The 56,888-nt window shown below is 57.1% G+C and carries 53 protein-coding genes and 1 tRNA gene (2 of these 54 only partly in view); 24 read left to right on the top strand and 30 right to left on the bottom strand.

The annotated features are described in order from the left end of the window. The 12 genes from AB1E37_RS20385 to AB1E37_RS20330 form a co-directional block, all read right to left on the bottom strand. Nucleotides 1–322, bottom strand: partial view of a glutathione S-transferase family protein gene (locus AB1E37_RS20385; protein WP_002889850.1) — the 5' portion only. Its footprint begins 317 nt before the window's first position; 322 of the gene's 639 nt are visible here — the first part of the coding sequence; its start codon is at nt 320–322; the stop codon falls past the left edge of the window. A gap of 217 nt (nt 323–539) precedes the next feature. After that, nucleotides 540–1,802 (bottom strand): PTS galactitol transporter subunit IIC, encoded by a 1,263-nt coding sequence (locus AB1E37_RS20380; protein WP_032447348.1) that lies wholly within the window; start codon nt 1,800–1,802, stop codon nt 540–542. Nucleotides 1,803–1,890: 88 nt separating this feature from the next. Continuing rightward, a complete protein-coding gene (locus tag AB1E37_RS20375) occupies nt 1,891–2,886 on the bottom strand; it encodes a 2-hydroxyacid dehydrogenase (protein WP_004177325.1) in 996 nt (331 codons plus the stop codon). A 16-nt stretch (nt 2,887–2,902) separates the two neighbouring features. After that, nucleotides 2,903–3,664, bottom strand: a complete 762-nt coding sequence (locus AB1E37_RS20370) for an SDR family NAD(P)-dependent oxidoreductase (RefSeq protein ID WP_032447349.1) — start codon at nt 3,662–3,664, stop codon at nt 2,903–2,905. A gap of 11 nt (nt 3,665–3,675) precedes the next feature. Continuing rightward, nucleotides 3,676–5,214 (bottom strand): FGGY-family carbohydrate kinase, encoded by a 1,539-nt coding sequence (locus AB1E37_RS20365; RefSeq protein ID WP_032447350.1) that lies wholly within the window; start codon nt 5,212–5,214, stop codon nt 3,676–3,678. A gap of 20 nt (nt 5,215–5,234) precedes the next feature. Beyond that, nucleotides 5,235–5,786 carry a glycerol-3-phosphate responsive antiterminator gene (locus tag AB1E37_RS20360; protein ID WP_032447351.1) on the bottom strand — a complete coding sequence of 184 codons (552 nt, stop codon included), beginning with the start codon at nt 5,784–5,786 and terminating at the stop codon, nt 5,235–5,237. A 14-nt stretch (nt 5,787–5,800) separates the two neighbouring features. Continuing rightward, nucleotides 5,801–6,592 carry a class I fructose-bisphosphate aldolase gene (locus AB1E37_RS20355; RefSeq protein ID WP_002889868.1) on the bottom strand — a complete coding sequence of 264 codons (792 nt, stop codon included), beginning with the start codon at nt 6,590–6,592 and terminating at the stop codon, nt 5,801–5,803. A gap of 516 nt (nt 6,593–7,108) precedes the next feature. Beyond that, nucleotides 7,109–7,318, bottom strand: a complete 210-nt coding sequence (locus AB1E37_RS20350) for a hypothetical protein (protein ID WP_004213874.1) — start codon at nt 7,316–7,318, stop codon at nt 7,109–7,111. A 218-nt stretch (nt 7,319–7,536) separates the two neighbouring features. Then, nucleotides 7,537–8,934: a dihydrolipoyl dehydrogenase gene (lpdA, locus tag AB1E37_RS20345; RefSeq protein ID WP_004147204.1), complete on the bottom strand. Its 1,398-nt coding sequence runs from the start codon at nt 8,932–8,934 to the stop codon at nt 7,537–7,539. Next, nucleotides 8,924–10,459, bottom strand: a complete 1,536-nt coding sequence (locus tag AB1E37_RS20340) for a 2-oxo acid dehydrogenase subunit E2 (RefSeq protein ID WP_032447352.1) — start codon at nt 10,457–10,459, stop codon at nt 8,924–8,926. Before AB1E37_RS20340 ends, lpdA begins: the two co-directional genes overlap by 11 nt. Nucleotides 10,460–10,462: 3 nt before the next feature. Next, a complete protein-coding gene (locus AB1E37_RS20335; RefSeq protein WP_002889881.1) occupies nt 10,463–11,482 on the bottom strand; it encodes an alpha-ketoacid dehydrogenase subunit beta in 1,020 nt (339 codons plus the stop codon). 11 nt (nt 11,483–11,493) lie between these two features. Further along, complete coding sequence (locus tag AB1E37_RS20330) at nt 11,494–12,453, bottom strand: thiamine pyrophosphate-dependent dehydrogenase E1 component subunit alpha (RefSeq protein ID WP_002889884.1); 960 nt, start codon at nt 12,451–12,453, stop codon at nt 11,494–11,496. 252 nt (nt 12,454–12,705) lie between these two features. Between AB1E37_RS20330 and AB1E37_RS20325 the strand changes: the two genes are divergently transcribed. The 4 genes from AB1E37_RS20325 (at nt 12,706) to AB1E37_RS20310 (ending at nt 19,006) form a co-directional block, all read left to right on the top strand. Beyond that, nucleotides 12,706–15,471, top strand: a complete 2,766-nt coding sequence (locus AB1E37_RS20325; protein WP_032447353.1) for a LuxR C-terminal-related transcriptional regulator — start codon at nt 12,706–12,708, stop codon at nt 15,469–15,471. Nucleotides 15,472–15,843: 372 nt separating this feature from the next. Beyond that, nucleotides 15,844–16,299 carry an acetyl-CoA carboxylase biotin carboxyl carrier protein gene (gene accB / locus AB1E37_RS20320; protein ID WP_004222825.1) on the top strand — a complete coding sequence of 152 codons (456 nt, stop codon included), beginning with the start codon at nt 15,844–15,846 and terminating at the stop codon, nt 16,297–16,299. 8 nt (nt 16,300–16,307) lie between these two features. Continuing rightward, entirely contained in the window at nt 16,308–17,654 is a 1,347-nt protein-coding gene (gene accC / locus AB1E37_RS20315; RefSeq protein WP_004222829.1) for an acetyl-CoA carboxylase biotin carboxylase subunit, read from the top strand. An 80-nt stretch (nt 17,655–17,734) separates the two neighbouring features. Further along, complete coding sequence (locus AB1E37_RS20310; RefSeq protein WP_032447354.1) at nt 17,735–19,006, top strand: Glu/Leu/Phe/Val dehydrogenase; 1,272 nt, start codon at nt 17,735–17,737, stop codon at nt 19,004–19,006. 60 nt (nt 19,007–19,066) lie between these two features. Here AB1E37_RS20310 and AB1E37_RS20305 read toward each other — a convergent pair whose 3' ends face one another. Further along, nucleotides 19,067–19,987 carry a DMT family transporter gene (locus AB1E37_RS20305; RefSeq protein ID WP_004222833.1) on the bottom strand — a complete coding sequence of 307 codons (921 nt, stop codon included), beginning with the start codon at nt 19,985–19,987 and terminating at the stop codon, nt 19,067–19,069. A gap of 297 nt (nt 19,988–20,284) precedes the next feature. Between AB1E37_RS20305 and AB1E37_RS20300 the strand changes: the two genes are divergently transcribed. The 4 genes from AB1E37_RS20300 to AB1E37_RS20285 are packed head-to-tail and all read left to right on the top strand — an operon-like array spanning nt 20,285 to nt 23,598. Continuing rightward, nucleotides 20,285–21,124 (top strand): ABC transporter substrate-binding protein, encoded by an 840-nt coding sequence (locus AB1E37_RS20300; RefSeq protein ID WP_004222836.1) that lies wholly within the window; start codon nt 20,285–20,287, stop codon nt 21,122–21,124. Nucleotides 21,125–21,126: 2 nt separating this feature from the next. After that, entirely contained in the window at nt 21,127–21,834 is a 708-nt protein-coding gene (gene pxpB, locus AB1E37_RS20295) for a 5-oxoprolinase subunit PxpB (protein WP_004222839.1), read from the top strand. Then, nucleotides 21,831–22,817 (top strand): biotin-dependent carboxyltransferase family protein, encoded by a 987-nt coding sequence (locus tag AB1E37_RS20290; protein WP_004222841.1) that lies wholly within the window; start codon nt 21,831–21,833, stop codon nt 22,815–22,817. The genes pxpB and AB1E37_RS20290 overlap by 4 nt, the downstream gene beginning before the upstream one ends. Before the next feature lie 10 nt (nt 22,818–22,827). Continuing rightward, nucleotides 22,828–23,598, top strand: coding sequence for a 5-oxoprolinase subunit PxpA (locus AB1E37_RS20285; protein ID WP_004222843.1), 771 nt, complete (start codon nt 22,828–22,830; stop codon nt 23,596–23,598). Between the two features lie 224 nt (nt 23,599–23,822). Here the strand turns inward: AB1E37_RS20285 and AB1E37_RS20280 are convergent, their stop codons facing one another. Then, entirely contained in the window at nt 23,823–25,025 is a 1,203-nt protein-coding gene (locus AB1E37_RS20280) for a pyridoxal phosphate-dependent aminotransferase (protein ID WP_004222844.1), read from the bottom strand. Nucleotides 25,026–25,380: 355 nt separating this feature from the next. Here AB1E37_RS20280 and nac point away from each other — a divergent pair, with 355 nt between their 5' ends. From nac to AB1E37_RS20250, 6 genes are all read left to right on the top strand, one after another. After that, nucleotides 25,381–26,304: a nitrogen assimilation transcriptional regulator NAC gene (nac, locus tag AB1E37_RS20275; RefSeq protein WP_004222846.1), complete on the top strand. Its 924-nt coding sequence runs from the start codon at nt 25,381–25,383 to the stop codon at nt 26,302–26,304. Between the two features lie 117 nt (nt 26,305–26,421). Next, the gene (locus AB1E37_RS20270) at nt 26,422–26,862 is read left to right on the top strand and encodes an acetyl-CoA carboxylase biotin carboxyl carrier protein subunit (RefSeq protein ID WP_223271226.1); all 441 of its coding nucleotides are present in this window, start codon (nt 26,422–26,424) and stop codon (nt 26,860–26,862) included. Nucleotides 26,863–26,975: 113 nt separating this feature from the next. Further along, on the top strand, nt 26,976–27,728 hold the full coding sequence (locus tag AB1E37_RS20265; RefSeq protein WP_004222850.1) for an SDR family oxidoreductase: 753 nt from the start codon (nt 26,976–26,978) through the stop codon (nt 27,726–27,728). A 23-nt stretch (nt 27,729–27,751) separates the two neighbouring features. Further along, nucleotides 27,752–28,447, top strand: a complete 696-nt coding sequence (locus AB1E37_RS20260) for an amino acid ABC transporter permease (RefSeq protein WP_004222853.1) — start codon at nt 27,752–27,754, stop codon at nt 28,445–28,447. A 5-nt stretch (nt 28,448–28,452) separates the two neighbouring features. Continuing rightward, nucleotides 28,453–29,214, top strand: coding sequence for an amino acid ABC transporter permease (locus AB1E37_RS20255; protein ID WP_004222855.1), 762 nt, complete (start codon nt 28,453–28,455; stop codon nt 29,212–29,214). A gap of 9 nt (nt 29,215–29,223) precedes the next feature. Continuing rightward, a complete protein-coding gene (locus AB1E37_RS20250) occupies nt 29,224–29,961 on the top strand; it encodes an amino acid ABC transporter ATP-binding protein (RefSeq protein ID WP_020316552.1) in 738 nt (245 codons plus the stop codon). An 834-nt stretch (nt 29,962–30,795) separates the two neighbouring features. On the opposite strand, the gene AB1E37_RS20245 is transcribed toward AB1E37_RS20250, so the two are convergent. From AB1E37_RS20245 to proB, 3 genes are all read right to left on the bottom strand, one after another. Continuing rightward, nucleotides 30,796–30,868, bottom strand: a tRNA-Thr gene (locus AB1E37_RS20245). Between the two features lie 113 nt (nt 30,869–30,981). Then, nucleotides 30,982–32,235, bottom strand: a complete 1,254-nt coding sequence (gene proA, locus AB1E37_RS20240; RefSeq protein ID WP_004147253.1) for a glutamate-5-semialdehyde dehydrogenase — start codon at nt 32,233–32,235, stop codon at nt 30,982–30,984. A gap of 10 nt (nt 32,236–32,245) precedes the next feature. Further along, nucleotides 32,246–33,349, bottom strand: a complete 1,104-nt coding sequence (proB, locus tag AB1E37_RS20235; protein ID WP_004144574.1) for a glutamate 5-kinase — start codon at nt 33,347–33,349, stop codon at nt 32,246–32,248. Nucleotides 33,350–33,638: 289 nt separating this feature from the next. Between proB and phoE the strand changes: the two genes are divergently transcribed. Continuing rightward, nucleotides 33,639–34,691: a phosphoporin PhoE gene (gene phoE / locus AB1E37_RS20230; RefSeq protein WP_004144576.1), complete on the top strand. Its 1,053-nt coding sequence runs from the start codon at nt 33,639–33,641 to the stop codon at nt 34,689–34,691. Nucleotides 34,692–34,735: 44 nt separating this feature from the next. Here phoE and AB1E37_RS20225 read toward each other — a convergent pair whose 3' ends face one another. Next, nucleotides 34,736–35,302, bottom strand: coding sequence for an NlpC/P60 family protein (locus tag AB1E37_RS20225; protein WP_004222859.1), 567 nt, complete (start codon nt 35,300–35,302; stop codon nt 34,736–34,738). 412 nt (nt 35,303–35,714) lie between these two features. Between AB1E37_RS20225 and AB1E37_RS20220 the strand changes: the two genes are divergently transcribed. Further along, the gene (locus AB1E37_RS20220; RefSeq protein ID WP_029884554.1) at nt 35,715–36,584 is read left to right on the top strand and encodes a DMT family transporter; all 870 of its coding nucleotides are present in this window, start codon (nt 35,715–35,717) and stop codon (nt 36,582–36,584) included. A gap of 95 nt (nt 36,585–36,679) precedes the next feature. After that, nucleotides 36,680–37,345: an HAD family phosphatase gene (locus AB1E37_RS20215; protein ID WP_004177299.1), complete on the top strand. Its 666-nt coding sequence runs from the start codon at nt 36,680–36,682 to the stop codon at nt 37,343–37,345. A gap of 740 nt (nt 37,346–38,085) precedes the next feature. Here the strand turns inward: AB1E37_RS20215 and AB1E37_RS20210 are convergent. From AB1E37_RS20210 to phnC, 5 genes are all read right to left on the bottom strand, one after another. Beyond that, nucleotides 38,086–39,449 (bottom strand): IS3-like element ISKpn1 family transposase gene (locus AB1E37_RS20210; protein WP_085955203.1). Its coding sequence is split into 2 segments (ribosomal slippage): nt 38,086–38,981 and nt 38,981–39,449, totalling 1,365 coding nucleotides; the frame shifts between segments, so codons are not numbered across the junction. Between the two features lie 243 nt (nt 39,450–39,692). Next, the gene (gene phnE / locus AB1E37_RS20205) at nt 39,693–40,577 is read right to left on the bottom strand and encodes a phosphonate ABC transporter, permease protein PhnE (protein WP_004222879.1); all 885 of its coding nucleotides are present in this window, start codon (nt 40,575–40,577) and stop codon (nt 39,693–39,695) included. Next, a complete protein-coding gene (phnE, locus tag AB1E37_RS20200; RefSeq protein ID WP_002890001.1) occupies nt 40,574–41,446 on the bottom strand; it encodes a phosphonate ABC transporter, permease protein PhnE in 873 nt (290 codons plus the stop codon). Before phnE (AB1E37_RS20200) ends, phnE (AB1E37_RS20205) begins: the two co-directional genes overlap by 4 nt. A gap of 66 nt (nt 41,447–41,512) precedes the next feature. After that, complete coding sequence (gene phnD / locus AB1E37_RS20195; protein ID WP_029883981.1) at nt 41,513–42,451, bottom strand: phosphonate ABC transporter substrate-binding protein; 939 nt, start codon at nt 42,449–42,451, stop codon at nt 41,513–41,515. 22 nt (nt 42,452–42,473) lie between these two features. Beyond that, the gene (gene phnC / locus AB1E37_RS20190) at nt 42,474–43,316 is read right to left on the bottom strand and encodes a phosphonate ABC transporter ATP-binding protein (protein WP_004177295.1); all 843 of its coding nucleotides are present in this window, start codon (nt 43,314–43,316) and stop codon (nt 42,474–42,476) included. 848 nt (nt 43,317–44,164) lie between these two features. On the opposite strand from phnC, the gene AB1E37_RS20185 reads away from it, so the two are divergent. From AB1E37_RS20185 to AB1E37_RS20160, 6 genes are all read left to right on the top strand, one after another. Continuing rightward, nucleotides 44,165–44,707, top strand: a complete 543-nt coding sequence (locus AB1E37_RS20185; protein ID WP_004144585.1) for a helix-turn-helix transcriptional regulator — start codon at nt 44,165–44,167, stop codon at nt 44,705–44,707. A gap of 74 nt (nt 44,708–44,781) precedes the next feature. Further along, nucleotides 44,782–45,369 (top strand): common pilus major fimbrillin subunit EcpA, encoded by a 588-nt coding sequence (gene ecpA / locus AB1E37_RS20180; RefSeq protein ID WP_002890053.1) that lies wholly within the window; start codon nt 44,782–44,784, stop codon nt 45,367–45,369. A gap of 58 nt (nt 45,370–45,427) precedes the next feature. Further along, entirely contained in the window at nt 45,428–46,096 is a 669-nt protein-coding gene (locus AB1E37_RS20175; protein WP_004144586.1) for a fimbrial chaperone EcpB, read from the top strand. Nucleotides 46,097–46,121: 25 nt separating this feature from the next. Further along, on the top strand, nt 46,122–48,647 hold the full coding sequence (locus AB1E37_RS20170) for a fimbrial biogenesis outer membrane usher protein (protein WP_004222889.1): 2,526 nt from the start codon (nt 46,122–46,124) through the stop codon (nt 48,645–48,647). After that, entirely contained in the window at nt 48,637–50,280 is a 1,644-nt protein-coding gene (gene ecpD / locus AB1E37_RS20165) for a fimbrial adhesin EcpD (RefSeq protein ID WP_002890060.1), read from the top strand. The genes AB1E37_RS20170 and ecpD overlap by 11 nt, the downstream gene beginning before the upstream one ends. After that, nucleotides 50,249–50,959: a fimbria/pilus periplasmic chaperone gene (locus tag AB1E37_RS20160; RefSeq protein WP_002890061.1), complete on the top strand. Its 711-nt coding sequence runs from the start codon at nt 50,249–50,251 to the stop codon at nt 50,957–50,959. The genes ecpD and AB1E37_RS20160 overlap by 32 nt, the downstream gene beginning before the upstream one ends. A gap of 3 nt (nt 50,960–50,962) precedes the next feature. On the opposite strand, the gene AB1E37_RS20155 is transcribed toward AB1E37_RS20160, so the two are convergent. The 4 genes from AB1E37_RS20155 to AB1E37_RS20140 are packed head-to-tail and all read right to left on the bottom strand — an operon-like array spanning nt 50,963 to nt 54,020. Next, nucleotides 50,963–51,652: an amino acid ABC transporter permease gene (locus tag AB1E37_RS20155; protein WP_004177292.1), complete on the bottom strand. Its 690-nt coding sequence runs from the start codon at nt 51,650–51,652 to the stop codon at nt 50,963–50,965. Beyond that, nucleotides 51,642–52,394, bottom strand: a complete 753-nt coding sequence (locus AB1E37_RS20150) for an amino acid ABC transporter permease (RefSeq protein ID WP_004177291.1) — start codon at nt 52,392–52,394, stop codon at nt 51,642–51,644. Before AB1E37_RS20150 ends, AB1E37_RS20155 begins: the two co-directional genes overlap by 11 nt. Further along, nucleotides 52,391–53,209: an amino acid ABC transporter ATP-binding protein gene (locus AB1E37_RS20145; RefSeq protein WP_004222892.1), complete on the bottom strand. Its 819-nt coding sequence runs from the start codon at nt 53,207–53,209 to the stop codon at nt 52,391–52,393. The genes AB1E37_RS20150 and AB1E37_RS20145 overlap by 4 nt, the downstream gene beginning before the upstream one ends. 1 nt (nt 53,210) lies before the next feature. Further along, entirely contained in the window at nt 53,211–54,020 is an 810-nt protein-coding gene (locus AB1E37_RS20140; RefSeq protein WP_002890106.1) for an ABC transporter substrate-binding protein, read from the bottom strand. A 333-nt stretch (nt 54,021–54,353) separates the two neighbouring features. Here AB1E37_RS20140 and AB1E37_RS20135 point away from each other — a divergent pair, with 333 nt between their 5' ends. After that, nucleotides 54,354–54,524 carry a hypothetical protein gene (locus AB1E37_RS20135; protein ID WP_002890108.1) on the top strand — a complete coding sequence of 57 codons (171 nt, stop codon included), beginning with the start codon at nt 54,354–54,356 and terminating at the stop codon, nt 54,522–54,524. A 116-nt stretch (nt 54,525–54,640) separates the two neighbouring features. Here AB1E37_RS20135 and AB1E37_RS20130 read toward each other — a convergent pair whose 3' ends face one another. The 3 genes in view from AB1E37_RS20130 to AB1E37_RS20120 are tightly spaced (each overlapping or abutting the next) and all read right to left on the bottom strand, a layout consistent with a single transcriptional unit that may run on beyond the window. Continuing rightward, nucleotides 54,641–55,336, bottom strand: coding sequence for an ABC transporter ATP-binding protein (locus AB1E37_RS20130; protein ID WP_002890126.1), 696 nt, complete (start codon nt 55,334–55,336; stop codon nt 54,641–54,643). Then, nucleotides 55,329–56,111: an ABC transporter ATP-binding protein gene (locus AB1E37_RS20125; protein WP_004151354.1), complete on the bottom strand. Its 783-nt coding sequence runs from the start codon at nt 56,109–56,111 to the stop codon at nt 55,329–55,331. Before AB1E37_RS20125 ends, AB1E37_RS20130 begins: the two co-directional genes overlap by 8 nt. Next, on the bottom strand, nt 56,098–56,888 hold the 3' portion of the coding sequence (locus tag AB1E37_RS20120; RefSeq protein ID WP_032447355.1) for a branched-chain amino acid ABC transporter permease. 259 nt of this gene lie beyond the right edge of the window; the window shows 791 of its 1,050 coding nt (coding positions 260–1,050); its start codon lies beyond the right edge, outside the window; the stop codon is at nt 56,098–56,100. Before AB1E37_RS20120 ends, AB1E37_RS20125 begins: the two co-directional genes overlap by 14 nt.

Here is a 56,888-nt window from a genome sequence, read left to right as displayed (position 1 = left end):
CGAGGGCGATATTCTGCTTTGACCACTCGGCCCAGCGATCAACCTCAGTACGAGCCAGCAGTTCGCCCGGCCAGAAGGCGTCGTCGGCGTAGCGACTGGCTAAATAGCGAAGGATCGCGCCGGTTTCCCACAGCGGCGGATTTTCGTCATCCTGCAGCACTGGTACCGTACGATTGGGATTGAGCTGATAAAACGCCTCGCTGTCGGTACCGCCATAGCGATGCCCCACGTCGAACCGGAGATAGTCCAACCCAAGCTCGCCAACACACCACATCAGCGCCTGCACGTTAGAGGAGGTTTTTCGGCCCCAGATGGTCAGCATCGGGATCTCCAGAGAACAGGGAAAGAAGGAGCATAGCAGGTTGGGTTGAAAACGGGAGGGGGTACAAAAGAAATGAGCCACCTCGCCGCGCAGGGGGCGGACGCGCTGGTCAGATGTTCAAACCAGGGGCGTAGCTGAGCCAGCTATTCAGTGCACAGTATAAGAGGAAGAAGCAGAGGGCAGCAGTTTGCCCTCTGTTTACTTGAGTGGTCTTGTACTAATGTGTGGCGCTAAAAAACTCGCCAAATTTGACGGCCAGCCAGCCGACAGGCGTCGTGGCGCCGCCGACGATATTGGTGATCTCGGCCATCCCTTCCGGCACCGGAATATGCGAGTTCACCGCCGCCTGAGTGTATTCTTGCGAAATGTCCGTCCCGACATACAGGATGCAGGTCACGATCAGGGTTCCGGTTATGAACATGCGGAACATATTTCGTTTACAGAACGGCGTGACCATTGCCAGCAGGAACATTAAGGAAGCCAGATCGACAAAGGGCAGTACGCGGTTGCCGGGCAGAATGATAGACAGCACCACAGCCATAGGGATTAACAGCAGACCGGTCGCCAGTACCGAAGGTTCACCGATCAGTAACGCCGTATCCATCCCGATGTAAAAATCGCGCCCCGGGAATTTAGCCTTCAGTTTTGCTTCAGCGGCATCACGGACAATCAACAATCCCTGCACCAGAATTTCAATCATTTTAGGCAGCAGCAGCATGGCGGCTGAAACCTTAATGGCCAGTGAAACGGCCGCGGAAACGTCATATCCAGCCAGGAAGGCCAACAGCAGTCCCAGCACAAACCCCAGGGTAACAGGCTCGCCAAAAACGCCGAATTTTTTATTAATACTTTCCGGGTCGAAATTGATTTTATTGATAAGCGGGATCTTATCAATGATGTAATTACAGGCAATGCCAAACGGCACGTAAGCTATACAGGTAAGATGGGGGAATGATATCCCTTTAAGATTATAGTTTTTTTGTAAATACGGCGCCGTTAAATCTGCCGCCAATAGCGTCAACACAACAATAGCGAATGTAATACCGACCGAAAGCCAGTAATTTCCCGTTCCGGCATAGACCACAGACCCCATGATCAGGAAAATCCAGTAGTTAAAAATATCGATATTCACCGTTTTGGTTAATTTCAACAGAAGCATGGCCAGGTTGATGACGATAAAGCCCACCACGACGGGCAGCATCAGCGGCGAACCCCAGCCAATGGTCGATGCGGTAGGCCAACCGGTATCAACGACCGTTAACTGCAGGCCGATACGCTCAACCATCGCCTGCGATGCCGGGCCCAGGTTTGTCAGCAGCAGGCCAATCACCAGCCCCACCCCTTCAAAACCAATGCCTACCAGCATCCCTGCTTTAAATGCCGTACCGATTTTAACGCCAAAGCAAAGCGCGATAATAAAGAATATTACTGGCATCATTACTGATGCCCCCAGACTAATAATGCTGTTGATAATATCCATAATGATTCCTTAAAAGGCGGGCGAATTGGGCACGAGTAAACCCGTGCCCATTGGGCCCTGTTAATACCTTTAATGGTTCTTTTAATATTTAACTGAGTTTCTTTAAAAGGATCTCAGCGAAGAGTTTGGGCGAATTACTGAATGCGTCAATGGTACTCCCGGCAATATGCGGCGTAATGGTCACGTTATTCAGAGTATAGAATGCACTGTCGTCTGGAAGCGGCTCGTCATCAAAGGTATCAAGCGCGGCGCCCATGATTTGCCCGGATCTGAGCGCATCAATCATCTCTTTTTCATTGATTAACCCGGAGCGTGCCGTGTTAACAATGATGGCACTGCGCTTCATCAGCGCGAAATGGTGTGCGTTAATCAGATTTTCGGTTTCCGGCGTCAGGCGAGCATGTAACGAGATAACGTCGGCGCGTTGTACCAGTTCGTCCAGAGAATCGACTTTCTCATAACGTTCATGGCCTGCAACGTACTTATCGTAAAAGATAATCTCCGTGCCAAAGCCGCTGAGAAATCCCGCGACCAGTTGGGCAATATGACCGAGGCCAACCAGCCCCACGACTTTTCCGCCAAGCTCCGGGATCGCCTGATGGTTCGGACTGTCTTTACGCCAGTATTTGTCACGCAGGGCATCGTGTGAACGGGCGATATTGCGCATTTCCGCCAGGATCATGCCGACCGTGAATTCGGCGACGCTGCGAGCGTTACGCCCCGGGGTGTTCATCACCTCAACGCCCCGGGCGTTCGCCACCTGAAGATTCACGTTTTCCACGCCACCGCGGAGCACGCCTACATATTTCAGCTTTGGTAGTTTATCGAACACCGCAGTATTGACGGGGGCAAACTGAGTGATCAGGATGTCAATATCATCCGTTCCCTGAAGCAGCGCTTCCGGTAAGGCCACGGCTTCTGCTCCTTCCTGTTCAACCCGCAGATTATCTTCCTGAAGTTTCTCAACGGAGCCATGTGACCACTCGCGTACTTCTACTTCAATCCCGTTATCCCTGAGCGCTTTCAGTCCTGATTCCATCATCGCTGCATTGATAAACAGATCGGCAATTGCCAGACATTTCATAATGATTCTCCCTAGATTAACGCATCAACATACCGCCGGTAACGTCCAGAGTTGCTCCCGTCATATAGCTGGTCTTAGGAGAAACCATGAAGACACCGATGTCGGCAATTTCTTGCGGCTGGGCCACGCGGCCCACCGGAATACGACTGACGTAATAGTCAGGGTTTTGCTCAATGTTCTTACGGATCATCGCAGTATCCATGATCCCGACGGCGATATTGTTCACATTGATTTTTTGTTTGGCGACTTCCCGCGCCAGAGAGATAGCAAAGGCGACCAGGCCGGCCTTACTTGCCGCGTAGTGCGCATGTCCCGTCGTGGAGCCGTGGAACGCGGCCTGCGAGGTAATATTCAGAATGCTGCCCATCTGGTCATGCTGCAGGCAGTGATTTACAAACAGCTGGCTGAGATGGAAGATGGCTTTCAGATTGACATTCATCACCAGATCCCAGTCCTGCGGGCTGATCTCGGTGACGTAGCCGCTCAGCCAGATCCCGGCGTTATTCACCAGAATGTCGGCTTTACCCAGTCTGTCGATACAGGTGGCAAACAGATTTTCCCGGCTCTGTTCGTCAGAGAGATCGGTTTTGCCCGCGATGATCTCTACGTTCGCGCTGGCCTTCACCGTTTCGATCAGCCGTTCGGGATGCTCTTCCTCACGCATATAGGTAAAGCAGATATTGACGCCTTCTTTGGCGAGAGAAAGAACAAACTCTTTCCCCAGGCCGGTTGCGCCGCCTGTCACGATGGCCGTACGATTCGTTAAATTCAGATCCATTTTTTCCTCACTTAGTGCGCGATGTAGTTGCTGCAGCTTTTCCACGGCGACTGCATTTCTGATAACAGGTTTTTATAAAGCTGGTATTTGGTCTGGTAGACCCGGTGGTTTTCCGGATTAGGGGAGACGGTGCGTGAGACATGGACCATGTCGTTTGAGGCAGCAAATACCTCTGCAAACCAGCCCACCATAACGGCGGCGGTCATCGCGGTACCCAGGGTTCCGTGCTCTTTGACGTCAACGATTTCCAGCGTGGCCTGGAAGATATCGGCGAATATCTGCAGCCAGACCGGGGAGTTCGTGACGCCGCCAGCAATACGAATAGTGTGGCTTAGCTTCGGGTTAATATTGCGTAAGCGCTCGGTGTGGTAGAGATGGCTGAAGGCCACGCCCTCATAAATCGCCCGCAGAAAATGGGCTTTTTTATGGAAGCTGTTGACACCGATAAAGCCGGCCGAGGCGTCGGGAATGGTGTTAGAGCCAAACACGAACGGAAAGAACAACAGGTGGCTTTCATCCGGCGTCGTTGACGAAACCAGCTTATTACACAGGTCATAGACCGACGATCCTTGTTCGGCGGAGGTTTTCCGATCGCTCTCCATAAAGTTGTTAATAAACCACTCCAGGTTGCTCGCGGAGGTGGGGCTGGCCTCGGTGATGAGCCATTTACCTTCAATGGGATAAATGGAGGTCATAAACAGATCTTTATCAATAACCGGGTGGTCGGTAACGTATTCGTTTATGCTCCAGGTGCCGGTGACGATCGCCATCTTATCGAGACTGTTAATCCCCGAGGCAATGGAAGAGGCCGAGATATCAAACACCCCGCCAGAAACCGGCGTACCTGCGCATAAACCGGTCAGACGGGCCACGTCGTCAGTGATTTTTCCGCAGCATTCTGTTGAGCGTTTGATGGGGGGCAATTTGTCCCGCAGTTCATCAAGTCCCCACCATGCCAGTAGTTCATCGTCATACTTGCAGTCACGTACGTTGATCAGGTTGGTCCCTGAGATATCGGTCAGCTCAAGAAAAGCCTCTCCGGTCAGGTAAAAACGGATCAGGTCCTTGACCATAAGAATATAACGCGCTTTTTGCAACGTCTCGGGCTCGAAATCCTTCAGCCATGCCAGCAGGGCGACAGGTTGTCCGGCCCAGATGGACTGCATCGTTTTTGGCAAAATGTCGGTAAGGAATTCTGGTGAGCGTTGCCATCTCTCAACGTACTCTTTTGCCCGGCTATCGGTGGATATAATGCCGTTACGCACCGGGTGACCTTCTTCGTCGACCAGATACAGACCGTTACCATGACCGGTGACGGCCACTCCTTTTATCTGGCTGGCGTCGATACCTGATTGCTCAATCGCTTTTTTAATCACTTCGACATTAGCGGCCCACAGCTCATCGATACTGCGCTCTGTGTGGAATTCCCGGGGTGTCAGCATCTGCGTAGATTTTGAGGCGATGGCGAGCACCTGTCCTTTACGGTCATAGATGGCTGCCTTGGTGACGGTTCCACCATTGTCGATGCCCATGACGTATTCATCTTTCATTCGCGTGGACTCCTTATTGGTTACCATAAGCCGGGCTCGCTGGTGGTTATCCCTTTAAATCCGGCATGGAATATTTTATCTACAAGGTATTTGCGCTTAACAAAGCCTCCGGCGATGAATACCACATCAAAGCCTTTCAAATTTCGGCTAATCAACTCCAGACACTGGCAGGCATATTCAGCAGGTAAGATTTCAATTGCGTCCGGTGGACTGTGCTTAACAATATCGAGCGACTGATCAAGCGATCGCGAATCGATAAGTAAAACCCGATATACGGTCAGCAATCCCTCTTTTTTGGCGTAGCGTAGCGCGGAGAGATTGGAAGAAATAACACCATCAACCTTGTAATAATTTTTCAGCAGATTGATCCCCTCCTGATCCGGTTTGAAGCCGCCCAGTAATTCAAGGTGAACGAGAACCTTCTTACCGCTTTGATGGCATTTGCCAATCAGCGACTGCAGATTGCCGATATTCGCTTCGGATAGCAGCACATATTCTGACTGGCAGGATAATGCTTTCTCAAAGTATTTATACTTCCTGATGGAAGGGATGATGGTGTTATTTGAAATCATATTAATTTCCGATGTTATTTAGCCATGTAGAGGCTGTATGCATCTTCCGCTGTTGCGTTTTCATGGATGATGGCATTCAGGCCTGCTACCACTTTCGCCGGCTGCGGATCCTGGGTAATGTTTCGTCCCACAGCCACGCCTTTCGCACCCATCTGCATACAGTGCTGAACAAATTTGAAGTAACCGTCGATGCCGGTTTTTGGCCCTCCTAAGGCAAGCACCGGCACGCCAGCAGCTTCAACGATCAGTCGGTCCTCTGGTGAACCGGTAAAACGCGTTTTGATGACGTCCGCGCCCAGCTCCACCGCTGCGCGGGCCGATGCAGCGATGATGGCCGGATTGTTAGAGTCATCGCTGGTGACGGGATAACCATACGGGAGCGATTCGACAATCAGCGGTACATTCCAGCGATCCGCTGCCTGTGCGAGTTGCATCGCCATAATGTGGGTTTTTTCTTCATTGAAGGCGCCGGGGAAGGTCATGCAGACCACGCCCTCGGCAGCGACTTTAAGCGCATCTTCGACGGAAAAAACGGGGGTAGTATCGGGAACGGTATTGTCAAAGATACTGACCGTGCTGTCGACGCGTAACACAACGGGAACGCTGTTCAATGCTTCCCGATAATTCTTCAACATGCCGTACGTGACGAGCGCGCAATCCAGGCCGTGTTCCACCAGAGCAGGGAGCTGATTTATCGTATTATCAATACCATTTGTTTTCGTGGAAAAATAGTAGCCATCCAGCGCTAAGGTCACGGATTTACCGTCTTTTGCGAATATTCTTGAGAGACGACGTTCTTTAGACATTTATTTACTCCTGAGATAAAAAAACAAAAAAAAAGCCCTCAGAGACTCGCGTCTCTGAGGGCTTTCTGTTCACATACCCTTTTGATAATGGTTCAGGGATCCAAAGCATTATCAATGCAATTTTTTAGCAAAGTGAGAAAGGTTTAACTTTTGTTTAAATTAAATCTGTTCTCTTGCGTGATTAAATAACTAACACACGCGATAACTTATTGTCCAGTTGGTATCGTTGAAATGAGAGATTCATCACATCAATATGTTGTATTACCTGAGAAGTGCCGGGTTAAATACAGAAACCGACCCCTTAAAAACCAGGCAATAACGCATCCGGACAAGGGGGAGAACGCCAGGCGTTTATATCATCCGCATGAAGAACGCATCCATTCATGCTCCAGCCTGCAGATCGTCATCCCCAAACGCGTATTTATTCCTGTCCGGATGGCGTACAAAAACGCTATAGCAATGTTGTCGGCATGGCGGTCTGTCCCCGGGATGATTTCCTCCTGCCGCCCGGGCAAATTACTCGTCCGCTTTGTGCGCCCAGGCAGGCATCGCCGTCAGGTAACGTTTTGCCCGTTTCCGTGATTCCGCTACGCCCACCTTTTGCCAGGCGTCGAGAAAAGCCGCCAGACCGGATACGGCCTCTTCCCAGGATTTCAGATTACCGTCGCTGTCGCTGCAATACGCGCAATATTTATCGCTGGCCCCTTGCGCATCGGGTGCGGACATCGGCATTCCGCAGGCCTGGCAAAACCTTTCGTGCTGTGTCATAGAGCGCTCCTCCTGTCGTTTGGTTGTCTACTAAACATACAGAATTTACGCATGGTGCTTAGCGTTTCAGATCAATAGATCCTGCCGTAACCGTTGTTGGGGATCTTCTGCCGGGGAGTGCGGGAGGGATAACGGGAACTTACTCCGTATCACGACGCTATCGCCTCCCTTATTTCTTATTGATGCAACGGTTGATCGCAGGCCGCGAGTATGGATTCATGCATCGCTTCGGAAAGTGTCGGATGTGCAAAGATCATCGACAGGAGACTTTCATCTGTGGCCTCCAGGTGACGGGCGATGCCAAACCCCTGGATCTGTTCCGTGACCTGTGCGCCAACCATATGCGCGCCCAGCAACTCGCCGGTTTCAGCATCGAAAATAGTCTTCACAAAACCCTCTGTCTCGCCGCTGGCCAGCGCCTTACCATTGCTCTGATAAGAGAACTTACCGATCCTGACGGGCCGTCCCCTGGCCAGGGCCGTCGATTCCGTCAGGCCCAGACTGGCAACCTGGGGCCGGGCATAAGTGCAACCAGGCACATAGTCGCGATCGAGAGGGTGGGCGCCTTCGACACCGGCCAGTGTCTCAACGCAGATCACGCCTTCGTGGCTGGCCTTGTGCGCCAGGCACGGCGGGCCGGCTACATCGCCGATGGCATAAAGCCCGAATACGTTAGTGCGACAAGCCGCGTCCGTCTTGATAAAACCGCGGTCTAACTCGACGCCCAGTGCTTCCAGCCCCAGATCTTCAATATTCGGCTGTACGCCAACCGCCAGCAGCACACGTTCGACATCCTGAGAATATTCGCCGCCGGTGTTGTTTAGTGTGCAGCGCACCCCGATATCGGTGAGCTGTACTTGCGTCACCAGGGTCTGGGTATGGATCTGAATACCGCGTTTTTCGAATGACTTACGCACTGCTGCAGACACCTCGGCATCTTCCACTGGCAAAATCTGCGACGCTAGCTCGACCAGCGTCACTTTACAGCCCAGATCGTTATAAAGGCTGGCGAACTCGACGCCAATCGCCCCTGAACCGATGATTAAGAGCGACTTGGGTAAAAGCTTAGGCCGCAGCGCCTCGAAATAGGTCCAGATATGTTCGCCATCTGGCGCTATGCCTGGCAATGCGCGTGGTCGGGCGCCGGTTGCCAGGATCACGTGATCGGCCCGGTAATCGCGCGCCTCCCCTCGGGCATCCTCGACCGTGATTTGCCCCTTGCCGCGCAGCCGCGCGGTGCCATCAATCACCCTCACGCCATTTTTCTTCAACAGGTACGCAACCCCAGCGGTGAGCTGTTGCGATACGGTACGGCTAAACTGCACCAGTTTCTGCAGATCGACGTTCACCTCGCCCACGCTGATGCCCAGCTGACTGGCATGGGTGATAGTGTGCGCAACCTCAGCGCCATGCAGCAGCGCCTTGGTTGGAATGCATCCCCAGTTCAGGCAGATGCCGCCCAGATGTTGTTTTTCCACTAATACGGTACGAAGCCCTAGCTGGCCGGCACGGATGGCGGCAACGTATCCCCCAGGACCCCCGCCGATGATCAGCACATCGTATTTATCGTGCATAGCTCGTCTCCTGGATAAACATCAAGGTCGGGGTTTCAATCAGTCGCTTGAGTTCCCGGAGAAAAGCCGCACCTGCCGCGCCATCGATGACCCGGTGATCGCAGGATAGCGATACCGTCATTTGCTGGCGCGCGACGATTTGCCCGTCGCGTACTACCGCCCGGACCTCGCCGGCGCCAATGGCAAGGATTGCGCTTTGCGGTGGATTGATGATGGCGTCAAACTGCCGGACGCCGAGCATCCCCAGATTTGACAGGCTAAAGGTCCCGCCCTGGAACTCTTCCGGCTTCAGCGTGCCCGCTTTGGCTCTGGTCACCAGCGAGTGAATTTCGTTCGATATGTCGCTGATCGATTTCCGGTTCGCCGAGCGAACAATAGGGGTAATTAGCCCGGCAGGCAGCGCAACGGCCACCGAAATGTCGGCATCCGTAAAGCGGCGGATACTTTGTGCCGCTTCATCAAACTGGATATTGACGTCAGGCACGGCCACCAGCGCCAGGGCGCAGGCCTTCACCAGCAGGTCATTCACCGAAATCTTGACGCCGGGTACTTCGCGGTTAATGTCCTGACGTAACGCTAACAGTCGCTCCAGATCGAGATCGACGCTCAAACGGAAATGGGGAGACTGTTGCTTGGACGTTTGCAGGCGAGAAGCGATAGCCCGCCGCATACCGGACATCGGGATGCTCTCAAAGGGGGCCGGGGCACTCTCCTGCACAGGACTGGTCTGCGGGTGCTCGTCGAGTAACAACGCCGCGGCCAGCACATCATCGCGACTTACCCGACCGCGTGAACCGCTGCTTCGGCAGTCATGCAAGTTGATACCCAGTTTGCCGGCCAGGCGGCGCGCCAGCGGGGTGGCCGATACCTGGCTGTCATCGGCATGCGAGCGGGGCGCTTTGCTACGACGAACGGGGGGCGTCGGAGAGGCCAGGCGACCGCCGGCGGCGACGATCGCGCTTTCCAGATCAGAAACAGAGATACGATCCCCGCGCCCGCTGCCGCGGACTTTTTTCAGGTCGATACCCCAGCGGGCAGACAGTCGTAACGCATGGGGCGTGGCATTAACCTGAGTCACATCGGTCACACCTTGCAGACTGACGGGGATGACGGTCTGCCCAACAGGGGGCTCGGGGCTGTTGGATGGCGGCGAAACAACGGAAGCTGGCTTAGCGCCTGCCTGTGCCGCTACGTCCGGCGCGGCAGCCTCCGGGCCTGGGGCTGCGGGTTTCGCCGTCGCCAGGCGGGCAACAAATTCGTCCAGTTCAGCATCGCTGACCGACGCGTCAGCCGCCAGGGCCAGCACGGCGCCTACCTGAAGCGTCTCACCCTCGCGGGCGAGCATCCGACGTAACGTACCGGCAAAGGGGGCCTCCAGCACATTGACGATTTTACTGGTTTCAATCTCACAGATTTCCTGCCCTCTGGTGAAATCGTCACCCTCCTGGATTGCCCATCGAGCGAGCAAGCCTTCCTCCATGGAAAGCCCCCACTTTGGCATTTCAAGCGTCTTGATTTCGCTCATAGGTTAATCCTCCAGCACTTGACGGACGGCGGCTTCGATACGTTCAACGCCAGGGATCCAGAGTTTTTCGAGAGCAGGGGAGAACGGGACCGGCGTGTGTGGCGGCGTCACCAGCAGAACGGGCGCTTTGAGGAAATGGAATGCCTGGGACGCAATCAGCGCCGCGACATCATGAGCAAAACCGAAGCGTGCAGCGGATTCGTCGACAATCACGACCCGCCCCGTGGACGCCACCGATTCCAGAATACCTTCCTCATCCAGCGGCGAAATGGTTCGCGGGTCGACCACCTCGACCGAGATCCCCTCTCTGGCCAGTTTGTCCGCCACCTGGTTTGCTTTATGTACCATTGCCGACAACGCAATGATGGTGACGTCCTCCCCTTCGCGAGTGTAGTTGGCTACACCTAGCGGGATGGTATAGATCTCGTCCGGTACCTCGCCCTTGAGGTCGTACAGCATTTTATGCTCGCAGAATACCACCGGGTCGTCGTCGCGAATGGACTGGATTAACAGACCCTTGACGTCATAAGGCGTCGAGGGCACCACCACCTTCAGTCCAGGCGTGGTGGCAAAGATATTATAGGGTGACTGTGAATGCTGGGCTGCGGCAGAAAACCCCGCGCCGATCATCCCTCGCATCACCAGCGGAGCTCTGGCTTTGCCACCAAACATGTAGCGGAACTTAGCCGCCTGGTTGTACAGTGCATCGTGGCTCACGCCAAAAAAATCCATGAACATCAATTCCGCGACCGGCCGCAAACCCGTCGCTGCGGCGCCGGCCGCCATACCGATAATGGCCGACTCGGTAATGGGCGTGTCGATCACCCGATCGGAGCCGAACTGCGTCCACAGCCCTTTAGTGACACCCAGTACACCGCCAAAGGCTTCAATCTTCGCCTCTTCGGGCGCATTTCCGCCATGACCGCCACGCAAGTCTTCACCGATGAGTACCACGCGTTCATCGCGCTCCATTTCCTGAGCCAGGGCTTCCTTGACCGCTTCACGATAGGTTTTTATTGTCATGGTTATCACCCTCAGTATGAGACGTATACGTCTGTCAGCAGGTCTTCCGGAGCCGGGTAGGCAGCGGCGCGGGCCTTCAATACGGCATCGTTGACCAGGGCTTCTACTTCCTCGTCAATCGCCGCCAGTTCTTCCTGGGTGATATGCTGCTTGACCTTAGCGGTGAAAATCTTCAGCGGATCATGTTGTTCACGCAGGCGTTGCACTTCACCTTCCGCGCGGTATAGCGCGGGATCGCCCTCAAAATGACCATGCCAGCGGAAGGCTTTGGCCTCAATGACGCTTGGGCCACCGCCTTCTCGCGCACGCTTGACCGCCTCTGAGGTTGCCTCATAAACGGCAAAGAAATCGGTGCCATCGACGGTCACTGCCGGCAGGCCGAAGCCAGCGGCGCGCCGGGCGATATCACGCCCACCCACGGCGTAGTCATGGCCGGTCCCTTCGCCGTAACCGTTATTCTCGAAAATAAAGACGGCTGGAAGCTGGAGCACGACGGCCATATTGATGGCTTCAAAGACCAGGCCCTGATTAGAACCACCATCGCCCGTAAAAGAGACACCGACGTTGCCGGTTTTTAGCGTCTTTGCCGTTAGCGCGGCGCCGATGGCCAGGGGAGGGGCTCCCCCAACGATAGCGTTCGCCCCCAGCATTCCTTTCGACAGATCGGCAATGTGCATCGACCCGCCCTTACCGCGACATAACCCGCTGTCCTTACCGAATATTTCGGCCATCATGCCGTGAATGTCGCAACCTTTAGCAATACAGTGGCCATGTCCACGGTGTGTTGAACCAATAAAATCTGCGCTTGTTAAATTTTCGCAGACCCCCACCGCGATGGCCTCCTCACCGGTGTAAAGGTGAATGAAGCCCGGAATATCACCGCTGGTATTTTCCTGATGCAACCGCTCTTCAAATGTTCTGATCTCCCGCATCTTGCGGTAAGCCTGCAATAACGCCTGTTTGCTGAGCATCGTTTAATTCTCCTCAATAAAGGTCACCCAGGCGGGGCCAACAGACAGGGCGGATAACCCTGGCCACACCCATGCAATGAATCTACGAGCGGTTAAAGGGAGTGCGAAGCCACCTTCATGGGGGGGGAGGTGGGGGTTTTCATGCTTGAGGTCAAACTTTCTAAATTTTGTGTAGCAATAAAGTTTGTCTGCCCCATGTCATCCCGGGGGCTGGCGTACAATTGAAAAAAACAAAGTGAGTAGACACCACGGATGAAGCCATTGGATTTAGAAGGTCGCCAATCACCCTCACTGGTCTCCGGGCCATTGCGGCTGACGCGAGGCTTGCCGCTAATCCTGACCAAATTCGTCCCGCCTCGCTCCTCAATACAATTGCTGGAGCGCCCCCGGCTGCTTCAGCTTCTCAGTCCCGTTCAGCAGTGCCGGCTGGGCGTCGTCTGCGCCGGCGCTGGATTTGGCAAAACCACGCTGTTGGCACAATGGCATCAGCAGATGGTCGCCCAGGGCGAACGTATCGCCTGGCTGAGCCTCGATGAGGATGATGATGACGTATGGCAGTTTATTCCTTATCTGCTGCAAGCATTGCGTCCACTCTATGCTGACTGGGACGCCGATTTCTGGCGTGACATGGAAGAGCAGAAGCTCTCCAGCTCCGAGCAACTGCTGGCCGGGCTCATTAACCAGCTACACTACTGCCCGCATGACGTGTACCTGATTATCGACGACTTCCACGTGATTAACGATCGTGGGGTCTATGAAGCGCTGGGGTATTTAATCAAGCATGCGCCTGCCGCCTTGCATCTGATCATTGGCAGCCGTTTCCACCCGAATCTTGCGCTGAGCCAGCTGCAGGCCCAGGACCAACTGGTGGAGATCTATGACCGAGACCTGCAATTCACGCTCGAAGAAACAAAACACTATTTTAGCCGCACGGTTGCGCTACCCCTCAGCAACCATCATGCACAGCGGCTACAGTCCGTGACAGAGGGCTGGATCGCGGGCATGAAGATCGCTTCATTGTCGGCAGAATTACAGAATGATCCCGAGCATCTGTTGCGTAATATGCATGGAGGAACACGATCCATTGCCCGCTATCTGAAAGAGGTGGTACTGGATCCGCTGCCGGAAGAGGTTCTCGATTTCCTGGTGAAAACGTCCTTCCTCAGTCGGTTAAATGCCGAACTATGCAATGCAGTGACTGGACGTGATGATAGTAAAGCGATGCTGGCATGGATTGAGCGACACAACCTTTTTTTGTCAGCCCTTGACGAACAAGGCTACTGGTTTCGCTACCATCCTCTGTTGCAGGAAAATCTTCGGACCATGCTGCAGCAGAACAACGATATTGACCGCAAACAGCTGCATGAATTAGCCAGTCATTGGTTCGTCGAACAGAAGCTGTGGTCTGAGGCGGTACGCCATGCGCTCAGCGCAGGCAAGCCGGTGCATAGCCCCGTGCAGGACGGCGCAAGCGCTCAGTCACTGGCGGAAGAAGGGGATATCGATACCCTGATTTCATGGATGCATCATTTACCGCCCAGCACCGATCCTTCGCGCATTGACCTGCAAATTAACCTAGCCTGGGCACTGGCGCATTATTTCCACTTTGATGAGTCGAGGCAGCTGCTTGATAACCTCGATCAGATGGTACTTCATCATCGTGAGGATTTAACCCGCAGCACCTGGTGTAAATTGCGCGTTGTGCGGGCAATTTGCGAAGCCTTTGCTGAAAACATCCCGGAGAGTCTGGCTATTGTTCAGCCGTTGCTGGCCGAAGTGCCCTGCGGCGACACCTGGGTTGATGGTCTGATATGCAATATTCTCAGCTATTGCCATGTTGTTAACCAGCGCTATCACGACGCGCTGGAGGTTCAACAGCATATGCCCTCTCCGGAAAGTCCTTTAGATAATCTGTTTGTCTCGGTTTATCGCGCTTTTATCATTGCTCAGTGCCATCTTTGTCAGGGCGATCTGGGGAAAGCCGGGTGGTACGCAGAGAAAACGTTGCGCCAGGCTGAATGTTATACCGGTACCCAGTCGACCAGTGGCGCGACGCTGGCGCCGCTGCTGGCGGAGATAGCCTATGAATGTCAGAGGGGTGACTCGCCCGAGCATCTGTTAGCCGACCGGCTCGAATTCATCGACCGATTCAGTCCACCCGATGCGCTGAGTCGTTGCTATACCTATCTCGCGCGTCAGGCCCTGGATGGCAATATGCCGTATGAGGCCGAGCGATTGCTGGAGCATGCGCAGCGTCTTGCCGTGTCTCGCGGCTGGCAACGGCTCCAGGCCATGATGTTAGCCGAGCAGGTGAGGGTGCGGCTGCAGCGCGGCAATGTCACAGGCGCAGAGCAACTGCAGCGACAACTTGAACAAATGGCCGCCAGCTTCAGAATGGATGCCGAACATCCCTGTCAACGCGCTATCGCTCTGTCTGCATCCCTTAGCCACTGTCGCCTTCTTCTCGCCAGAGGCCAGGCGCCGCAAGCCTGTATTCTCCTGGCTGATATGGTCCCTGATCAGGAAAACCGGGGGGACAGGTTAACCGCAGCGCGTCTGCGTACGCTCTGGTCATTGGCCTTGTGGAACAGTGGCAAAACTGCCGCTGCGCGCACGACATTTCAGCCAGTCGTGCAGCTGGCTGAACAACAGCATCTCAAAGGCCTCTTTCTTGAAGCTGGCGATACCTTGCAACCTTTGCTTGCCGGTATGAATGAAACCTCTTCGGCTTGTACTGAGGAAGGGATAGTCCATGAACCCTGGGCCGGCAAGCGCGCGCCTGCAGATGGAACACCGTTTAATAGTGGAAGCCCCGATATTCATGGGGAACTCAGCGAGCGAGAATTTCAGATATTACAACTGATCGCTGAAGGTCAGATGAATAAAGAAATTGCTCGCTCCCTCGCTATTTCTGCCGAGACGGTCAAATGGCACATCAAAAACATCTACGCGAAGCTTAAAGTGAATAGCCGCACTCAAGCGATGAGCCGGGCGCTGGAGATGAAATTACTGGATTAACGGTTTGAAGAGGGAGGGCTGGATATAAAATATTATTAAGACGAGCCACTTTCTTAACGGGGCTATGAGCCACGGATAATCCCGGCGTTTTTGAGCCTATGATCTTCAAAACATATTTCGTGATAACGACGTTCACTGCTCCCTCAAAACAGCCTTACCGTATGAGATTTTCAGTTTTACAGTTGATTCCTTTACTTCAGGCGATAACCCAGATAGCAAGGGATTCGTTCATTACCAGTTTGACCCTCATATTTTCTTATCCCACCACCTGAACTTCCTATGAAATATCGCCCACCAGCTCTGCTATAACTGCATCACCGCTGATTGCGCAATCGGGTACATCATTTCCTATTTCTGCGGAACCCGAAAATTATGGATATTGCCAGCATTGAAAAATTGATCGCTCTGGTTGAAGCCTCCGGCATTGGCGAACTGGAAATTGCCGAAGGGGCAAGCTCCGTGCGTATCAGCCGCGCCATCTCCAGCCCCACGGCGGTTGGGTCGTCCGCCGTATCCGCGGCCGTCGTCCAGCCGCAGTTGGATATTCCGATTCAGGCCGCACAGGCCAGGGCTATCGCATCTGACCCTGCGACGGAGCACATCATGTCATCCCCGATGGTAGGAACCTTTTATCTCTCTCCGGGACCCGGTGCGGCGCCATTTGTGGCTGTGGGTCAGCAGGTTAATATTGGCGATACCCTGTGCATCGTCGAAGCGATGAAGATGATGAATCAAATCTCGGCAGAGAACAGCGGGATCGTTAAAGCGATTCTGGCTACTGATGGTCAACCGGTTGAATTCGACCAGCCGCTGATAGTGATTGAATAGGGGATCTCATGCTGGACAAAATCGTGATTGCCAATCGTGGCGAAATCGCGCTGCGTATTCTGCGCGCCTGCCGGGAGCTTAACATCCGCTCGGTAGCCGTTCACTCTACTGCCGACCGCGAGTTAAAACACGTGCTGCTGGCCGATGAAAGCGTCTGTATTGGTCCTCCGTCATCCGCCAAAAGCTATCTCAATATTCCGGCGGTAATTTCGGCAGCTGAAGTGACGGGCGCGGCGGCCATTCATCCCGGTTACGGTTTTCTCGCAGAAAATGCGGATTTTGCCGAACAGGTGGAACGCTCAGGATTTGTGTTTATCGGCCCGAAAGCGGAAACCATTCGCCTGATGGGGGATAAGGTCTCGGCTATTCAGGCAATGAAGCAAGCTGGAGTACCGTGCGTACCGGGTTCCGATGGCCCGCTGGACGATAACCATGAGAAGAATCGCCGGCTGGCAGCCGGGATCGGTTACCCGATTATCGTCAAAGCCTCCGGAGGCGGCGGTGGGCGCGGGATGCGGGTTGTTCGCGAAGAGAAAGAGCTGGCGCAGGCCATTGACATGACGCGCGCCGAGGCAAAGGCAGCGTTCAACAATGATATGGTCTACATGGAAAAGTATCTGGAGAATCCACGCCATATCGAAATCCAGATTCTGGCCGATGGGCAAGGGCAGGCGATATATCTTGCCGAACGCGATTGCTCAATGCAGCGTCGCCACCAGAAGGTGGTGGAGGAGGCCCCTGCGCCGGGGATCACCGCGGAAATCCGCCAGGCTATCGGCGAGCGCTGTGCCAAAGCCTGTCTGGACATCGGCTATCGCGGTGCCGGTACCTTTGAATTTCTCTATCAGCAGGGTGAGTTTTATTTTATCGAAATGAATACCCGCATTCAGGTGGAGCATCCGGTGACGGAAATGATCACCGGCATTGACCTGATTAAAGAGCAGTTGAGGATTGCCTCCGGATTGCCTCTCTCCATCAGCCAGCAGCAGGTGAGCCTACGCGGTCATGCAATTGAATGCCGTATTAACGCCGAAGACCCACATACCTTCATGCCCAGCCCCGGCAAAATTACCCGTTTTCATGCGCCAGGTGGCTTCGGCGTACGCTGGGAATCTCATATCTACGCAGGTTACTGCGTCCCACCGTACTACGACTCAATGATTGGCAAATTGATCGTCATCGGCGACAGCCGGAATGAGGCCATTGCGAGAATGGAACATGCCCTGAGCGAACTGGTGATCGATGGCATCAAAACCAACGCTGAACTACAGCGGCGGATCATGGCGGATGACCATTTTCGCGCTGGCGGCTGCAACATCCATTATCTGGAAAAGAAACTGGAGCTCAATCGCTGAACTTAGCCCCAAAGCCGCCTCCGGGCGGCTTTCTTCATTTATCGCTATCAATATCACTACAGGAAAACCGGAGGTAAGTTGTGTCTGCACTCTCTTATGTGACGGGTGAGAGCCATTGTGCCTGGGCTATATATCTCTCCCAGGTGGAACGCGTTCTGCCGCTGCCCGGCGATCTCAATCGCTGGGCCAATACTCTGCGCCACCCGGAAAGGGCGCTGATTGTCGATGTTCCTCTGGAAATGGATGACGGGACGATTCGCCATTTTGAAGGCTTTCGGGTTCAGCATAATCTCTCTCGCGGACCCGGCAAAGGGGGCGTGCGCTATCACCCCGACGTCAGCCTGCAGGAGGTGATGGCGCTGGCGGCGTGGATGACCGTGAAATGCGCGGCGCTCAATCTGCCGTTCGGCGGGGCGAAAGGCGGTGTGCGCGTCGACCCGTCGACGCTATCCGACAGAAAGCTGGAGCGTTTGACCCGGCGCTACACTTGTGAAATCAGCAGAGTAATCGGCCCTCGGCAGGATATTCCGGCGCCGGACGTCGGCACTAACGCCCAGGTCATGGCCTGGATGATGGATACCTGGTCACGCAACGCCGGAACAGCCGCGACCGGCGTGGTGACGGGGAAACCGGTCCATCTCGGCGGATCGCTGGGGCGGGTACAGGCGACCGGGCGCGGCGTGTTTATCACCGGCTGTCACATTGCGGAAAAAATGGGACTCCCCGTGGCGCAAAGCCGGGTTGCGGTGCAGGGTTTTGGCAATGTGGGTAGCGTCAGCGCCGGGCTGTTTCATGCTGCTGGCGCGCGGGTGGTGGCTGTACAGGATCATCGTGCGACGTTGTATCAGCATAACGGGCTCGATATCCCGGCACTGCAGGCGTGGCAACAGGAGCACGGCACAATAGCTGGTTTCCCCGGTGCCGATAACGTGACGGAAGAGGCTTTCTGGCGTCTCGAGTACGAGATACTGATTCCGGCAGCCCTGGAGGGGCAAATTAGCGCGGAACTCGCGGCTGGGCTGCGCTGCCGCCTCATTCTGGAGGGTGCCAATGGTCCTACGCTGCCGGAGGCTGACGACGTGCTGGCTGAGCGGGGGATCGTGCTGGTTCCAGACGTTATTGCCAACGCCGGCGGGGTAACGGTCAGCTATTTCGAGTGGGTGCAGGATCTCTCCAGCCTTTTCTGGAGCGAAGAGGAGATCGACGCTCGGCTGGATACCATTATGCGCCACGCTATCGAAAGCGTCTGGCAAAAAGCGCAGGCGCTGGCAATCCCCCTGCGTACCGCCGCCTGGGCCCTGGCCTGCGAACGGATCCTACAGGCAAGTAAAGACCGCGGGCTGTATTCCTGAGGCGTGGCGATGAAAAGCCCTGCGTTGTCGGCGCGGGGCCATAGGTAGAGTCAGAAAGCGTCAGGAAGAGGCGCGCGCGATATGCGCCCGCCGTTGCCGCTGGTCACACCACAGGGTGAATATCCCCGCCAGCGCTACGATCCCTGCGCCGATCAGCGTTGAAGAACCGGGCAGGCTGTTTAAGAACAGATAACCGATGACCATCGACCAGACCAGCGTGGTGTAGTCAAACGGCGCCAGTAGCGAAGCGTCGGTAAACCGCAGGCTCAGCGTGACCAGAATCTGTGCCATGCCGCCGAAGAAGCCGCAGCCCACCAGCAACAGCAACTGACCCGGCGTAGGACGTACCCAGCCGAACAGGCTGGTTGCCAGACCAATCAGGGTGGTCATCAGCGAGAAGTAAAAGACGATGGCGCCAGGTTTTTCAATGCCGTTGAGAAAACGGATCTGAATGTTGGAGGTGGCGGTGCAAAGAGCGGCAAGCAGGGCGAACGCGACGCCGAGAGCCATCCCGGGCTGCAGATGGCCGCCAGCGAACAGAGAACTGCTGGCGGTTAAACTGGCGGAGAGCATAAACAGGATGCCGGAAAAACCGACGATAACCCCCAGCCAACGGGAAAAACGTACCCGCTCTTTCAGCAGCAGGGCTGCCATGATGACGGTGAAGAGCGGAGCAGCGTAGCTCAGGGCGGTGGCGTCGGCGAGAGAAATCGATACCAGCGCCAGATAGTTGAAGTACATCCCACCGGTACCAGAAAAGCCGCGAATCAGATGGCCGAAAATATTTTTGGTCTTGATACTGGCCAGCACGTTGCCCTGAATTTTTAACCAGATAAGCAGGGGAAACATAGCAATAAAAGAGCGAAAGAAGATCACCTCGCCGGTGGGAATCGCCCCCTGCAATCCTTTGACGCAGGCCAGCATTAATGTAGCGCATAGCGCGGAGAGTATTTTTAGATAAATCCCAAGTCGGGCATTCATGTGACTACCTTTGGTTAACGGTCGCGGAGGGACGCGGCGTGGGTGTCGCGCATGGCGTAACAGTAGAGGGCGCTCGGGGCAGGCAGATAAGATAATTTTGTTCTGTGAGGATAACTTTTGCTTATCTCCCGGCGCCGGCGCCGTCATATAAATCACCTATCTCGCAACAGCGTTTCCCTCTTACCCATCACCGAAACAATGTCGATATAGTCGCGATAAGTGGTTAGCCATACCGGCGAAACGGGAAACCTTTTACCGGGTGTCGGTACTCTTTTATCCAGACCGAGGAAAACAATAATGAAACTGAAGCGAAATGCGGGTTTAGCGCTGGTTCTGACGCTGGTAGCAGTGTCCGGGGCCGCGCGCGCCGACATGCTGGCGGATATTCATGCGCGCGGTGAGCTGAAGTGCGCGGTCTATTCCGATGTGCCGCCATTTTCTGCCCCGGATCCAAAAACCCGCCAGTTGGTCGGGATGGACGTTGAACTCTGTCATGCGCTGGCAAAACAGATGGGAGTCAAGGCGCAGCTGGTTCCTACTTCCGTGGAAGCGCGTATTGCTATTATCGCCACCGGGCGAGCCGACGTGCTGATCGCCAACCTTGCCTATACCAAAACACGTGGCCGCCAGATTCAGTTCAGTGACCCTTACTACGTCGCGAAAGAGATGCTGTTGGTAAAAGAGGCGAATGCCGATAAAACCCTTGCCGATTTTAAAGGCAAGCGTATCAGCGCCACCAAGGGCACTACCTCTGAACAATCCATCGTGCTGAAGGGCGGCAAACCGGTTACCTTCCAGGACGCGGCGTCGGCGTTCCTTGCCCTTGAACAGAATAAGGTGCTGGGTTTCGTCACCAACACTATGACCGGTATCAAAATGATCGGTCAGGCAAAAAAGGACGGCATTAATCTGGCGATGATTAAAGAGCCGATGGCGCTAGAGCCTATAGGCGTGGGGATGAAGCAGGGCGAACCGCAACTGCTGGCCAGCGTCAATGAAAGCCTGAAGGTGATGGATGACGACGGGACGATCGACAAGATCTGGAATACCTGGATTGGACCGAATACCGAATACAAAATGGTCCGCGAAGAACGGGTACAACCGTTGTCCAGCCTTACGTTCGAACCGCTGGAATAAGTATGACGCCGACATCGAAAACGTTGTTACCCGAGCGCCGCGTTGAAATTCATGCCAGCGCTCCGGCGCGGATTTCCATGATGGGCAGCCGGGCCTGGCTTATCGAAGCGCCGGGTGCCTTTGACCTTCCGGCACAGCGCCGTATCTGGTCTATGGCGCAGAACCTGCAACAGTGGCCGGCGGTGGAATCCCTGATCCCCGGCGTGACCAATTTACTGGTATTGCTCCATGACACGCCGGAGGAACCGACGGCAGTGGAGCGCCGGTTACACGAGTACTGGCTGTCCGCGCAGGCGCTCAACCTCGAAGGGCGGCAGATTGATATCCCGGTGTGCTACGGTGGCGAACACGCCACCGATCTCGAGGCGGTATGTCGGCATACTGGTTTTTCCGCCCGGGAAGTTATTCGTCGGCATTCGCTGGGGGTCTATACCGTGGTCGCGCTTGGCAGTGCGCCGGGGTTTGGCTATCTCCATGGTCTGGATCCGCGTCTGGCGACGCCGCGTAAAAAGGTGCCTTCGCTGAATATGCTCAAAGGGACGGTCACTATTGGCGGGCCACAGGCGGGGGTGTCGGTGTTGACCGGACCGAACGGCTGGAATGCAATCGGCTACGCGGAAATTGAGGTATTCAACCCCCACTCCGCCATTCCTGCATTGATGGCGCCAGGCGATATCATCCGTTTTCTGCCTGAGAGAGTCGAACTGTGATTGAGATTGAACAAAGCGGATCGCTAAATACGATTCAGGATTTAGGCCGTCCGGCGTGGCGTCATCTTGGCGTCTCAGTGAGCGGGGTGATGGATCCGCTGGCACTGCGCGCCGGTAACGCCCTGCTGGGAAACGAGGAGAATGCGGCGGCCATCGAAGTTCAGATGTTTCCCTTTCGCGTGCGTTTCCTGGCGGACACCTGGATCGCGCTCACCGGCGCCGATTGCCGGGCAAGGCTCGACGGCGATGAACTACCGGCCTGGTGGGGCTGCGCGGTACGTAAAGGACAGGTGCTTGAGTTGCGTTTTCCCCGTCGCGGCGCACGCGGCTACTTATGCGTGGCAGGGGGCATTGATGTCCCTCTGGTTCTGGGCTCGCGCAGTACCGCTCTGCGTGGCGGTTTCGGCGGACTCGAGGGGCGGCAACTACAGCGCGGCGACGTGCTGTCCTGTGGTCCCTGGCAGGGGGCGCCACTCCCGGATTCCGGGATTGGCATTGAGCCGCCGGAAGTGGCCTTAAACGCCTTTTTCCCGCGCAACGCACAGGGCGATGTCCAGATCCGAGCTATCCCCGCTGGCGAGTATCCGTTGTTTGCCGCTGATGCATCGCGGTTCTGGAGCCAGGCGTGGAAAATTTCGCAGCACAGCAACCGAACCGGCTATCGCCTGGCGGGAGAGCCTATCCTGCCAGCCGAAACGGTTGAAATGCGCTCCTATGGCCTGATACCGGGCATCGTACAGGTTCCGCCGGCCGGCGAACCGATTATCCAGTTAAGCGATGCCAACACCGCGGGAGGCTATCCCAAAATTGCCTGCGTGATTGAAGAAGATCTCTGGCGTCTGGGCCAGCTCCAGGCGGGGCAGTCAATTCAACTGGTACAGGCCGATACGTCTACCGCCATCGCCGTGCGGCAGGAAATTGAACGTTGGCTGCAGCGTTTGCGCGTCAGCATAGCGCCGCTGGTCAAGGTCGTTGGTTTATAAGGAACTCAGCATGAAAATTGATGTGAACTCTGATATGGGAGAAGGTTTTGGCGTCTATCAGCTATGTGATGATTCAGCGCTAATGGATAAGGTCTCTTCTGCCAACATCGCCTGCGGTTTTCACGCAGGGGATCCGGCGATCATGACGCGGATGGTACGCCTGGCGAAAGTGCGCGGCGTGGGGATTGGGGCCCACCCCGGTCTGCCGGATCGCCAGGGCTTCGGGCGCAAAGAGATGGCGTTCTCTGCCGATGAGATCTGCCAGCAGGTGGTATATCAGCTTGGCGCGCTCTCTGCCATTGCCCGCGCCGAGGGTACCCGGGTAGTTCACCTGAGTTTTCACGCGGCAATGGGCAATATGATTAACCGTGACGATGCGCTGGCGCTGCAGGTGATGCAGGCCGTCGCCCGGATCGATTCGCAACTGATTATCTTCTGCCAGCCGGATACTATCATTGAACGGGCGGCACAGGCTGCCGGATTGCCGGTGCTGACGCTGTTTCTCGCTGACCGGGCCTACGACGATCGTGGACAACTTGTCCCGCGCGGTATTGCCGGTTCGCTAATCAAAGAGGAAGCGGCGGTGCGCGCCAGAGTACGTCAGTTTCTCCAGCAGGGAACGGTGACCACTTTTAGCGGCAATACGCTGTCGATACGTGCGCGTTCGATCCTGGTCCATAGCGATACCCCGGGCTCGCTGGCGCTGGCGACGCTGGTTCGTAGTGAGATTGAAGCCTGCGGTGCGACGGTAGCATCCGCGGCGGAGGTGCTGGCGCAGTAAAGCCTTTTCCCGTCACGAGGGGGGCAAATCGCGCCCCTGACCACTACCTGTTCTCCCTTTACGTTATGCGCTCTCGGACCCACGGTCAGTCAAAACCCATTGGCCATCCCGCCAGGTATGAATCCATCCCGGCGCCCCTCTGGAACGATAAAAAAATGCCTGCCGGGTCAGACGCCAGGCAGGCATTTCACTCTGCTTAGCGCGCACAATTTGCGCGCTACAGCTTAACGGCAACCCGCGCAGAAGGCCGCGAGGCGATCGCAACCGGTTTGCAGGCGTTCCATACTGGTGGCGTAAGAAAGGCGGAAGTAGGGGCTCATGCCGTAGGCTGCCCCCTGTACCGTCACCACGTGCTGCTCCTCAATCAGCGCCATCACAAAATCGGCGTCGCTGGCGATAAAATGGCCGCTGGCGCTGGTTTTTCCGATAAACGCCTCGATGTTGACGAACAGATAGAAGGCCCCCTGCGGCTTATGGCATCGCAGACCGGGAATTCCGGCAAGACGCTCAAGCACGTAATCGCGGCGCTGGCGATAGATTTCCGCCCGTTCTGCCAGCAGACCCTGCGGGCCATCCAGTGCGGCGACGGACCCCGCTTGTGCCAGGGTCGTCACGCCGCCGCTGTTTTGCGTATTGACGTTGCTCATCGCCTTAATCAGCGTCAATGGGCCACCGCAAAAACCCAGCCGCCAGCCGGTCATTGAATAGGCTTTCGAGACGCCGTTCACTGTCAATACGCGATCGTACAGCCGGGGCTCCACCTGTGCCAGGGTCCAGAATTTCACGCCGTCATACAACAGATGCTCATAAATATCGTCGGTCATGATCCAGATATGCGGATGACGCAACAGCGTCTCACCGAGTGCCAGGAGTTCGGCATGGGTGGCGACCGATCCAGTCGGATTGCTGGGATAATTCAGCAGCAGCCATTTGGTCTTCGGCGTGATCGCTGCTTCGACGTCCTGCGGCAGTGGTTTAAAACCGTACTCTTCATGACAGGGTACTGGCACCGGTGTGCCGCCAGCGAATTTAACGATGTCGGCGTAGCTAATCCAGGATGGCATGGGGATGAGTACCTCATCGCCGGGGTTAATGGTCGCCATCATAGCGTTGAAGATAATCTGTCGGGCGCCACCAGCGGTCAGGATCTGGCTGATATCGTAGCGTAGCTCATTGTCGCGCAGGAACTTGCGCTGGATGGCCGCACGCAACGCTGGCGTGCCGTCCGTCGGCGGGTAGCGGGTATCCCCGGCGCATGCTGCGGCATAGGCGGCATCGATCACGTGAGGAGGAGTGGGAAAGTCCGGTTCGCCGGTAGACAGACCAACGACATCGATTCCCTGCGCGGCGAGATCGCGTGCTTTTTGCGTCATGGCGACGGAGGCGGAGACGGTAACATTTTTGAGACGATCGGCTATATCAGGCATGAGGCTGCGGTTCCTGGTTCTAAGGTCAGCAAACCCACACGCGGCGCAGAATAATCCACCGTGTGCGGCGAAGGAGGTTAATACACATCAGCCAGCATAGAGGGGGGCGAAGGTGGCAAGCTAATAGCGCTTTGTTGTGGGGACATAACGCAATGCGATGACCGAAGGAAATCGTTCTCCTGGCATTCCGTTGACAAACAGGTATATGCCGCTGCACTCCGACGGTGCAAAGGCAACGGCGTTGAAGCGTGGGATGCCTGAAAATGGCGGCGCTATTGGCTGCCTGTGGTGCTCTTAGGCTATGGCACCGATCTTGCTTGCCATCAGAGATACGTATTGATGTGGGACTGCTACTATGAATCTTCGCCGCCTGAAATATTTCATTAAAATCGTCGACGTCGGGAGCCTGACGCAGGCCGCTGACATTCTGCATATCGCTCAGCCGGCGCTCAGCCAGCAGCTGGCGACTCTGGAAGGCGAAGTCGATCAGCAGCTATTAATTCGTACCAAACGAGGGGTCACGCCAACCAACGCCGGAAAAATTCTCTATACCCACGCTCAGGCGATTCTGCGCCAATGCGAGCAGGCGCAAAGCGCCATCGACGGTGCAGGCCAGGCCCTGAGCGGTCAGGTTTCTGTCGGGCTGGCGCCGGGCACAGCTGCCCAACTGCTGGCGATCCCGCTGCTGACAGAAGTCCAGCGCCAGCATCCCGGGATTGTGCTCTATTTCAATGAAAATTTTGGCACCACTCTCAGCGAATTGATTATGAGCGGTCGGATGGATATGGCGGTTATCTACGGTGACCGTGATATTCATGGATTGCGTTTTCTACCGCTGATGAAAGAAGAACTTTTTTTCGTCTGTCCGCACGCGCTGGGGGAGTCCCGGCGCGAAATCTCCCTGGCGGAGGTCGCCCGCTACGATCTGTTTCTACCGCGGATTTATAACATTATGCGTAAAGCCGCGGACGACGCCTTTACCCTGGCCGGACTGAGCTACCGGGTGAAGTGCGAGATTGAATCTTTGACCACGCTTAACGCCGCGCTGGCGGCGGATCTCGGCGGCACCATCATGCCGGAGTCCGCGGCGCGCACCATGCTCCAGCCCGCCAATGCCTGGATGGCGAGAATTGTCGAACCCAATGTACTCACTTCGCTCTCGTTCTGTATGTCCGATCATCTGCCGCTTTCACAGCCCGCAGAGGCGGTGAAGGGGATTTTGCTCTCCCTGATGGCGCAGCGGACTGAGGACAACCGGCCGCTAACCCTGGTGGGATAATAAGTCCCCCTTATTGCCTCAAAGCGAAACCCTCTTATCAACCCTTCCGATCCCCGCGCTAGAGTCACTACTCTGGCGCGCGGCACAGCCGTGCTCTGACCCTTGCGCGATGGAATCATGATGGAAAAAGAACTGATAGCTTTTGAGGACGTGCGCCAGCTGGCGCAGAAGATGCATAACGCCGGACTGCGGGAGCTTGAGTGGCGCGGCGCGGACTGGTCGGTTCGCCTGCGCTACCCCAGTGGCAAAACGATGGCCGAACCGCCGCCTCTGCCGCCGCTGGCGGCCGAAATCCGCCCGCTATCGGTGTGTTCCCCGATGCCGGGACGCCTGTTGCTGAGCCACCCCAGCCATGGGGAGGCGTTCGTCAGCGAGGGGCAGCACATTGCTCCAAACGATATCCTCGCGCTGGTGCAGGTCGGGCCGCTCTATTTGCCGGTGCGCAGCCCGGTGGCCGGGACGCTCAAAAACCTTGTGGCGCCGGCGGGCAGCCGGCTGGAGTACGGCAGCGAGATCGCGCTGCTGCTGCCCACGGATGCCGCTTCCGCGAAGTTATAAGGACCCCTTATCGGGCCAAACTATTTATGTCTTATCCCCGTTGGACATAACTGCATACAGTCAGAAAAACAACGTCAAAGGCAGATCGGTCTGCCGCAACAGGAGAGGCTCATATGCCATTTTCAGATTATAAAGTGGCCCTGGTGACCGGCGCTTCCGCTGGGATGGGGGAAGCGATTGTCGAACGCCTTTGTCAGGAAGGCATTGAGGTCCATGCGGTCGCGCGTCGCCATGAACAGCTTGCCGCCCTGGCGGACAGAACTGGCTGCATTCCCCACGCCGTCGACGTCGGCGATCTATCGGTGCTGACCGCACTGTGCCAGGGTCTGCAGGTCGATATCCTAGTGAATAACGCCGGCGTTTCTCATCCGGGATCGATTCTCGATGCCGAGGCCGACTGGGTCAACACCCAGGTGGATGTCAACCTGCGTGCCGTGCTGCACCTGTGTCGTCTGTTGGTACCGGGAATGGTGGCGCGCGACTGCGGTCACGTCATTAATATTACCTCCATCGCTGCGATTTATAACTTCAATGGCAATTCCATCTATCACGCCACCAAAGCAGGAGTGCACGCGCTGTCGCGTCAGCTGCGCGTCGATTGCTATGGCAAGCGGGTACGAATTACCGAAATTTGCCCCGGGCGGGTGGCGACGGAGATATTCGGTAACGTATCCGGCGATCACGAAGACGCCCGCCGTCGCTTTATCGATGGTTTCGAGCTGCCGGAAGCAAAAGATATCGCCGACTGCGTGGCCTTTGCGCTCGCCGCGCCGGTGGCAGTCAACATCGGCAATATTGAGATCACGCCGACGCTGCAGGTACCCGGTGGGCTATCCACGATGCGTCCTGGTGACCGTGAGTCCTGAATGACGGCAAACGAGGAGGATATATGGCACTCGACTTCAGTAACGTGATGACTGGCCACTACGGCCAGATGATTATTGATGGCACCGTCGTCACTCTGGAACTGGCGTTGGGTGCATGGCTGCTGGCCATGTTTATTGCGCTGGTGCTGGTGATGATCCGTCTGAGCAACAAGCGCTTCGCGCAGCTTTTGGTCGCGGCGTATGTATCCTATCACCGCAATGTACCGACGCTTATTCAGCTGATGATGTGGTATTTCGCGATTCCGACGCTGCTGCCTGAGTCGTTGCAGATGTGGGTCAACGAGATGAATGCGGAGTTTCTGTTCTCGCTGGTCGCGCTGGGATTGTGCCAGGCGGCCTATTTCTCTGAAGACATCCGCAGCGGTCTGCGTGCCATCCCCGAAGGCCAGAATGAAGCGGCGAGGGCGCTGGGAATGGGATATTTGCGCGCCATGTGGCTGGTGATTCTGCCACAAGGGATCCGTAATGCGTTGCCATCGGTGATTAACCACACCGTGCTGCTGTTTAAAAATACCAGCCTTGCAATGGTCATTGGCGTCACCGAGTTGACTTACGTAACGCGCGATATTGAAAACCAGACCTTCCGTACCTTCGAAGCTTATATGGTGGCGACGGTAGGCTACCTGGCCTTCTCTTTGTTGCTGATGGGGATGGGGGCGCTGCTGGCCCGTCGCTTTCAGCGCGCGTATGCGAGGTAATATATATGTTTGATTTTTTCACGATTCTGCATGATAACGGCCTGTTGTTGCTGATGGGGCAATATCCTGATGGTCCGCTTGGCGGTGTGCTGTGTACCTTGCTGGTGTCGCTGCTGGCAGTGCTGTTCGCCTTCCCGGTCGGCGTGCTGTTGTGCCTCGCTCGCCTCTCTCCGTGGCGCTGGCTGAGCTGGCCGGTCACCTGCTGGATCTATCTGCTACGCGGTATTCCTCTGATGATGGTGGTGTTCTGGACCTATTTCTGCGTGCCGTTGCTGATTGGCCACAATATTAGCGGCTTCAGCACGATGCTGTGTACGCTGGTTATCTACGAGAGCACCTACATCGCTGAAATTGTGCGCGGCGGGATCCAGGCGCTGCCTTCAGGGCAATATGAAGCCTCCCGTGCGCTGGGAATGGGGCATGTGCGGGCTCTGCGCCTGGTGATTCTACCGCAGGCGTTGTACAACGCGCTGCCAAGTCTGGTCAGTCAACTGGTGTCGATTATCAAAGATAGTACCCTCGGCTACGTTATTAACGTTCCGGAGCTGACCTATGCGGCCAACCAGGTCAGTAATCAGCTGCTGACAAAACCGTTCCAGGTCTTTGCCATCGTAGCGCTGAGCTACTACATCATTAATTTTAGCCTGACGTGGCTGGCCAATCGCCTGGAGCTGCGTATTGCCAGCAGGAGGCAACGTGCACAGTCCGCTATGGGAAAGCCGGTCATGCCGCTGGTTCTCGACCCATCACCATCACAAACTCAATAAGGAGCAACCATGCGACCGATGATTCTGTTCAATCAGGTGAATAAATGGTACGGGGAATATCAGGCCCTGACCGACGTCAGCGCCGAAATAAAAAGCGGTGAAGTGGTGGTGGTGTGCGGTCCTTCCGGATCCGGCAAATCGACGTTAATCCGGACGGTCAACCGTCTTGAGCCCATCGAAAAGGGACAGATCCTGTTTGACGGCGTCGATATTCATGGCTCGAGCACCAGGCTGAACCAACTGCGTACGAGAATCGGCTTTGTCTTCCAGAGTTTCAATCTGTTTCCGCACGTTTCGGTGCTGGAAAATATCATGATGTCGCCAGTGAAAGTTCTCGGCGAGAAGCGTTCGGAAGCCCGACGTCATGCCGGGGAACTGCTGGAAAGGGTGGGACTATCGCACAAGGCCGACGTTTATCCGGCACAGCTTTCCGGCGGCCAGCAGCAGCGGGTGGCTATCGCCCGGGCGCTGGCGATGAAGCCGCCTGTCATGCTGTTTGACGAACCGACATCTGCACTCGACCCGGAGATGGTCGGCGAGGTGCTGAGCGTGATGCGCGGGCTGGCGCAGGAAGGGATGACCATGATGTGCGTGACTCATGAAATGAACTTTGCGCGTGACGTAGCCGATACGATCTGGTTTATGGATCAGGGACAAATACTGGAAAAGGCTGATCCGGATAAATTCTTCACCGCGCCACAACATCCGCGCGCGCGACGTTTCCTCAATGATCTACTGCTCCATTAGGCGTAAATTCACTAATCAAAGAACAGGTAGGAACTTTTCAGCCTTATAACGCCTGATGAATTTCATCGGGCGCTTTGTATTGTCGTGGCTGTTGTATTGTACATTTCTACTCTACCGACTTTCTTGCCTGTACTAGAGAACATCGGTAGGCATCCATTTTCGAGGTGCCGCAGATACAGATTCTCGACGGTCGTTCCGAAAGCATTCATCCGGGCTCAGGCATTCAAATGGATAAGGATCATTTACCGTTGCTGGAAGACCAAAATCCGGTACGACGAAGCGAGATACTTTCTGGCACTGGAAGAGTGAAAATCTCCCTTACTAATGCCGTAAAAAGCTTGTCGAATGTCTCAGGGCGTGAAGCGGACGTTACTAACATCTATATGCATCAATCTGTGGGGAGCAGGTCAAGGCGACTACATCAGTGTTCAGAAGGATCACACCTTATCAGGGTGCTCGTGTACCTTTCAGAGCGTGAGCGAAGCGCTGGCAGAGCCTGCATGTCGTGTGCAGGTACGTTTACCACTATTCACCTGTTTACGTGGCTCATACGGCCACACATTGGGCTTAAATGCGTGTGATCAATCTGTTTCGGGAGGATTTAGAGACGTTGGCAGCGTCATCAGCTTCGAGTTGATAGCGGTTCGTGTGGACTGTTCACGCTTTGTACCTGTTCGAGCTTTACAACTACAGGCCGCTACGTGCTAACATCCCTGAGTAGCCACTGTTAACCATAGCGGCAACTGTTGGTCATACAATCCCTTAAAAGAAGATCGTAACTTGAGAGAGAGCTACTATTTAACTTATTGTTTTTAATGGGTTTTGTTGTGTGAGTGCCGATAATAGGAGTCGAACCTACGACCTTCGCATTACGAATGCGCTGCTCTACCAACTGAGCTATATCGGCCCTGCAAGAGGTGTTCACGAGCGTGAATCACGAGGCAAAAGGTTAGAACTTAGCGGGCGATGCGTCAATAGCCAGTGGAATCAACTGCCTATTTTTGCATCGCCCGTTCTCATTTACGCACGAATGGTATCGTCGCCGAAACCAATCCACTTATAGGTGGTTAACGCTTCCAGCCCCATCGGGCCGCGGGCGTGCAGCTTCTGGGTGCTGACCGCCACTTCCGCGCCGAGGCCGAACTGGCCGCCGTCGGTGAAGCGCGTGGAGGCGTTCACATATACCGCGGAAGAGTCCACTTCATTGATAAAGCGGTTGGCGTTACGCAGGGTGCGGGTCAGGATGGCGTCGGAGTGCTGGGTGCCATGTTCGCGGATATGGGCGATAGCCTCATCCATATCAGCCACCACTTTGACGTTCAGATCCAGCGACAGATACTCGTCGTCATACTGCTCCGCTTTCACCGGCTCGACCTTCGCAGGGCCGTTTTGCAGCGCGGGGAGGGCGGAAGGGGCGGCGTGCAGGGTGACGCCGCTCTCGGCCATCTGCTTGCTTAACGCCGGCAGGAAGGTGTCGGCGATGTTGCGGTGCACCAGCAGCGTTTCCACGGTATTGCAGGTGCTCGGCCGCTGGGTCTTGGCGTTGACGATGATCTTCAGCGCGGGGGCGATCTCGGCGGTTTCATCCACGAAAATATGGCACACGCCAATCCCGCCGGTGATCACCGGGATCGTTGACTGCTCACGGCATAGCTTGTGCAGGCCCGCGCCGCCGCGAGGGATCAGCATATCGATGTATTTATCCATCTTCAGCATTTCGCCCACCAGCGCGCGATCCGGGCTCTCGATAGCCTGTACTGCGGCGGCCGGCAGACCGCACTCCTGCAGCGCCTGCTGGATCACCTTCACCGTGGCGGCGTTGGTGCGCCAGGTCTCTTTCCCGCCGCGCAGGATCGCCGCGTTGCCGGTTTTCAGACACAGGGAGGCGACGTCGACCGTCACGTTAGGACGCGCTTCATAAATCACGCCAATCACCCCCAGCGGGACGCGGCGACGTTCAATACGCAGACCGCTGTCCAGCAGCCCGCCGTCGATCACCTGGCCGACCGGATCGGCCAGATTGCACACCTGGCGCACATCGCTGGCGATGCCGCTCAGACGCGCCGGGGTCAGCGCGAGGCGATCGAGCATCGCTTCACTCAGGCCATTGGCGCGAGCTTCGGCTAAATCTTCCGCGTTGGCGCGCAGAATATCGTCGGTCTGCGCTTCCAGATAATCGGCGATCTTTTCCAGTACCTGATTCTTTTCCCGACTGGAGAGTAACGCCAGCTGCCAGGAGGCCGCTTTGGCGGCAATGCCCATTTGTTCCAGCATTTTCAGCTCCTTAACGGATGATCATATCATCGCGGTGGACGGCCACCGGGCCGTATTCATAGCCCAGAATGGCATCGATTTGCTGCGAGTGCTGGCCGGCGATAAGGCGCAGCGCATCGCTGTTGTAGCGGCTGACGCCGTGGGCGATGTCGCGTCCTTCGCTATTGCGGATGCGGATCACTTCGCCGCGGGAGAAGTTGCCGCTGACGATTTTGATGCCTTTTGGCAATAGCGAGCTGCCTCTTTCGAGGATCGCCTGGGTCGCGCCCGCATCGACGGTGATTTCCCCCGCCGGCGGCGCGCCGAAGATCCAGCGCTTACGGTTCTCCAGCGGAGACTCCTGGGCGTGGAAGCAGGTACCTACCGGCAGGCCTGCCATCGCATGGCCGATGACGTCCGGACGGTTCCCGGCGGCGATGATGGTATCAATCCCCGCCCGGCAGGCGACGTCCGCGGCCTGCAGCTTGGTGCCCATGCCGCCGGTGCCAAGTCCGGAGACGCTATCGCCGGCGATGGCGCGCAGCGCGTCGTCGATGCCGTAAACGTCTTTAATCAGCTCCGCCTGCGGGTTGCTGCGCGGGTCGGCGGTGAACAGGCCTGGCTGGTCGGTTAACAGCAGCAGCTTATCCGCCCCGGCGAGGATCGCGGCCAGCGCGGAGAGATTGTCGTTATCGCCCACTTTGATTTCCGCGGTGGCGACGGCGTCGTTTTCGTTAATGACCGGGACGATGCTGTTATCCAGCAGCGCGCGCAGAGTGTCGCGGGCGTTGAGGAACCGTTCTCTGTCTTCCATGTCGGCGCGGGTCAGCAGCATCTGGCCAACGTGAATGCCATAGATAGAAAACAGCTGTTCCCACAGCTGGATCAGACGGCTTTGTCCCACCGCCGCCAGCAGCTGCTTGGAGGCGATGGTGGCGGGCAGTTCCGGGTAACCAAGGTGCTCGCGCCCGGCGGCAATGGCCCCGGAGGTCACGATGACAATACGGTGTCCCATGGCGTGCAACTGTGCGCACTGGCGCACAAGCTCGACGATATGGGCGCGGTTCAGGCGACGGGACCCGCCTGTTAAAACACTGGTGCCCAGTTTTACCACCAGCGTCTGGCTTTCACTCATGATTCTCTGCCGTTCAAAAGGAATATCGATATCGAGCTGATGTTGTAGCAGGAGTCGGCCCGCTTGCCAACACCCGGGGCGGCGGGCGCGCCATTTTATTGCGCGGGATCGGGCATTCTGGAGAGGGAATGTGACAAAAATATGTCAGATACATTTAAATACCCTTTTTTATAAAAAGTTCCATCTTGTCATAAATATTTAATATCCCGGCGTTAAAAAACCTCCAGTTTTTGATGGGCGAGCGCCCGCAATTGAATAGCGCGTATAAATAAATCACCAGGACTGAATAATGAAAAAGAGTACTCTGGCATTAATGATGATGGGCTTTGTGGCTTCAACAGCGACGCAGGCAGCGGAAGTTTATAATAAGAACGCGAACAAGCTGGATGTGTACGGCAAGATCAAAGCCATGCACTATTTCAGCGACTATGACAGCAAGGATGGCGATCAGACCTACGTGCGTTTCGGTATTAAAGGCGAAACGCAGATTAACGACGACCTGACCGGCTATGGCCGTTGGGAATCTGAATTCTCCGGTAACAAAACCGAGAGCGACTCCAGTCAGAAAACCCGTCTGGCGTTCGCTGGCGTGAAGCTGAAGAACTACGGCTCCTTCGATTACGGTCGTAACCTTGGCGCCCTGTACGACGTGGAAGCCTGGACCGATATGTTCCCGGAATTCGGCGGCGATTCCTCTGCCCAGACCGATAACTTTATGACCAAGCGCGCCAGCGGCCTGGCGACCTACCGCAACACCGACTTCTTCGGTCTGGTGGATGGCCTGGATCTGACCCTGCAGTACCAGGGTAAAAACGAAGGCCGTGAAGCGAAGAAACAGAACGGCGACGGCGTCGGCACCTCGTTAAGCTATGATTTCGGCGGCAGCGACTTCGCCGTCAGCGCAGCCTACACCAGCTCCGACCGTACCAACGATCAGAACCTGCTGGCCCGCGGCCAGGGTTCGAAAGCGGAAGCCTGGGCGACCGGCCTGAAATATGACGCCAACAATATCTACCTGGCGACCATGTACTCTGAAACCCGCAAGATGACCCCGATCAGCGGCGGCTTTGCCAACAAAGCGCAGAACTTTGAAGCGGTGGCGCAGTATCAGTTCGACTTCGGTCTGCGTCCGTCCCTCGGCTATGTGCTGTCGAAAGGGAAGGATATCGAAGGGGTGGGGAGTGAAGATCTGGTTAACTACATCGACGTGGGCCTGACCTATTACTTCAACAAAAACATGAACGCCTTCGTGGATTACAAAATCAACCAGCTGAAAAGCGATAACAAACTCGGCATCAACGATGACGACATCGTCGCGCTGGGTATGACCTACCAGTTCTGATTAACCGCAGAACTACCCGCCGCAGCCCTGGCTGCGGCTTTTTTTTAGCGGCGATTCTTCGCCAGATGCAGGGTGTCGCTGTTCATGGTGATCTGCGCGTTATACTCCTTCGGCAGACGACGCGCCTGATAGAACGCTGATTCCCAGTAAGGGTTGTCCAGCGAAGAGCGCATCACGCCCTGGCTGCTCGAGGCGTGAAGGAAATTATGATCGGTATCGTAAAAGCCAACGTGCATCCCGGCCCGGGTGCGGAAGAACACCAGATCGCCGGGACGTAAATCCCGCTTATTGACCCGCACACCCATGTGCAGCAGCTCGCGGGTGGTGATCCGCTCCATCGGCAGGTTAAAGCGATCCTTCAGCGTGCGCCAGACGAAACCCGAGCAGTCGACGCCGCTTTGTTCAGTACCGCCCCATTCATAGGGGGTTCCCTGCCAGGTGTGCATCTGATCATGCAGGGCCGCCACCACCGGGATCAGATCGTCCGATCCGCCGTCAATGGTCATATCCGCATGAGATTTTGTGTTCTTTGCCTGTTTCGGTGAGGAGGAGCATCCTGCCAACAACAAAAAAGGAATTAAAAAGAGAGCATGCGTCAGTTTTGGCTTCATATCGTTATTTTCGAAGTAGCAAGCAGACTGCTTTGTTTTATAGCCGATTAAAAACCACGGCTGAATAAGCCGAGGCCGCCTTTACGTTTATTTACGATTAAAAATAAACAACCTCGGGATGGATCAGCCATAAAGGGCAGTTGTCACTCCGCAACGGTCTGTGCCAGGATGCTGACAGGAACATTTCACGAGGCATTCCATGACGCATTACGCCATCTCTGGCGAGACTTTGCCCGGCGCCGCTTTCGACGCGGGGTGGATGACGTCTGCGCCTCATCATCGCTTCGCCACGCTCTGCCCACCGCCTCCCCCTCCAGACCGGGTAGTTTTCGGCGCTTAACGCCGTCTTTAGCAGGCGCTTACCTGCCGGTATGACGCTTGATACCTTGTGTTTGACGTTCTGGAGCATGCTATGCACGTTCGCTATTCTCTGCTCGCCTCGCAGGCGACAACGGCCCTTTTTGTGCTGCTGTGGGGCAGCGCGGCCATCTTCACCCGCTGGGGACTGGATAACGCCTCGCCGATGGCGCTGCTGGTCTTTCGTTTTCTGGTTGCCCTGGTCGCGCTGACGCCGCTGGCTATCGTCCGTCGGCGCTGGCTGCCCGCGCCGGGCACCCGCCTGCAGACAGCTGTCACCGGTCTGATGCTGATTGGCGACTATTCGGTCTGTTACTTCGAGGCGATGGCCAACGGCGTGACGCCGGGACTTATCGCCACCATCATGGGGATCCAGCCCATCCTTACGCTTTGCGTGGTGGAGCGCCGCCTGCAGGGGCGGCGGCTGTCAGGACTGCTGCTTGCCCTGGCGGGGCTGGTGCTATTGGTGTGGCGCAGCCTGGCGGCCTCACCGATGGCGACGGTGGGGATCCTGTTTGCGCTGGCGGCGCTGCTGCTGATGACCTTTGGCGCGCTGTGGCAAAAGCGCAGCCGTCAGGCGCCGGCGGATGTCCTGCCGCTGCAGTATGCCGTTAGTCTGGGGCTGTGCCTGCTGATTGCCCCGGTCAGCGGCTTCCGGTTTACCGTTAACGCCGGGTTGATTATTCCGGTGCTGTTTCTCGGGCTGCTGATTTCGGTGGTCGCCCAGCTACTGCTGTACCGTCTGCTGAGCGCGGGAAATATCGTCAATGTCACCAGCCTCTTTTATCTGGTGCCAGCGATCACGGCGCTGCTGGATTATCTGCTGCTGGGCAACCGGCTGCCGGCGGCGGCGATGATCGGTATGATGGCGATCGTCGGCGGGATCGTGCTGGTGTTCCGCACCGCGAAGGTCCGCGCCGGCTGATGGCGAGCCGGGCGCTGCGGCGTCCGGTTCATTTTCCTGTCATCTTTTTTACGCATGCTCCCGGCAGCTTATTTTGACCAGTAAGGGAAAGTACCATGGGCAACACGCTGACGATTTTTGATCTCGATAACACCCTGATACAGGGCGATAGCAGTACGGTCTGGAGCCAGTTTATGGTTCGCGAAGGGCTGGCGACGCAGAAGGGGTATCTTGCCCGCGAGGCGCGGCTAATGGCGGATTATGACCGGGGAGAGATGAATATCGCCGATTATGTGGCCCTGATCCAGGCGCCGCTGGCCGGAATACCGAAGTCGGACGTTGACGCGCTGGTGGCCCGCTGCGTGCGCGAGGCGATCCTGCCCCGGGTCTATCCGCAGGCGTGGGAGCTCATTCGTCGTCTGCGGGCCGAGGGAGAGCAGATGCTGATTATCTCCGCCTCGGTTAGCCTGCTGGTGCAGGCGGTGGCCGCCGCGCTGGAGATCGATCAGGCGCTGGGTATTGACGTGGCGATGGTCGACGGCGGCTACAGCGGTGAAATCACCGGGATCCCCAGCTATCAGCAGGGGAAGGTGGCGCGTCTGGCGCAGTGGCGCGAGGCGCATCCGCAGTATGACGGCGAGGTGACGTTCTATACCGATTCCATTAACGATCTGCCGCTGTGCCTGCATGCGGATCGCGTGCGGCTGGTCAATCCCTGTCCGCAGCTGCAGGCGGCCGGTGCCGGATACGGCTGGCCGGTGCTGAGCTGGCGGCTGGAATAGCGGAGCGGATAAATTTTTCTACAGGCCTGTGGGTTCAGTCGTCCCAGTCCGGATAAGCCCTGTAGGCCGGGTAAGGCGCCAGCCGCCACCCGGCATAAACGCAGCTCCGTGCCTGATGCTATCGCCCGGTGGCGCTGCGCTTACCGGGCCTACGAGGTGTGATCGTGTGAGGGGCCCCGGTAGGCCGGGTAAGGCGTAGCCACCACCCGGCAATAAAGCGGCTCCGTGCCTGATGGCATCTCCTGGTGGCGCTGCGCTTACCGGGCCTACGATGTGTCAGCCTGTGAGAGGGCCCTGTAGGCCGGGTAAGGCGCAGCCGCCACCCGGCATAAACGCAGCTCCGTGCCTGATGCCATCGCCCGGCGGCGCCGTTGCTTGCCGGGCCTACAGACAGTCGGAGCCGGACGAGTAGGCCGGGTAAGGCGTAGCCGCCACCCGGCATAAACGCAGCTCCGTGCCTGATGCCATCGCCTGGCGGCGCAGTTGCTTGCCGGGCCTACAGACAGTCGGAGCCGGACGAGTAGGCCGGGTAAGGCGTAGCCGCCACCCGGCATAAACGCAGCTCCGTGCCTGATGCCATCGCCTGGCGGCGCAGTTGCTTGCCGGGCCTACAGACAGTCGGAGCCGGACGAGTAGGCCGGGTAAGGCGCCGCCGCCACCCGGCATAAACGCAGCTCCGTGCCTGATGCCATCGCCCGGCGGCGCCGTTGGACTGACCCCATAAAGTTGGATGGTTCATATTAAGCGGCTCTCAGAGCCTGGGTTCGGTACTCTACCGGACTCAGGCCTTTTAATTTCAGGCTTATCCGCTCGTTGTTGTAGTAATGGATATAGTCCTCTACGGCTTTTCTTAGCGCACTGACACTCCTGAACTCCCTCAGATAAAAACACTCCGATTTCAGGGTCCCGAAGAAGTTTTCCATCACTGCATTATCCAGGCAGTTTCCTTTACGCGACATACTCTGCGTCATCCCATGCGCCTTTAAACGTTCCTGATAGCTCCTCATCCTGTAATGCCAGCCCTGATCCGAGTGCAGCAGCGGAGCATCTCCCGGTCTGAGCTTCGGGAACGCACCGTCCAGCATCGTATTCACCATCTCCATCACCGGCCTTTCCGACAGGCTGTAGGCGATAACCTCCCGGTTAAACAGATCGAGAACTGACGACAGGTAAAGCTTTTTTCCCTGTACCGGGAACTCTGTCACATCTGTTACCCATTTTTCGTTGGCTTTTGACGCACCGAAGTTCCGGCTCAGGATATTGGGCGCGGCCTCGCCCGTTCTCCCTTTCCAGGCACGATATTTTTTCGCCCTTATCACAGACCGGAGTGACAGTTCTGCCATCAGCCGCTGCACTGTTTTATGGTTTATCCGCAGCCCCTGTTTTCTCAGTGCGAGCGTGATCCTGCGGTAGCCATAACGACCTTTGTGATAGTGGTATATCTTCCTGATGTTCTCTTTAAGACCCGCATACCTGTCCCCTTGCTTCAGTGCATTCATATTGTAATACCACGTGCTACGGGACATACCGGCCGCCCGCAGAAGGTCCCGCAGAGCGTGTTCATGCCTTAGTTCACTGATTATCAGGGCTTTTTGCCATTTTTTTCGCTCTGAACCAAGGCTTTCAACTTTTTTAGATAGGCATTCTCTGCCCGCAGATAACGCAGTTCGGCCCTGAGCTCTTCGGGGGAGAGTTTTTCCAGCTCTTTATCTGTCAGTGGTGGGATATTTTTTGGCTTTGTCATTTGTCCGGGCCGTCCGCATTGCATGTTTAAAAGACCTTCCGCTCCGGCATCGTTGTACACGTCGAGCCAGCGCCGGACAAGTATTTCTGCGGAGAGATTAAACCGGGCAGCCGCTTCACGCATCGTCAGGCGGTCACTGATAACCGCCCGGACGACCACGAGTTTAAATTCATCGGAATAATGATTATTTTTTGCAGTCAGGCCTTCTGCACCGTGGAACTGCCATGCCCTGACCCAGCGACGGACAGATGTTCTTTCAATACCAAAAAGGTCGGCTGTACTCTGTTCTCCGTCTTTACCGGACAAATAATGATTAACCACAGCCAGTTTTGTTTCAGGGGAATACTTTGGTTTAGCCATAAAATTGCACCTTACTCAGTTGGGTGTCCAACTTTTGGGGTGCAGTCCACGTTGCTTGCCGGGCCTGGAGACAGTCGGAGCCGGACAAGTAGGCCGGGTAAGGCGCAGCCGCCACCCGGCATAAAAGCAGCTCCGTGCCTGATGCCATCGACCGGCGGCGCAGTTGCTTGCCGGGCCTACAGACAGTCAGAGACGGACGAGTAGGCCGGGTAAGGCGTAGCCGCCATCCGGCGCAAATGTGCGCTAGCGTCCGCCCTGATACAGCGGCACCGCGGCGCCGCCGATATAACGACGGCGCAGCCAGGCGGAAAGGGTGTCCATGATCATCACCACCGCCACCAGCAGCAGGGTGATAAACATCACCACATCCCAGTTCCACAGACGCATATTCTCGGCATAGATAAGCCCGATACCGCCGGCGCCGACGAAGCCCAGCACCGCCGCGGAGCGGGTGTTGGATTCAATCTGATACAGGCTAAGCGCGAGGAAGGTCGGGAACGACTGGGTAAAAATGCCAAAGCGATGCTTTTGCAGGCCATTCGCGCCCACGGCGGTCAGCCCGCGCCCGGGAGATCGGTCCACGGCTTCGTGTCCTTCCGCGTACAGCCTTCCCAGCAGGCCGGTGTCCTGCATGATGATCGCCAGCACCCCTGCCAGCGGCCCGAGGCCGACCGCACGCACGAAAATCAGCCCCCAGATAGCCATGTCGATCCCGCGCAGCACATCAAACAGGCGGCGCATCAGCAGGGCGAGGGTCCCCAGCACCACGCCGCGCATGATGTTGCGGGCGGCGAAGAAGGAGAGCAGCAGCGCCAGCACCGTGGCGGTCAGCGTCCCGGCGAAGACGATGGCCAGGGTGACGCCGATTTGCGTAAAGTAATAGCCGAACGGCCAGTTCCAGAAGTCGTGCCAGACGAACATCCGCGCCAGGTAGCGGCCAATCTGCTGCAGGCCGGTGGTCAGCTGCTCGCCGCTGATGCCAAACTGCAGAAAAAACCAGACGTAATAGAGCACGCAGGCTAGCGCCACCAGCCCGACGTAGCGCAGGTAGCGCCCCTGGACCTGATAGAGCTGCTTATGCTGCCGCCGGCTGGCGGCGATATCCGGTTGCATGTGCCAGACGCTCATTTTTTCCCCTCCAGTACCCACAGGCGCAGACGACCGGACAGCATGTCCAGCGCCGACACCACCAGAATGATCAGCAGCAGGGTGATGCTCACCTGATCGTAGCGGTCGAGCTTGATGTTGGTCATCAGCTCCTGGCCGATGCCGCCCGCGCCCACCAGCCCGAGAATGGTCGACGAGCGGAAGTTGATTTCAAGCCGCATAAAGCCATAGGAGAGAAACAGCGGTTTCACTTGCGGCCAGAGGGCGAAGCGAATTTTCTGCAGCGGGGACGCGCCGCAGGCCGCCAGGCCGCGTACCGGTTTGTTTTGCGCGCTTTCCACCGCCTCGTAGAACAGTTTGGTCAGGCTGCCGACGGTATGCAGCATCAGCGCCAGAAAGCCCGGGATCGCGCCGATGCCGAACGCCATCACAAAGATCACCGCCCACGCCAGCTCGGGCATGGTGCGCAAAAACGCCACCAGCACGCGAATGGCAAAGCGCACCGGCGCCGGGGACCAGGCGTTATTGGCGGCAAGAAACGCGAAAACCGTGGCGATGGCGACCGCCACCAGGGTCGAGGCCAGCGCCAGCTGCAGGGTTTCCCAGATCAGCGGCAGCTGGATCGGCAGGCGATAGCCCCACCAGGCCAGCGACCCTTTGGTCTGCACATCGGCGAACAGGTTGCCGGCGCTCAGGGGCGGAATGGTCTCTGCCATATAGTCAAAGAAATGGGGCAGCGAGTGCCAGATAGTCAGCAGATTAAATTCCGCGGCGCTGCCGGCGGCAAAATAGAGCGCCAGCAGCAGCAGCGACCAGCAGACGGCATCGCGCTTTTGCCGCGAGCGTACCTGCTGGTAATAGCGTTCAAATTCGGTGTGGGTCGTCTTCATGCGTCGGGGATCTTCAACGTAGCGCCGCCGCTTACCCTGGGGCAAGCAGGCGGCGTTGAGGCAGGATTAACGCGCGCTCACCAGCTCGCGTTTCATATCAATAATCTGCTGGAAGTCAGCCACGCTGCCCGGGCCGATGTGCTGAGTACCGCCCATCGCTTTGATAAAGCAGGCGTGATCCTCGATGTCCAGCTTTTTCACTGCCGCCACGACCTTCGCCTTAAAGTCCGCCGGCAGCGCATTGCTCACCAGGATCGGGCCGTTCGGGATCAGCGGCGATTGCCAGATAATGCGGATCTGCTTCATCAGATCCGGATGATCCATGCGAATCAGGCGGTTGAACGCGCCGGTAGTGTAGCCGGTGTTGTAATCGCCAACCATCGAGGCCCACGTGACCGCGCCCGCGAACTGGCCATTCAGCACGCCGAGGATGTCCTGCTCATGGCCGCCGGAGAAGGTGACGCTGGAGAAGGTGTTGTTGTATTTGTTGTCGGCGTTACCGCCAAATTTTTCTTTAAACGCATGGTTAGGGATCAGATACCCGGAAGTGGAATCCGGATCGGCGAAGCCGAAGGCTTTGCCTTTTAAATCGTCCAGCGTTTTGTAGGGGGAGTCGGCTTTGACGATCACCACCGAGTGATAGCCGCGAGACTGATCTTTGTCGTCCACGGCGATGCCGACGATATCCACCGCTTTCGGATTATTGAGATAAACCGAGGCGTAGGAGGAGGGGGACATGCTCAGCACCACGTCGACTTTGCCCCCCAGCAGGCCCTGGATCACCCCGGAATAGTCGGAAGAGTTGCGCAGTTTGGTATCCACGTTCAGCTCTTTATCGAGGAAGGCCTTCACGCACTGGTTATCGCCGATTTGCTGGGTGGCGTTCTGGCCGCCGAGAATGCCCAGATTGAGCTCTTTCGGCTGCGCCGCCGCTGCCTGCCATGCCATCATTATGCCCGCGACCATTGCGGATAAACGAACTGCGCCAGTCATATATTTTTTCATTATGTTGCCCGTGTGAGTGAAATTAATGCAATTGGCTAACTTCATCGCCGTACAGCCGCTGCAGCACATCCTGCGTCAGCCGGGAGGGGTGATCGTCAAAAATAAGCTGGCCGCTGGCGACGCCGATAACCCGGGTGCAGTAGGCCCTGACCAGCTCCACCGAATGCAGGTTTACCATCACGCTGATACCCTGCTCGCTAATCTCGCGCAGCACATCCATGATGCGCTGAGTGTTTTTCGGATCCAGCGAGGCGACAGGCTCGTCGGCCAGCAGGATCCCGGGGTTTTGCATCAGCGCCCGGCAGATCGCCACCCGCTGCATCTGCCCGCCGGAGAGGTTCTCCGCCCGCTGCAGCGCGTGCGGCAGCATGTTCATCCACTCAAGCAGCGCAATGGCGCGCGCCCGGTCGGCTGCGGGAAAGATTTTAAACAGCGATTTCAGGGTTGAAGTCTGGCTGAGGCGGCCCAGCAGGACGTTGGTGAGCACGTCGAGGCGCGGCACCAGGCAGAAGTCCTGAAAAATCATTCCGCAGTGGCTACGCCAGGCATTGAGCGCGCGGCCTTTCAGCTGTGAGACATCGTGCGGGGTACCGACTTCCGGGTAGCTAAGAATTTCTCCGCCGCTGGCGCTGTGGGTGCCGTTGAGGACATGCAGGAGCGTCGATTTACCGGCGCCGGAGCGGCCAATGACCCCGACCATTTCCCCGGCGTGCAGATCAAAGCTGATGCCGTCCAGCACTTTGTGCTGGGCTTGATAAGCTTTACTCAGATTACGCACGCTTAAGACCTTCCGCTGCCGGCCGGCAGCGAGATCGGTGAACGGCTGGAAATCAGTTTCGGCCACCGCGGCAAGAGAGCTGTTCATAAGAGTGTCCAGGTTCGTCATTAACTGGCCACTATTAATAGGTCTTTATATGAAATTTCGATGACGGTATTGCGAACAAAGCGTGAACTGGCGTGAAAGAGCGACGGCCAGCGGCTCAACGCGTGCGGCTTGCCGGCGGCTGGCGAAGCGCCGAAAAGCCGCTATGCTTTGGAGGACGCGGGGACAGACCGGTTCGTAGGCGTAGACAGCCTTCGGCAATCTTCGCTTAATCTTGATGAAGAAGACTGTTTAATCGAATAGATAATGCGTCTGCCTTTGTTTAGCATTCAACATCCCGCATGTATTAACATATACATAACTATTTTGTGCGGCAGGTTAATCTATTCATGAGTCTTATGTGTTGGTGAATCATCCTGGTTTTTGTTTATTTGTAGATTTATATCCTTTCTTTTGTGCTAAATCCGGTTTATTTGATAAGTCATTCAAGAGTTCCATTAAGAATATTCCTAACATAATAGGGCGAAGATCCTGGATAATATAAAGCGCAGATAAGAATTGACGGTTATATTACCAATAACCTTATGAAAATAAATGTCTTTTTCTGGCGCTCAAAAATTTGATATTTTCAGTTTTTGTAAATATTGACCTGGGCGCGAAATTCATTGCCTTTCCGCATGTTGACACTCCATAGGAAAAAACTTAAATTCAACGCCAAGCAGAAAATAATTATAGTTTAATCCCCCGCTTATCCAATATTGATAAGTAATGCGTGTCTTATTTAATGGCGATTTATTAAAGGAAACGAATACGCCAGTAAACTTTATAGGCCTGGCAAGCAGTGACGTTGTAAAAATGATTACTTCAAGGACTATGAGGTTAAAAACTATATGGAATATAAAAGCTGTTCCGATAAGTATATTTGGTCTGCCGATGACTCCTATTTCTATAAAGGACTGTCCGAACTGATTGTAGACATCGACGAATTAATTTATCTCTCACTGGAGAAAATCAGAAAAGATTTTGTGTTTATCAATCTCAATACGGCTTCATTAAACGAATTTATCAGGCGCGACAGCGAATGGCTATCCGCGGTAAAGGGGAAACAGGTCGTATTGATTGCGGCCAGGAAATCAGAGGCCTTAGCGAACTACTGGTATTACAATAGCGATATTCGCGGCGTGGTATATGTTGGTCTGAGTCGCGATATTCGAAAAGAACTGGCCTATGTAATTAATGGCAGGTTTCTCCGCAAAGATATTAAGAAAGATAAAATTACAGATCGGGAAATGAAAATTATCCGCATGACCGCCCAGGGCATGCAGCCGAAATCGATCGCCAGAATTGAAAATTGTAGCGTGAAGACAGTGTATACCCATCGGCGTAATGCTGAGGCCAAACTGTATTCCAAAATATATAAGTTAGTTCAGTAACACCCAGGCAATTCTGTTTTTTAAATGGTTCACCGGGACATCATGTCCTTAATTCAACTCAGGATGAAAAAGCGATGAAAAAAAAGGTTCTGGCAATAGCTCTGGTAACGGCGTTTACCGGTATGGGCGTGGCGCAGGCTGCTGACGTAACGGCTCAGGCTGTAGCGACCTGGTCTGCGACCGCTAAAAAAGACACCACCAGCAAGCTGGTTGTGACCCCGCTCGGCAGCCTGGCGTTCCAGTACGCCGAAGGCATTAAAGGCTTTAACTCGCAGAAAGGTCTGTTTGACGTGGCGATTGAGGGGGACACAACGGCGACCGCCTTTAAGCTGACCTCGCGTCTTATCACCAACACCTTAACCCAGCTGGATACCTCCGGCTCCACGCTGAGCGTGGGCGTGGATTATAACGGCGCCGCGGTGGAAAAAACTGGCGATACCGTGATGATCGATACCGCCAACAATATTATGGGCGGCAACCTCAGCGCGCTGGCTAATGGCTACAACGCCAGCGGCCGTACCACAGCGCAGGATGGTTTCACTTTCTCCATCATCAGCGGCACCACCAACGGCACCACCGCCGTGACCGATTACAGCACTCTGCCGGAAGGGATCTGGAGCGGCGACGTCAGCGTACAGTTCGACGCCACCTGGACCAGCTGATCCTTCTGATGCACCAGCAGGGGGATCTCCCCCTGCTTTTTTCACGGACGGAATTGTTATGAAAAAGCACCTTCTGGCCCTCGGGCTGCTGCTTGCCGGGGTGTCGCCGGCGCAGGCGTTGGATGTCGGCGATATTTCATCCTTTATGAACAGCGGCAGCAGCACGCTGAGCAAAACGATCAAGAACAGCACAGACAGCGGTCGATTGATCAATATCCATCTCGAACGGCTCTCTTCCCCGCTGGACGGCGGGCAGGTTATCCCGATGGACAAACCGGATGAGGTATTGCTCACTCCCGCCAGCCTGCTGCTACCCGCCCAGGCCAGCGATGTGATCCGCTTCTTCTACAAAGGCCCGGCGGATGACAAAGAGCGCTACTACCGCATTGTCTGGTTCGATCAGGCGCTCAGCGATGCCCAACGCGATAACGCCAACCGCAGCGCGGTGGCCACTGCTTCCGCCCGCATCGGCACCATCCTGGTGGTGGCGCCCCGGCAGGTGAACTATCGCTTTCAGTACGCCAACGGCTCTCTGACCAACACCGGGAATGCGACGCTGCGGATCCTCGCCTACGGCCCCTGCCTGAAGGCCGCCGATGGTAAGGAATGTAAAGAGAATTACTACCTGATGCCGGGTAAATCGCGCCGTTTTACGCGCGTGGACACGGCGGATAAAAAAGGACGGGTGGCGCTTTGGCAGGGTGAGCAGTTTGTTCCCGTGAAATAGACAGCTGTGCAGATGGATAACGACGATGCCTCAACGATGGATTACCCCAGGACTGAAAACACGGCTTGCCTTCGGCATGATCTTTTTGTTCGTTCAGCCCGACGTCAGCGCTGCTGCCGCAGGCGCGCAGCAGATTGGCGGGGTGATTATTCCGCAGGCCTTCAGCCAGGCGCTGCAGGACGGCATGAGCGTCCCGCTCTATATTCATCTCGCCGGCAGCCAGAGCACCCGGGACGATCAGCGGATCGGCAGCGCCTTTATCTGGCTGGACGGCGGCCAGCTGCGCGTCCGGCAGATCCAGCTGGAGGAGAGCGAAGGTAACGCCAGCGTCAGCGAACAGACCCGCCAGCAGCTGATTGGCCTGGCCAACGCCCCGTTCAGCGAGGCGCTCACCATTCCCCTGACCGACAACGCACAGCTGGATCTCAGCCTGCGCCAGCTGCTGTTGCAGCTGGTGGTCAAGCGCGAGGCGCTGGGCACCGTCCTGCGCTCGCGCAGCGAAGATATCGGTCAGTCCAGCGTGAACACCCTCAGCAGCAACCTGAGCTATAACCTCGGCGTCTATAACAACCAGATGCGTAACGGCGGGAGCAACACCTCCAGCTACCTGTCGCTGAACAACGTCACGGCGCTGCGGGAGCATCACGTGGTGCTCGACGGCTCGCTGTACGGAATCGGCAGCGGTCAGCAGGACAGTGAATTATATAAGGCCATGTATGAGCGCGATTTCGCCGGCCACCGCTTTGCCGGCGGGATGCTTGACACCTGGAACCTGCAGTCCCTGGGACCGATGACCGCTATTTCGGCCGGTAAGATTTACGGCCTTTCCTGGGGGAACCAGGCCAGCTCCACCGTCTTCGACAACAGCCAGTCGGCCACGCCGGTGATCGCCTTTCTGCCGGCGGCGGGCGAGGTGCATCTCACCCGTGACGGTCGGTTGCTGAGCGTCCAGAACTTCGCCATGGGCAACCATGAAGTGGATACCCGCGGCCTGCCGTACGGTATTTACGACGTGGAAGTGGAGGTGATCGTCAATGGTCGGGTGGTCAGCAAACGCACCCAGCGGGTCAATAAGCTGTTCAGCCGGGGACGCGGCGCCGGCGCGCCGCTGGCGTGGCAGGTATGGGGCGGCAGTTTTCATATGGATCGCTGGTCAGAGAGCGGGAAAAAGACCCGGCCGGCGAAAGAGAGCTGGCTGGCAGGCCTTTCGGCCTCCGGGTCGCTCAGCACCCTGAGCTGGGCGGCTACGGGCTATGGCTACGACAACCAGGCGGTGGGGGAAACCCGCCTGACGCTACCGCTGGGCGAGTCGATCAACGTTAATCTGCAAAACATGCTGGCCAGCGATAGCTCGTGGAGCAGCGTCGGCAGCATCAGCGCCACGTTGCCCGGGGGATTCAGTTCAGTGTGGGTTAACCAGGAGAGAACCCGCATTGGCGATCAATTGCGGCGCAGCGATGCCGACAACCGGGCGATCGGCGGCACCCTCAACCTGAACGCGCTGTGGTCGAAGCTGGGGACGTTCAGCGTCAGCTACAACGATGACCGTCGCTACAACAGCCATTACTACACCGCGGATTACTATCAGACGGTCTACAGCGGCGCCTTTGGCTCGCTCGGCCTGCGGGCGGGGATCCAGCGCTATAACAATGGCGACAGCAGCGCCAACACCGGGAAATATATCGCCCTCGATCTGTCGCTGCCGCTGGGCAACTGGTTCAGCGCCGGGATGACCCATCAGAACGGCTACACCATGGCTAACCTCTCAGCGCGCAAGCAGTTTGATGAAGGCACTATTCGCACCATCGGCGCCAATCTGTCGCGGGCCATCTCCGGCGATACCGGGGATGACAAAACCCTCAGCGGCGGCGCGTATGCCCAGTTCGACGCCCGCTACGCCAGCGGCACGCTGAACGTCAACAGCGCGGCGGACGGCTACGTCAACACCAACCTCACCGCCAGCGGCAGCGTCGGCTGGCAGGGCAAAAATATCGCCGCCAGCGGACGAACCGACGGCAACGCCGGGGTGATCTTCAACACCGGGCTGGAGGACGATGGTCAGATTAGCGCCAGGGTTAACGGGCGGATCTTCCCGCTCAGCGGCAAGCGTAACTACCTGCCGCTCTCTCCCTATGGTCGCTATGAGGTGGAGCTGCAGAACAGCAAAAACTCGCTCGACAGCTACGACATCGTCAGCGGGCGCAAGAGTCATCTGACCCTTTATCCGGGCAACGTCGCGGTGATTGAGCCAGAGGTGAAGCAGATGGTCACCGTCTCCGGCCGTATTCGTGCAGAAGACGGCACGCTGTTGGCGAATGCGCGGATTAACAACCATATCGGCCGTACCCGCACCGATGAAAACGGCGAGTTTGTCATGGACGTGGATAAGAAATACCCCACTATCGATTTCAGCTACGGCGGCAATAAAACCTGCGAAGTGGCGCTGGAGCTCAGCCAGGCGCGCGGCGCCGTCTGGGTCGGGGATGTGGTCTGCAGCGGCCTCTCGTCGTGGGCGGCGGTGCAGCAGTCAGGAGAAGAGAATGAAAGTTAATGCACTGATGGCGCTGGCGATCCTCGCGCTGCTCTGGCCGGCAGCCGCGCTCAGGGCGGCGGTGACCAAGACCACCTGGTCGGATGCGCCGGCGCGCGAGTTTGTGTTTGTGGAAAACAACTCCGACGACAACTTTTTCGTCACCCCCGGCGGGGCGCTGGATCCGCGTATGACCGGCGCTAACCGCTGGACCGGCTTAAAATACACCGGCTCCGGGACCATCTATCAGCAGAGTCTCGGCTATATCGATAACGGCTACAACACCGGGCTCAATGCCAACTGGAAGTTTGATATGTGGCTGGAAAACTCACCGGTTTCACACCCCTTAACCGGCCTGCGCTGCATCAACTGGTACGCCGGCTGCGATATGGCTACCAGCCTGATCCTGCCGCAGACCACCGACGCCAGCGGGTTTTACGGCGCGACGGTGACCAGCGGCGGTGCGAAGTGGATGCACGGCATGATGTCGGACGCCTTCTATCAATATCTGCAGCAGATGCCGGTCGGCGGCAGCTTTACGATGACCATTAATGCCTGTCAGACCTCGGTGAACTACGATGCCAGCAGCGGCGCGCGCTGTAAGGATCAGGCCTCCGGTAACTGGTATGTGCGCAACGTCACCCACACCAAAGCCGCGAACTTGCGGTTGATTAATACCCACTCGCTGGCGGAGGTGTTTATCAACAGCGATGGCGTGCCGACCCTCGGGGAAGGGAACGCCGACTGCCGGACGCAGACCATCGGCAGCCGCTCAGGATTAAGCTGTAAGATGGTCAACTATACCTTGCAGACCAACGGCTTAAGCAACACCTCGATCCATATTTTCCCGGCGATCGCCAACTCGTCGTTGGCCTCGGCCGTCGGGGCGTACGATATGCAGTTCAGCCTCAACGGCAGCTCCTGGAAGCCGGTGAGCAATACCGCTTATTACTACACTTTCAACGAGATGAAGAGCTCAGACTCGATCTATGTTTTCTTCTCCAGCAACTTCTTTAAGCAGATGGTGAACCTCGGGATCAGCGATATCAACACCAAGGATCTGTTCAACTTTCGCTTTCAGAACACCACCTCGCCGGAGTCAGGCTGGTATGAGTTTTCCACCTCCAACACGCTGATTATCAAGCCCCGTGATTTCAGCATCAGCATTATCTCCGACGAATATACCTCGGCGCCGTCGCGCGAGGGGTATGTCGGCAGCGGCGAACCGGCGCTCGATTTCGGCTACATCGTCACCACCAGCGGTAAAACGGCCGCCGATGAAGTGCTGATCAAGGTGACCGGACCGGCGCAGGTGATTGGCGGGCGTTCCTACTGTCTCTTCAGCTCCGATGACGGTACGGCGAAAGTGCCGTTCCCGGCGACGCTCTCTTTTATCACCCGCAGCGGCACGACGCAGACCTACGATGCCGGGTGCGATGACAGCTGGCGGGATATGACCGATGCGCTGTGGCTGACCACGCCGTGGACCGATATCTCCGGCGAAGTGGGGCAGATGGATAAGACCACGGTGAAATTTTCGATTCCGATGGATAACGCCATTTCGCTGCGGACGGTAGACGATAACGGCTGGTTTGGCGAAGTCAGCGCTTCAGGAGAGATTCATGTCCAGGCGACGTGGCGCAACATTAACTAAGGCCCTGCTGACGGTGGGCTGCCTGCTGGCAGCGCCGCTGGCGCAGGCGATCTCGGTCGGCAACCTGACCTTTTCCCTGCCGGCTGAAGCGGATTTCGCCAGCAAACGGGTGGTCAACAATAATAAAAGCGCGCGGCTGTACCGCATCGCCGTCAGCGCCATCGATCGCCCGGGCGGCAGCGAAGTCCGCTCCCGGCCGGTGGATGGCGAACTGCTGTTCGCCCCCCGCCAGCTGGTGCTGCAGGCAGGTGAGAGCGAGTATTTTAAATTTTACTATCATGGGCCGCGGGATAACCGCGAGCGCTACTATCGGGTCTCGTTTCGCGAAATCCCCACCCGCAACCTGACGAGGCGCAGCCCGACCGGCGGCGAGGTCAGCATGGAGCCGGTGGTGGTGATGGATACCATTCTGGTGGTGCGCCCGCGCGAAGTGCAGTTTAAATGGTCTTTCGATAAGGTGGCCGGGACGGTGAGCAACACCGGCAATACCTGGTTTAAGCTGCTGATTAAGCCCGGATGCGATTCGACCGAAGAGGAGGGGGACGCCTGGTATCTGCGTCCCGGGGACGTGGTTCGCCAGCCGGCGCTGCGCCAGCCGGGGAACCACTATCTGGTCTATAACGACAAATTTATTAAGATCAGCGATACCTGTCCGCTGAAGCCCCGTCCCGCGGAGTGAGCCTTATCTGGTGGCCGCGCGGCGGGTAAAGCGCCGGCTGGCCAGCAGGCTCAGACCGCAGCACAGCAGGTAGTACACCGCGCCGGTGAAGACGAAGATCGCCAGGGGATAGATCTGCACCCGGTTGTTGACCTGGCCGGCCACGGTGGTCAGCTCCGGGACGTTGACGATAAACGCCAGCGAAGTGTCCTTCAGCAGGCCGATAAAGATCCCCACCAGCGACGGCTGAACGTTGCGCAGCGCCTGCGGGAGCAGCACCAGGCGCAGCGTTTGCCCGGGAGCGAACCCCTGGGTCAGCGCCGCCTCATACTGTCCTTTCGGCAGCGACTGCAGCCCGGCCAGCACCGAGTGCATCACCGAGGCGGCGGTAAACCACGCCAGCGCCAGGGTCACGGTCACCGCGCCGGGCAGATCGCCGCCGGTCAGCATCGGCAGCAGATACCACAGCCAGAAGATGACAAATATCAGCGGGATGCCGCGGATAATTTCCGCCCACAGAAACAGCAGACGCCGCACCAGCCCGCCGTAGCGCCAGGCCAGGCCCGCCAGCGCAATGCCTCCCGGCAGCGCCAGCAGGGTGGCGCCGATGGCCATCAGCAGGGTCAGCGCCACGCCGCCGGGCTGGCCCTCCGCCAGTCGGCCCCACAGCAGGTAATCGAGGTTATCGGCGATCACCGCCAGATTAGCGTTCATGTCGGGCGCTCCGTTGCAGTTTTCTTCCCGGGCCGAGACGCGTGAGCGCCACGCCCATCGCCACCCCCAGCGCCAGGTACAGCGCGGTTCCGACGGCAAACGCCTCCAGGGCGTGCGCGTTATAGCTCTCAATCTGCCGCACCTGATAGGTCAGTTCCGCAAAGCCGATGCCGCTGGCCAGCGATGAGAGTTTCATCAGGTTAAGATACTGGCCGACAATCGGCTGCCAGGCGTTGGCCAGCCCCTGCGGCAGGAGGATAAAGCGCAGCTCCTGCCACGGCGTAAAGCCCTGCGACAGCGCGGCTTCCCGCTGCCCGGGGCTGACGGCGCGCAGTCCGGAGGCGATCTCTTCCACCAGAAAGGCGGAGGTAAAGACCCCCAGCCCCCACATTGAGCAGAGGAACTCCGGCGTCAGCCACCAGACGTTGCCCGGCAGAATGGACCAGGCGTGTTCGTCGTTCACCACCTCCTTCACCGCCAGCGGCAGCAGGTTCCAGGCGGCAAAGTACCAGAACAGCAGCTGGACCAGCAGCGGAGTGTTGCGAAACAACGAGACCCACGCGGCCACCAGTCCGCGCCCCGCGCGTCCGCCGCCGAGGCGCAGGGCCAGCAGCAGGACCGCCAGCAGGGTGGCGAGCAGGATCCCGGCGACGCTGACCCAGACGGTGGTGAGAAAACCAGAGATAATCCATTGCAACGGCTGCCCGCTCAGGACGCCGTGCCAGTCAAGCATCGGCGTCACTCGAGGCTCTCCTGGTGCAGCGGATCCAGCACCTTCTGCAGAAAACGCCGCGCGCGGGCATGCTGCGGATGGGCGAAAAACTCAGCCGGCGGGGCGACTTCGAGGATGTCGCCGCCGTCGATAAACACCACCCGGTCGGCAATTTCGCGGGCAAACTGCATCTCGTGGGTCACCACCAGCATGGTGATCCCGCTGTGGGCGAGGGTTTTCATCACCTGCAGCACTTCGCCGATCATCTCCGGGTCGAGCGCCGAGGTGGGCTCATCGAACAGGATAATCTGCGGTGAGGAGGCCAGGGCGCGGGCGATGGCCACCCGCTGCTGCTGGCCGCCGGAGAGCTGCGCCGGCATCTGCTGCGCTTTTTCTTCCAGTCCGACCTGGCGCAGCAGCGCCAGCGCCCGCGCCTGAGCCGCGCTTTTTTCCCAGCCATGAACGCGCTCCAGCGCCAGAGTGATGTTCTCCTGCGCCGTCAGGTGGGCATAAAGGTTGAACTGCTGGAAGACAAAGCCGACGCGGCTGCGCAGCTGGCGCAAGGCGTTGCCGCTCAGCCGGCTGGTGGGTTTGCCGTCGATCAGGATCTCGCCGCCGCTTAAGGATTCGAGCTGGTTGATCAAGCGGATCAGCGTCGATTTTCCCGATCCGGAAGGGCCGAGGATCGCCACCACTTCGCCGGGCTCGACCTGCAGGTTGATCGCGTTAAGTACCTGATGATCGCCGTAGCGCTTGGCCACATCACGGAACGTAATGCTGGCGCGCTGCAGACGTGAAAAATCCGCGGCCGGAGCCGCGGAGTGGGAGAGTAAACCCGAGAACATATTATTTCGCTTCTATGGTAAAGGCGCGCGGCTGCGGCGTTTTGGTGGCAGGGCCAAACCAGACATCGTAAATTTTCGCGGCTTCGCCGGTTTTCTCCAGCTTCACCAGCTCATCGTTGACGGCCTTCAGCAGGGCCGGTTCGCCTTTCTTCACGCCCACGCCAATCTCTTCTTTGCTGAGCAGGTCGGGCAGAATTTTAAACTTGGCTTTATCCGGCGCTTCCGCCAGCAGACCGGCGAGGATGGTGCTGTCCTGGGTGATGGCCTGGACGTTGCCGTTGCGCAGGGCGGTCAGGGCCAGCGGAATATCGTCATAGGAGAGGACGCGAGCCTGCGGGAAACGCTGGTGCAGGGCCTGTTCGCCGGTGGTGCCTTTCACCGCGCCGATGCGCGCTTTGCTGTACTCATCGAGCTTATCCGGAGAGCCGGCCGGCACGAGGAACTGCTGGCCGGTGACGAAATACGGCGTTGAGAAATCAATAACCTGGGCCCGCTCCGGGGTGATGGTAATGTCGGCGACGATCAGGTCGGCTTTGCCGGACTGCAGCAGCGGAATACGGTTGGCTGGGTTGGTGGCCACCAGCTCGAGTTTGACGCCGAGCGCTTTCGCCAGCGCCTGGGCAAAGTCGACGTCGTAGCCGACGATATGGTGGGTTTTGGCGTCCACGGAGCCGAACGGCGGGTTGGCGTCGAAGGTGGCGACTTTTACGACGCCAGCGGCTTTGATGTCAGCCAGCTGGTCCGCCTGTGCCTGCGAGGCGAGCAGCAGCATACCCAGCGCCAGTGCGATTTTTGTGGTTTTATTGCGCATAGTTTTTCCCCTGAATCCCTGTTTTGTTTTGTGGACATCACGCTCCCACAAATTGCCCGTCGGCGGCAAAGAAGAAAAAATTCTTATCTATAACCAAAAAGAACTTAACAAACCTATGGGTATTCTTTATGCGCCGCTGGCTTTTACCAGGACGGCAACGACTGCCGGGCGGTCCCCTCTCCCTCAGGGAGAGGGCCAGGGAGAGGGTGATAGGACCGGGGGTAATATGCGCCAGCCAGGATTGCAAATTCGGAATTAATATTTCCCGCGCCCGGCCAACTGTGGTTGAAATAGACCCAGGCGATTCGCTTCCCGACAGAGGAGAAAACGAAAGTGGCATTGTGGCAACGGTTAACGGGCTGGCTGGCTTTTTTGTCCAACGGTGAAGCCGGACAGCAGGATACCCAGCGCGTCATGGAGGCGATCCTGCCGGTAGCCAGCCTCTACGGCGTGGACATTGGCAACGTGGAAACCCGGTGGTTCCGTCATGATAAGACATACTGAGCGACGCAGGACGCGAGAAGCCTACTGGAACGAGGTGTGCTTTGTGTAGCAAGAGACTGCCTGAGGTTGCGGCCTCGCAGGAGGCGCCGCCGCAGCCCAGGCAGTTTTGACCATGCCTATCCCCCCAGATACATCCGCTTAATTTCCGGATTAGTCAGCATCTCCCGCGCCGCGCCTGACAAGGTGATCCGGCCATTCTCCAGGACATACGCCCGATCGGCGATCGCCAGCGCGGCCGTCGCATTCTGCTCCACCAGCAGCACCGTCATATTCTCTTCGCGCAGTTGCTTAATGATGCCGAACAGCTCGCCGACAATTTTCGGCGCCAGCCCGAGGCTCGGTTCATCCAGCATCAATAACACCGGCTCGCTCATCAGCGCCCGGGCGATGGCCAGCATCTGCTGCTCGCCGCCGCTCATGGTGCCCGCCATCTGATGGCGCCGCTCCTTGAGCCGCGGAAAGAGGGCGTACATGCGATCGCGCAGGCGGGCGTAGCCGGCGAGATTATTGTAAGCGCCCATGCGCAGGTTCTCTTCGATGGTCAGGTTGGTAAAGACGCGCCGTCCCTCCGGCACCAGCGCCAGCCCGCGACGCACGATCTGGTGGGTCTGGCTGCGTGAGATATCGTCGTTGAGGAAGCTGACGCGCCCACTGGAGCGCACCAGGTTGACGATCCCGTTCAGGGTGGAGGTTTTACCGGCGCCATTGCTGCCGATCAGGGTGACGATTTCCCGGTCATAGACGTCGATATCGACGCCCTTCAGACCCTGGATCACGCCGTAAAAGACCTTCAGTTCCCGGGCGTTAAGCATAATTGGCTTCTCCCAGATAAGCGGAAATGACGTCCGGATGCTGGATCGCCTCGGCCATCAGGCCGCTGAACAACGGCTTACCGTACTCCAGAACCATCACCCGCTCGCACAGGCGGTTGACGAAGGGCATATCGTGCTCGATTAACAGGACGCTTAGCTGATAGTCATGGCGCATGCGGAAGATCAGCTCCGCCAGATCCTCGGTCTCCTTCGGGTTCATCCCGGCGGCCGGCTCATCGAGCAGGAGCAGCTTCGGCGCGGTGGCCAGCGCGCGGGCGATCTCCACTTTGCGCTGGTTGCCATAGCTTAGGTTTGTGGCCTGCATATGGGCGAAGTGGGCGATGCCGATATCCTCCAGGATGGCCATCGCTTTGGCTTTCGCCGCCCGCTCGGCCGGAAAGTAGCGACCAATATGCAGGGCCGCCTCCAGCAGCGAATAGCGGCTGGCGCGGTCGAGTCCGACCATCACGTTCTCCAGCACCGTCATGGAGTTAAACAGGCGGATATTCTGGAAGGTGCGGGCGATCCCGGCGTTCACCACCTGGTTGGGCTTCAGCCCCTTCAGCGACGTGCCCGCCAGGGTGACGCTGCCGCTGGTGGGTTTATAGTTGGCGGTAATGACGTTAAACAGGGTTGTTTTGCCCGCGCCGTTAGGGCCGATAAGGCCAAAGATCTCCGCCTCGTCAACATGGAAGCTGACGTTGTCGATGGCCCGCAGGCCGCCGAACTGCATGGTGACGTCCTGCACCTGCAGGATAACGTTATTTTCCGCCATAGCCGCCGCTCCTTCTTCCGGTCTGCCAAATCTCTTTTTTCCCCAGCAGCCCCTCGCGGGCGAAGAGCATGATGATCAGCAACAGCAGGGAGAAGACCACCATTCGCAGGCCCGGGTACGCGCCGAGATCGTGACCGAAGAACTGCAGCGGCTGATCGAGGAAGCGCAGCCACTCGCCGCTGCCGACCACCAGCACGGTGCCGAGCAGGGCGCCGGTGGTGCTGCCGAGCCCGCCGAGGACGATAATAATCAGCAGCTGGAAGGTGAGCATAAAGTCGAACAGCCCCGGGGAAATGGTGGTCAGCAGGGAAGCCAGCAGACCGCCGCCGATCCCTTCGAAGAAGGCGCTGGTGGCGAAGGCGCAGGTTTTAATGCGGAAGGTGTTGACCCCCATGGCGATCGCCGCATCTTCATCGTCGCGAATAGCTTTCATCATCCGGCCATACTTCGACCACACCAGCTGGAGGATCATGCCGGTGGCCAGCAGGGCGAACAGCCCGCACCAGAACAGGAGATGCGGCTGCTGCGGAATATCGTTCAGCCCGATGGCGCCGTTGGTGATTTGCGGGTTGTTAATGGCGAGGATCTTGATGATAAACCCAAAGCCGAGGGTGACAATGGCCAGGTAGTCGCCACGTACCCGGAAGACCGGCACGGCGAGGCACACCGCCAGCGCCGCCGCGCACAGGCCGCTTATCAGCAGGGCAGGGAGGAAGCACGCGTGCAGGCTGAGGATCCACGGGCTGGGGGCGGCCATTTCAAACATGTCTACCTTGC

The organism is Klebsiella sp. Shm-1 (assembly GCF_040804525.1).
GTDB lineage: Bacteria > Pseudomonadota > Gammaproteobacteria > Enterobacterales > Enterobacteriaceae > Klebsiella > Klebsiella pneumoniae.
This window is presented reverse-complemented; position numbering and strand designations above follow the sequence as displayed.

Coding starts and splice junctions, on each gene's coding strand:
- AB1E37_RS20380 (WP_032447348.1), bottom strand. CDS start 1,802: ATGGATATTATCAACAGCATTATTAGTCTGGGGGCATCAGTAATGATG.
- AB1E37_RS20375 (WP_004177325.1), bottom strand. CDS start 2,886: ATGAAATGTCTGGCAATTGCCGATCTGTTTATCAATGCAGCGATGATG.
- AB1E37_RS20370 (WP_032447349.1), bottom strand. CDS start 3,664: ATGGATCTGAATTTAACGAATCGTACGGCCATCGTGACAGGCGGCGCA.
- AB1E37_RS20365 (WP_032447350.1), bottom strand. CDS start 5,214: ATGAAAGATGAATACGTCATGGGCATCGACAATGGTGGAACCGTCACC.
- AB1E37_RS20360 (WP_032447351.1), bottom strand. CDS start 5,786: ATGATTTCAAATAACACCATCATCCCTTCCATCAGGAAGTATAAATAC.
- AB1E37_RS20355 (WP_002889868.1), bottom strand. CDS start 6,592: ATGTCTAAAGAACGTCGTCTCTCAAGAATATTCGCAAAAGACGGTAAA.
- AB1E37_RS20350 (WP_004213874.1), bottom strand. CDS start 7,318: ATGTCCGCACCCGATGCGCAAGGGGCCAGCGATAAATATTGCGCGTAT.
- lpdA (WP_004147204.1), bottom strand. CDS start 8,934: ATGCACGATAAATACGATGTGCTGATCATCGGCGGGGGTCCTGGGGGA.
- AB1E37_RS20340 (WP_032447352.1), bottom strand. CDS start 10,459: ATGAGCGAAATCAAGACGCTTGAAATGCCAAAGTGGGGGCTTTCCATG.
- AB1E37_RS20335 (WP_002889881.1), bottom strand. CDS start 11,482: ATGACAATAAAAACCTATCGTGAAGCGGTCAAGGAAGCCCTGGCTCAG.
- AB1E37_RS20330 (WP_002889884.1), bottom strand. CDS start 12,453: ATGCTCAGCAAACAGGCGTTATTGCAGGCTTACCGCAAGATGCGGGAG.
- AB1E37_RS20325 (WP_032447353.1), top strand. CDS start 12,706: ATGAAGCCATTGGATTTAGAAGGTCGCCAATCACCCTCACTGGTCTCC.
- accB (WP_004222825.1), top strand. CDS start 15,844: ATGGATATTGCCAGCATTGAAAAATTGATCGCTCTGGTTGAAGCCTCC.
- accC (WP_004222829.1), top strand. CDS start 16,308: ATGCTGGACAAAATCGTGATTGCCAATCGTGGCGAAATCGCGCTGCGT.
- AB1E37_RS20305 (WP_004222833.1), bottom strand. CDS start 19,987: ATGAATGCCCGACTTGGGATTTATCTAAAAATACTCTCCGCGCTATGC.
- AB1E37_RS20300 (WP_004222836.1), top strand. CDS start 20,285: ATGAAACTGAAGCGAAATGCGGGTTTAGCGCTGGTTCTGACGCTGGTA.
- pxpB (WP_004222839.1), top strand. CDS start 21,127: ATGACGCCGACATCGAAAACGTTGTTACCCGAGCGCCGCGTTGAAATT.
- AB1E37_RS20285 (WP_004222843.1), top strand. CDS start 22,828: ATGAAAATTGATGTGAACTCTGATATGGGAGAAGGTTTTGGCGTCTAT.
- AB1E37_RS20280 (WP_004222844.1), bottom strand. CDS start 25,025: ATGCCTGATATAGCCGATCGTCTCAAAAATGTTACCGTCTCCGCCTCC.
- nac (WP_004222846.1), top strand. CDS start 25,381: ATGAATCTTCGCCGCCTGAAATATTTCATTAAAATCGTCGACGTCGGG.
- AB1E37_RS20270 (WP_223271226.1), top strand. CDS start 26,422: ATGATGGAAAAAGAACTGATAGCTTTTGAGGACGTGCGCCAGCTGGCG.
- AB1E37_RS20265 (WP_004222850.1), top strand. CDS start 26,976: ATGCCATTTTCAGATTATAAAGTGGCCCTGGTGACCGGCGCTTCCGCT.
- AB1E37_RS20260 (WP_004222853.1), top strand. CDS start 27,752: ATGGCACTCGACTTCAGTAACGTGATGACTGGCCACTACGGCCAGATG.
- AB1E37_RS20255 (WP_004222855.1), top strand. CDS start 28,453: ATGTTTGATTTTTTCACGATTCTGCATGATAACGGCCTGTTGTTGCTG.
- AB1E37_RS20250 (WP_020316552.1), top strand. CDS start 29,224: ATGCGACCGATGATTCTGTTCAATCAGGTGAATAAATGGTACGGGGAA.
- proA (WP_004147253.1), bottom strand. CDS start 32,235: ATGCTGGAACAAATGGGCATTGCCGCCAAAGCGGCCTCCTGGCAGCTG.
- proB (WP_004144574.1), bottom strand. CDS start 33,349: ATGAGTGAAAGCCAGACGCTGGTGGTAAAACTGGGCACCAGTGTTTTA.
- phoE (WP_004144576.1), top strand. CDS start 33,639: ATGAAAAAGAGTACTCTGGCATTAATGATGATGGGCTTTGTGGCTTCA.
- AB1E37_RS20225 (WP_004222859.1), bottom strand. CDS start 35,302: ATGAAGCCAAAACTGACGCATGCTCTCTTTTTAATTCCTTTTTTGTTG.
- AB1E37_RS20220 (WP_029884554.1), top strand. CDS start 35,715: ATGCACGTTCGCTATTCTCTGCTCGCCTCGCAGGCGACAACGGCCCTT.
- AB1E37_RS20215 (WP_004177299.1), top strand. CDS start 36,680: ATGGGCAACACGCTGACGATTTTTGATCTCGATAACACCCTGATACAG.
- phnE (WP_004222879.1), bottom strand. CDS start 40,577: ATGAGCGTCTGGCACATGCAACCGGATATCGCCGCCAGCCGGCGGCAG.
- phnE (WP_002890001.1), bottom strand. CDS start 41,446: ATGAAGACGACCCACACCGAATTTGAACGCTATTACCAGCAGGTACGC.
- phnD (WP_029883981.1), bottom strand. CDS start 42,451: ATGAAAAAATATATGACTGGCGCAGTTCGTTTATCCGCAATGGTCGCG.
- phnC (WP_004177295.1), bottom strand. CDS start 43,316: ATGAACAGCTCTCTTGCCGCGGTGGCCGAAACTGATTTCCAGCCGTTC.
- AB1E37_RS20185 (WP_004144585.1), top strand. CDS start 44,165: ATGGAATATAAAAGCTGTTCCGATAAGTATATTTGGTCTGCCGATGAC.
- ecpA (WP_002890053.1), top strand. CDS start 44,782: ATGAAAAAAAAGGTTCTGGCAATAGCTCTGGTAACGGCGTTTACCGGT.
- AB1E37_RS20175 (WP_004144586.1), top strand. CDS start 45,428: ATGAAAAAGCACCTTCTGGCCCTCGGGCTGCTGCTTGCCGGGGTGTCG.
- AB1E37_RS20170 (WP_004222889.1), top strand. CDS start 46,122: ATGCCTCAACGATGGATTACCCCAGGACTGAAAACACGGCTTGCCTTC.
- ecpD (WP_002890060.1), top strand. CDS start 48,637: ATGAAAGTTAATGCACTGATGGCGCTGGCGATCCTCGCGCTGCTCTGG.
- AB1E37_RS20160 (WP_002890061.1), top strand. CDS start 50,249: ATGTCCAGGCGACGTGGCGCAACATTAACTAAGGCCCTGCTGACGGTG.
- AB1E37_RS20155 (WP_004177292.1), bottom strand. CDS start 51,652: ATGAACGCTAATCTGGCGGTGATCGCCGATAACCTCGATTACCTGCTG.
- AB1E37_RS20145 (WP_004222892.1), bottom strand. CDS start 53,209: ATGTTCTCGGGTTTACTCTCCCACTCCGCGGCTCCGGCCGCGGATTTT.
- AB1E37_RS20140 (WP_002890106.1), bottom strand. CDS start 54,020: ATGCGCAATAAAACCACAAAAATCGCACTGGCGCTGGGTATGCTGCTG.
- AB1E37_RS20130 (WP_002890126.1), bottom strand. CDS start 55,336: ATGCTTAACGCCCGGGAACTGAAGGTCTTTTACGGCGTGATCCAGGGT.
- AB1E37_RS20125 (WP_004151354.1), bottom strand. CDS start 56,111: ATGGCGGAAAATAACGTTATCCTGCAGGTGCAGGACGTCACCATGCAG.